This is a genomic window from Kribbella sp. CA-293567, assembly GCF_027627575.1.
Classification (GTDB): domain Bacteria; phylum Actinomycetota; class Actinomycetes; order Propionibacteriales; family Kribbellaceae; genus Kribbella.
In genome coordinates this window covers 4,051,393-4,109,063 of record NZ_CP114065.1, presented here as the reverse complement: position 1 = coordinate 4,109,063, position 57,671 = coordinate 4,051,393, and the positions used below count along the sequence as shown (strand labels likewise).

The 57,671-nt window shown below is 69.3% G+C and carries 48 protein-coding genes (2 of these 48 only partly in view); 26 read left to right on the top strand and 22 right to left on the bottom strand.

Annotated elements, in window-relative coordinates; all coding sequences use genetic code 11:
• The 4 genes in view from OX958_RS18840 to OX958_RS18825 are tightly spaced (at most 14 nt apart) and all read left to right on the top strand, a layout consistent with a single transcriptional unit that may run on beyond the window.
• Positions 1-448, top strand: the final stretch of a protein-coding gene (locus OX958_RS18840) for a saccharopine dehydrogenase family protein (protein WP_270130119.1). 707 nt of this gene lie to the left of the window's left edge; 448 of the gene's 1,155 nt are visible here — the last part of the coding sequence; its start codon lies off the left edge, out of view; the stop codon is at positions 446-448.
• 14 nt (positions 449-462) lie between these two features.
• Positions 463-1,317: an alpha/beta fold hydrolase gene (locus OX958_RS18835; RefSeq protein WP_270130117.1), complete on the top strand. Its 855-nt coding sequence runs from the start codon at positions 463-465 to the stop codon at positions 1,315-1,317.
• Positions 1,314-1,706 (top strand): YccF domain-containing protein, encoded by a 393-nt coding sequence (locus tag OX958_RS18830; protein WP_270130115.1) that lies wholly within the window; start codon positions 1,314-1,316, stop codon positions 1,704-1,706. The genes OX958_RS18835 and OX958_RS18830 overlap by 4 nt, the downstream gene beginning before the upstream one ends.
• Positions 1,703-2,434, top strand: a complete 732-nt coding sequence (locus tag OX958_RS18825; RefSeq protein WP_270130113.1) for an MBL fold metallo-hydrolase — start codon at positions 1,703-1,705, stop codon at positions 2,432-2,434. The genes OX958_RS18830 and OX958_RS18825 overlap by 4 nt, the downstream gene beginning before the upstream one ends.
• Positions 2,435-2,591: 157 nt before the next feature.
• On the opposite strand, the gene OX958_RS18820 is transcribed toward OX958_RS18825, so the two are convergent.
• A complete protein-coding gene (locus OX958_RS18820; protein ID WP_270130111.1) occupies positions 2,592-3,113 on the bottom strand; it encodes a hemerythrin domain-containing protein in 522 nt (173 codons plus the stop codon).
• Positions 3,114-3,213: 100 nt separating this feature from the next.
• Between OX958_RS18820 and ddaH the strand changes: the two genes are divergently transcribed.
• A complete protein-coding gene (gene ddaH / locus OX958_RS18815) occupies positions 3,214-3,981 on the top strand; it encodes a dimethylargininase (protein ID WP_270130108.1) in 768 nt (255 codons plus the stop codon).
• On the opposite strand, the gene OX958_RS18810 is transcribed toward ddaH, so the two are convergent.
• Positions 3,961-4,920, bottom strand: a complete 960-nt coding sequence (locus OX958_RS18810; RefSeq protein WP_270130106.1) for a tetratricopeptide repeat protein — start codon at positions 4,918-4,920, stop codon at positions 3,961-3,963. The genes ddaH and OX958_RS18810 overlap by 21 nt on opposite strands.
• Positions 4,913-6,271, bottom strand: a complete 1,359-nt coding sequence (locus OX958_RS18805; RefSeq protein WP_270130104.1) for a DNA polymerase IV — start codon at positions 6,269-6,271, stop codon at positions 4,913-4,915. The genes OX958_RS18810 and OX958_RS18805 overlap by 8 nt, the downstream gene beginning before the upstream one ends.
• A gap of 48 nt (positions 6,272-6,319) precedes the next feature.
• On the opposite strand from OX958_RS18805, the gene OX958_RS18800 reads away from it, so the two are divergent.
• From OX958_RS18800 to OX958_RS18760, 9 genes are all read left to right on the top strand, one after another.
• A complete protein-coding gene (locus tag OX958_RS18800; protein WP_270130103.1) occupies positions 6,320-7,087 on the top strand; it encodes an MBL fold metallo-hydrolase in 768 nt (255 codons plus the stop codon).
• Positions 7,088-7,190: 103 nt separating this feature from the next.
• Complete coding sequence (locus OX958_RS18795) at positions 7,191-8,669, top strand: glutamate--cysteine ligase (RefSeq protein ID WP_270130101.1); 1,479 nt, start codon at positions 7,191-7,193, stop codon at positions 8,667-8,669.
• A gap of 442 nt (positions 8,670-9,111) precedes the next feature.
• A complete protein-coding gene (locus tag OX958_RS18790) occupies positions 9,112-9,540 on the top strand; it encodes a universal stress protein (protein ID WP_270130099.1) in 429 nt (142 codons plus the stop codon).
• Position 9,541: 1 nt separating this feature from the next.
• Positions 9,542-10,159, top strand: a complete 618-nt coding sequence (locus tag OX958_RS18785) for an HhH-GPD-type base excision DNA repair protein (RefSeq protein ID WP_270130097.1) — start codon at positions 9,542-9,544, stop codon at positions 10,157-10,159.
• 222 nt (positions 10,160-10,381) lie between these two features.
• Entirely contained in the window at positions 10,382-11,680 is a 1,299-nt protein-coding gene (locus tag OX958_RS18780; RefSeq protein ID WP_270130095.1) for an RNA polymerase sigma factor, read from the top strand.
• A 34-nt stretch (positions 11,681-11,714) separates the two neighbouring features.
• Positions 11,715-11,984: a DUF6412 domain-containing protein gene (locus tag OX958_RS18775; RefSeq protein ID WP_270130093.1), complete on the top strand. Its 270-nt coding sequence runs from the start codon at positions 11,715-11,717 to the stop codon at positions 11,982-11,984.
• 51 nt (positions 11,985-12,035) lie between these two features.
• Positions 12,036-12,713, top strand: coding sequence for a YidC/Oxa1 family membrane protein insertase (locus OX958_RS18770; RefSeq protein ID WP_270130091.1), 678 nt, complete (start codon positions 12,036-12,038; stop codon positions 12,711-12,713).
• A 107-nt stretch (positions 12,714-12,820) separates the two neighbouring features.
• A complete protein-coding gene (locus tag OX958_RS18765; RefSeq protein ID WP_270130089.1) occupies positions 12,821-14,329 on the top strand; it encodes a hypothetical protein in 1,509 nt (502 codons plus the stop codon).
• Between the two features lie 74 nt (positions 14,330-14,403).
• Positions 14,404-15,039, top strand: coding sequence for an SAM-dependent methyltransferase (locus tag OX958_RS18760; protein WP_270130087.1), 636 nt, complete (start codon positions 14,404-14,406; stop codon positions 15,037-15,039).
• Positions 15,040-15,058: 19 nt separating this feature from the next.
• Here the strand turns inward: OX958_RS18760 and OX958_RS18755 are convergent, their stop codons facing one another.
• The 4 genes from OX958_RS18755 to OX958_RS18740 all read right to left on the bottom strand — a co-directional run bounded on the left by OX958_RS18755 (position 15,059) and on the right by OX958_RS18740 (position 18,469).
• Positions 15,059-16,555 carry a sensor histidine kinase gene (locus tag OX958_RS18755; protein WP_270130085.1) on the bottom strand — a complete coding sequence of 499 codons (1,497 nt, stop codon included), beginning with the start codon at positions 16,553-16,555 and terminating at the stop codon, positions 15,059-15,061.
• On the bottom strand, positions 16,555-17,256 hold the full coding sequence (locus OX958_RS18750; RefSeq protein WP_270130083.1) for a response regulator transcription factor: 702 nt from the start codon (positions 17,254-17,256) through the stop codon (positions 16,555-16,557). Before OX958_RS18750 ends, OX958_RS18755 begins: the two co-directional genes overlap by 1 nt.
• A gap of 64 nt (positions 17,257-17,320) precedes the next feature.
• The gene (locus tag OX958_RS18745) at positions 17,321-17,869 is read right to left on the bottom strand and encodes a hypothetical protein (protein ID WP_270130081.1); all 549 of its coding nucleotides are present in this window, start codon (positions 17,867-17,869) and stop codon (positions 17,321-17,323) included.
• 114 nt (positions 17,870-17,983) lie between these two features.
• Positions 17,984-18,469: a DUF456 domain-containing protein gene (locus tag OX958_RS18740; protein ID WP_270130079.1), complete on the bottom strand. Its 486-nt coding sequence runs from the start codon at positions 18,467-18,469 to the stop codon at positions 17,984-17,986.
• Positions 18,470-18,510: 41 nt separating this feature from the next.
• Here OX958_RS18740 and OX958_RS18735 point away from each other — a divergent pair, with 41 nt between their 5' ends.
• The gene (locus OX958_RS18735) at positions 18,511-20,493 is read left to right on the top strand and encodes an amylo-alpha-1,6-glucosidase (RefSeq protein WP_270130077.1); all 1,983 of its coding nucleotides are present in this window, start codon (positions 18,511-18,513) and stop codon (positions 20,491-20,493) included.
• On the opposite strand, the gene OX958_RS18730 is transcribed toward OX958_RS18735, so the two are convergent.
• Positions 20,490-21,119 (bottom strand): LysE family translocator, encoded by a 630-nt coding sequence (locus OX958_RS18730; RefSeq protein ID WP_270130075.1) that lies wholly within the window; start codon positions 21,117-21,119, stop codon positions 20,490-20,492. The genes OX958_RS18735 and OX958_RS18730 overlap by 4 nt on opposite strands.
• Before the next feature lie 98 nt (positions 21,120-21,217).
• On the opposite strand from OX958_RS18730, the gene yczR reads away from it, so the two are divergent.
• Positions 21,218-22,696 (top strand): aminotransferase-like domain-containing protein, encoded by a 1,479-nt coding sequence (gene yczR, locus OX958_RS18725; protein WP_270130073.1) that lies wholly within the window; start codon positions 21,218-21,220, stop codon positions 22,694-22,696.
• Positions 22,697-22,787: 91 nt separating this feature from the next.
• On the opposite strand, the gene OX958_RS18720 is transcribed toward yczR, so the two are convergent.
• On the bottom strand, positions 22,788-23,036 hold the full coding sequence (locus OX958_RS18720) for a DUF7455 domain-containing protein (RefSeq protein WP_270130071.1): 249 nt from the start codon (positions 23,034-23,036) through the stop codon (positions 22,788-22,790).
• A 456-nt stretch (positions 23,037-23,492) separates the two neighbouring features.
• Between OX958_RS18720 and OX958_RS18715 the strand changes: the two genes are divergently transcribed.
• From OX958_RS18715 to OX958_RS18705, 3 genes are read left to right on the top strand one after another with little or no spacing between them, the layout of a single operon-like run.
• Positions 23,493-25,577, top strand: coding sequence for a DNA gyrase/topoisomerase IV subunit B (locus tag OX958_RS18715; RefSeq protein WP_270130069.1), 2,085 nt, complete (start codon positions 23,493-23,495; stop codon positions 25,575-25,577).
• Complete coding sequence (locus OX958_RS18710) at positions 25,574-26,236, top strand: HAD family hydrolase (protein ID WP_270130068.1); 663 nt, start codon at positions 25,574-25,576, stop codon at positions 26,234-26,236. Before OX958_RS18715 ends, OX958_RS18710 begins: the two co-directional genes overlap by 4 nt.
• 40 nt (positions 26,237-26,276) lie before the next feature.
• Positions 26,277-26,735: a VOC family protein gene (locus OX958_RS18705; RefSeq protein ID WP_270130066.1), complete on the top strand. Its 459-nt coding sequence runs from the start codon at positions 26,277-26,279 to the stop codon at positions 26,733-26,735.
• 3 nt (positions 26,736-26,738) lie between these two features.
• On the opposite strand, the gene OX958_RS18700 is transcribed toward OX958_RS18705, so the two are convergent.
• The 7 genes from OX958_RS18700 to OX958_RS18670 all read right to left on the bottom strand — a co-directional run bounded on the left by OX958_RS18700 (position 26,739) and on the right by OX958_RS18670 (position 34,922).
• Entirely contained in the window at positions 26,739-28,049 is a 1,311-nt protein-coding gene (locus tag OX958_RS18700) for a hypothetical protein (RefSeq protein WP_270130065.1), read from the bottom strand.
• A gap of 83 nt (positions 28,050-28,132) precedes the next feature.
• Positions 28,133-28,354 (bottom strand): hypothetical protein, encoded by a 222-nt coding sequence (locus OX958_RS18695; protein WP_270130063.1) that lies wholly within the window; start codon positions 28,352-28,354, stop codon positions 28,133-28,135.
• A gap of 263 nt (positions 28,355-28,617) precedes the next feature.
• Positions 28,618-29,136 (bottom strand): beta-class carbonic anhydrase, encoded by a 519-nt coding sequence (locus tag OX958_RS18690; protein WP_270130061.1) that lies wholly within the window; start codon positions 29,134-29,136, stop codon positions 28,618-28,620.
• Positions 29,133-30,074 (bottom strand): sucrase ferredoxin, encoded by a 942-nt coding sequence (locus OX958_RS18685; RefSeq protein WP_270130060.1) that lies wholly within the window; start codon positions 30,072-30,074, stop codon positions 29,133-29,135. Before OX958_RS18685 ends, OX958_RS18690 begins: the two co-directional genes overlap by 4 nt.
• A gap of 33 nt (positions 30,075-30,107) precedes the next feature.
• Positions 30,108-31,766 carry an MFS transporter gene (locus tag OX958_RS18680; protein WP_270130058.1) on the bottom strand — a complete coding sequence of 553 codons (1,659 nt, stop codon included), beginning with the start codon at positions 31,764-31,766 and terminating at the stop codon, positions 30,108-30,110.
• Positions 31,763-32,467, bottom strand: a complete 705-nt coding sequence (locus tag OX958_RS18675) for an LppX_LprAFG lipoprotein (protein WP_270130056.1) — start codon at positions 32,465-32,467, stop codon at positions 31,763-31,765. Before OX958_RS18675 ends, OX958_RS18680 begins: the two co-directional genes overlap by 4 nt.
• Positions 32,468-32,471: 4 nt before the next feature.
• A complete protein-coding gene (locus tag OX958_RS18670) occupies positions 32,472-34,922 on the bottom strand; it encodes a DNA gyrase/topoisomerase IV subunit A (RefSeq protein WP_270130054.1) in 2,451 nt (816 codons plus the stop codon).
• A gap of 332 nt (positions 34,923-35,254) precedes the next feature.
• Between OX958_RS18670 and OX958_RS18665 the strand changes: the two genes are divergently transcribed.
• The 3 genes from OX958_RS18665 to OX958_RS18655 are packed head-to-tail and all read left to right on the top strand — an operon-like array spanning position 35,255 to position 48,183.
• The gene (locus OX958_RS18665) at positions 35,255-41,956 is read left to right on the top strand and encodes a LamG domain-containing protein (protein WP_270130052.1); all 6,702 of its coding nucleotides are present in this window, start codon (positions 35,255-35,257) and stop codon (positions 41,954-41,956) included.
• Between the two features lie 15 nt (positions 41,957-41,971).
• Positions 41,972-47,653: an RHS repeat-associated core domain-containing protein gene (locus tag OX958_RS18660; RefSeq protein WP_270130050.1), complete on the top strand. Its 5,682-nt coding sequence runs from the start codon at positions 41,972-41,974 to the stop codon at positions 47,651-47,653.
• Entirely contained in the window at positions 47,650-48,183 is a 534-nt protein-coding gene (locus OX958_RS18655) for a hypothetical protein (protein WP_270130048.1), read from the top strand. Before OX958_RS18660 ends, OX958_RS18655 begins: the two co-directional genes overlap by 4 nt.
• On the opposite strand, the gene OX958_RS18650 is transcribed toward OX958_RS18655, so the two are convergent.
• Together OX958_RS18650 and OX958_RS18645 are read right to left on the bottom strand one after the other, a co-directional pair.
• Positions 48,184-50,160, bottom strand: coding sequence for an FtsX-like permease family protein (locus OX958_RS18650; RefSeq protein ID WP_270130046.1), 1,977 nt, complete (start codon positions 50,158-50,160; stop codon positions 48,184-48,186).
• Positions 50,160-50,927 carry an ABC transporter ATP-binding protein gene (locus tag OX958_RS18645; protein ID WP_270130044.1) on the bottom strand — a complete coding sequence of 256 codons (768 nt, stop codon included), beginning with the start codon at positions 50,925-50,927 and terminating at the stop codon, positions 50,160-50,162. The genes OX958_RS18650 and OX958_RS18645 overlap by 1 nt, the downstream gene beginning before the upstream one ends.
• Before the next feature lie 109 nt (positions 50,928-51,036).
• On the opposite strand from OX958_RS18645, the gene OX958_RS18640 reads away from it, so the two are divergent.
• The 4 genes from OX958_RS18640 to OX958_RS18625 are packed head-to-tail and all read left to right on the top strand — an operon-like array spanning position 51,037 to position 53,881.
• Entirely contained in the window at positions 51,037-52,353 is a 1,317-nt protein-coding gene (locus OX958_RS18640) for a sensor histidine kinase (RefSeq protein ID WP_270130042.1), read from the top strand.
• Positions 52,335-52,988, top strand: a complete 654-nt coding sequence (locus tag OX958_RS18635; RefSeq protein WP_270130041.1) for a response regulator — start codon at positions 52,335-52,337, stop codon at positions 52,986-52,988. The genes OX958_RS18640 and OX958_RS18635 overlap by 19 nt, the downstream gene beginning before the upstream one ends.
• 30 nt (positions 52,989-53,018) lie before the next feature.
• A complete protein-coding gene (locus OX958_RS18630; RefSeq protein WP_270130040.1) occupies positions 53,019-53,432 on the top strand; it encodes a CoA-binding protein in 414 nt (137 codons plus the stop codon).
• Between the two features lie 26 nt (positions 53,433-53,458).
• Entirely contained in the window at positions 53,459-53,881 is a 423-nt protein-coding gene (locus OX958_RS18625; RefSeq protein WP_270130039.1) for a TIGR03667 family PPOX class F420-dependent oxidoreductase, read from the top strand.
• A gap of 57 nt (positions 53,882-53,938) precedes the next feature.
• Here the strand turns inward: OX958_RS18625 and OX958_RS18620 are convergent, their stop codons facing one another.
• From OX958_RS18620 to OX958_RS18605, 4 genes are all read right to left on the bottom strand, one after another.
• Positions 53,939-54,187, bottom strand: a complete 249-nt coding sequence (locus tag OX958_RS18620; protein ID WP_270130037.1) for a DUF2630 family protein — start codon at positions 54,185-54,187, stop codon at positions 53,939-53,941.
• Positions 54,184-54,951, bottom strand: a complete 768-nt coding sequence (locus tag OX958_RS18615; RefSeq protein ID WP_270130036.1) for an ABC transporter permease — start codon at positions 54,949-54,951, stop codon at positions 54,184-54,186. The genes OX958_RS18620 and OX958_RS18615 overlap by 4 nt, the downstream gene beginning before the upstream one ends.
• A gap of 7 nt (positions 54,952-54,958) precedes the next feature.
• Positions 54,959-56,668: an AMP-binding protein gene (locus OX958_RS18610; protein WP_270130035.1), complete on the bottom strand. Its 1,710-nt coding sequence runs from the start codon at positions 56,666-56,668 to the stop codon at positions 54,959-54,961.
• 120 nt (positions 56,669-56,788) lie between these two features.
• A protein-coding gene (locus tag OX958_RS18605; RefSeq protein WP_270130034.1) for an SLC13 family permease crosses the window boundary here: on the bottom strand, positions 56,789-57,671 show its 3' portion. 266 nt of this gene lie beyond the right edge of the window; 883 of the gene's 1,149 nt are visible here — the last part of the coding sequence; the start codon falls outside the window, past its right edge — the gene reads right to left on this strand; it ends in the stop codon at positions 56,789-56,791.

Sequence of the window (57,671 nt, the reverse complement as noted above, 5' to 3'; positions counted from 1 at the left end):
CTCGGCCGCCAGGCTGCCGGAGTACGGGCCGGACTTCCGGTACTCGCACTACGCCGCGGTGAAGCAGTTGCCGATGGTTGCCGGCGGCATCGCCGGGTTCGGTCTGCTGGCCGTCGCCGCGCAGATTCCGCCGGCCCGCAACGCACTGCTGAGCCGCTTCAAGGCCGGTGACGGTCCGAGTGAGGAGCGCCGGGCCAAGTCCTGGTTCAAGGCGCGCTTCATCGGTGAAGGCGGCGGGAAGCGGGTCGTGACCGAGGTGTCCGGCGGCGACCCCGGGTACGGCGAGACGGCGAAGATGCTCGCCGAAAGCGCTCTCTCACTGGCCCTGGACGACCTCCCCGAGACTGCCGGCCAAGTCACCACGGCGGTCGCCCTGGGGCCGGCGCTGCGTCGCCGATTGGTTGCGGCAGGCATCAAATTCGAGACTCTGCTGGTGGAGGACTACTGATTCCCGTGCGCCGAGTGACCAGTGCCGACGGCACCCGCATCGCCGTCCACGAGTACGGCGAGCCGACCGCGCCCGTGCTGGTCTGCGTGCACGGCTACCCGGACAACGCCGGACTCTGGCGCGACGTCGCGAGCAGGCTGGCCGAGCACTTCCGTGTCGTCGCGTACGACGTCCGTGGCGCGGGGCAGTCGGACCAGCCGCGGCAGCGCTCGGCGTACGAGTTGGACCGGCTGGAGGAGGACTTCACCGCGGTCCTCGACGCGGTCGCCCCCGACCAGCCGGTCCAGTTGCTCGCGCACGACTGGGGCTCGATCCAGGCGTGGCACTTCGTCACCAGCGAGCGGCTGGCCGGCCGGATCGCCTCGTTCGTGTCGATCTCCGGGCCCTCTCTGGACCATGCGGGCCACTTCTTCCGGCGGCGCGGGCTGTCACCCGCTGGACTGAAACAGCTGGCCCACTCTTGGTACGTCTTCTATTTCCAGCTGCCCTGGCTGCCGGAGCGAGGATGGCGGAAAGGCTGGGCGCATCGCGTTTTCGGCCGGCTGGAACGCAGTGCCGGCGGTAGCAGCCCCGATCCCAGTGAGCGCTCTCTGGCCGACTACGTCAACGGGCTGCAGCTGTACCGGGCGAACGTCCTGCCGAGGCTGCTCCGGCCGCGCGAGCGGCGAACCGGCGTACCGGTGCTGGCTGTTTCGCCGGACGGGGACGCGTTCGTGACGACGCCGCTGCAGACCGACGTCGGGCGCTGGGCCCCGAACCTGAGCGTGCAGGTGGTCAGGGGTGGCCACTGGTTACCCCGGAACAATCCCGGACTGGTGGCCCGGCTGACCCTCGAGCACACCCGCCGGGTGGCAGGCTGGAGGACATGAGAACGCTTCTGAACCTGATCTGGCTGGTGCTGGCCGGCTTCTGGCTGGCCGTCGGTTACGTCGTCGCCGGGCTGATCTGCTGCCTGCTGATCGTCACGATCCCGTTCGGCATCGCGTCGTTCCGGATCGCCGGCTACGCGCTCTGGCCGTTCGGCCGGACCGTCGTGGACAAGCCAGGCGCGGGCGCCGGCTCGGTCCTCGGCAACGTGATCTGGGTGATCTTCGCCGGCTGGTGGCTCGCCCTCGGTCACCTGGCCACCGGGATCGCGCTCTGCCTGACGATCATCGGCATCCCACTCGGCCTGGCCAACTTCAAGCTGATCCCGGTCTCCCTGCTCCCGCTCGGCAAGGACATCGTCCCCAGCGATCTGGCCTTCGCCGGTCGATGAGGTCGCTGACCGTTCTCGGCTCGTGCGGCGCGTGGCCCGAGCCGGGCCGGGCGTGCGCGGGATTCCTGCTCGAGTACGACGGGTTCAAGATCGTGCTCGACCTCGGCTACGCCACCCTGCCGCAACTGCTGAAGCACTGCCCCGAGGGGGCGGTCGACGCAGTGATCGTGACCCACCAGCACCCCGACCACTGCGTCGACGTGAGCGCGCTCGCCCGCGTCCGCCACTACCTGGCCCGCGAGGCCGCGCCGATCCCGCTCTACTGTCCCCCTGGCGTTCTCGATGTACTCCGGACGCTCGAGCCGCACCCCGACCCCGCGACGGTGTTCGACGTACGCGACCTCGCCGAGTCGACCACCATCGGACCGTTTCGCCTGGGAACGACGCTCTTGCCGCACTACGTGACGAACCTCGGTGTTCGCTTGAGCACGCCAGAGCTCACGGTCGCCTACACGGGCGACAGCGGCCCTGGTCCAGAGGCCGCTGCGTTGGCCGCCGGAGCCGACCTTTTCATCTGCGACGCTACTCTGCAGGGCTCATCACCCCGGAGCACACCGCGTTACGTGATGACAGCCGGCGAAGCGGCGACAGCCGCCGCCGGCGCGCGGAAGCTTCTCCTGACCCACTTCTGGCCGGGCTCGGACCGGGCGATCTCGGTGTCCGAAGCCCAGCGGATCTTCCCGGGCGAAGTCATAGCCGCCGCCGAAGGGCTCAGAATCACCCTGTGAACTTCTGGGTCCCGCATCCTTGGGCACGGGCCAGTCGCACTGACGCCGATTCTGGCGACTGGCCCGTGCTCAAGGTTGCAGGCTCCACCGCAGCACCCCGCCGAGCCGGCGGTGGGCGGCCCACCGGGCCCGGGGGCACCGGGCCCGGCCGGGCGGTTCAGTCCTTCTTCTTGGCTGCCTCGACCAGCTTGCGCACGTTCTCGATCGAACCGCAGTCGTTCTCGATCAGCCGGGCCCGTTCCTCGGCGAAGGCCTCGCCGAGCTCGACCCGGACGCTCTGGTCGATGTCGGTCCTGGCCGGGTTGAGCACGTCGCGCTCCTCCTCGTCCAGGTGATGGGACAACGCCTCGGACAGCTCGTGGGTCTTCTCGCCGAACTCCTCGCTGGCGGGGTCCTCGACCTCCATCAGCGCGAGCAGCGCCTCGTTGCCCTCGTCGTGCTCGTGCTCGGAGTGCTCGACCTCCTCGGCGTCGATCGCGTGCCGGTTCTTCAGCGACGGATAGACCTTCGACTCCTCGGCCTCCGCGTGCGCGATCAGCACGGTGGCCAGATCCGCGAGCACGGCGGCCCGGTCGGCTTGGACGTCGCGCAGCTCGCGCAGGGCCTCCTCGAACCAGCGATGGTCGGCCAGGATGGCCTCCACCACGTCGCCACCGGTCTGCTGCAGGATCTTCGGCATACTCACGTCCTCCAAATTCGAACCACTGTCTGCCTCTGGTACCCGCGGCCGCCTGACCTCATGCGCGGTGCTGCGCACCCGGTCGGGTTAGCCTGCGCTCATGGCCACCGTCCGCGCACTTGTCCGCCGTCCGAGCCCCCGCCTGGCAGAGGGTCTGCTCACCCACCTGGACCGCGTCCCGGTCGATGCCGACCTCGCGGTCCAGCAGTGGCAGCAGTACGTCGACGTGCTCACTGAGGCCGGCTGGAGCTGTATCGAGGTCCCGCCTGCGGACGACTGCCCGGACGGCGTCTTCGTCGAGGACACCATGGTCGTCTATCAGGACCTTGCGGTGATCGCCCGGGCCGGAGCCGACGAGCGACGCCCGGAGGCGGCCGAGGCCGAGCGCACCGTGGCGGCCCAGGGCTACCGGATCGCGCACATCACCGACCCGGGCACGATGGACGGCGGCGACATCCTCAAGGTCGGCACCACCGTGTACGCCGGACTCGGCGGCCGCACGAACCAGGCCGGTGTCGACCAGCTCCGCCAGTACTTCGCGCCGCTCGGCGCCGAGGTGGTCGCGGTACCGGTGGAGAAGGTGCTGCACCTGAAGTCGGCGGTGACCGCGTTGCCGGACGGCACGGTGATCGGGTACGAGCCGCTCACCGACAACCCGGCGGCCTTCCCGAAGTTCCTCGCCGTACCGGAGGAGGGCGGCGCGCACGTGGTCCTGCTGGGGGAGGACCGGTTGCTGATGGCCGCCTCCGCGCCCCGGACCGCGGCGCTGTTCCGCGAGCGCGGCTACACGCCGGTCGTGGTCGACATCAGCGAGTTCGAGAAGCTCGAGGGCTGCGTGACCTGCTTGTCAGTCCGCCTTCGGGGCTAGCGTCCAGCGGTCGCGGGCCGTCGCGGCCAGTTCGCGGTCCTTCTTCTTGCCGCGGCTGTCGGCGGTGTCGCAGGCCTCCAGCAGGATGCTGCCGAAGATGAGCGTGTCCGGGTGGTCGGCGCCCAGCCCGTCGATGCTGTCGGCAACCGTTGTCTCCAGCACCTGAACGGCGGCGCCGTACTGGCCGGCGAACATCGTCGCCCGGCCGAGCGCGGCACGGGTCCGCAGTACCTTCGGGTGCTTTCGGCCCAAGGTCTTCTCGTCCTGGTCGAGCAGGGTGGCGAGCAACTTCATCTCGGCCCTGGGTCCGCCGACCATCAACTGAGCGCCGGTCACGCCTTCGACCGCGACCCTGGGCAGGTCGTGATCGGCTCCGAAAACCCGGACGAGTTGGGGTGTGACGAGCTCGAACCAGCCGATCGCCGCGGCGTAGTCACCGGTCGCCAGCAGCGCCTGGGCGACCCGCAGCCGCACCTGCAACGTGGCTGGATCGTCGGCCCTGAGGACCTTTTCGCAGGCGGCGAGCGAAGCTTCGTAGAGGGGGAGAGCGCCGGCCGAGTCGCGAGCGGCCCAGTGTGCCTCGGCCTGCTCGTACGTCGCGTCGACCAGCTCGGGGTGGTTCCTGAACTCCGAGGCCGGCGGGTCCTGCCGCGGCAGGCTCGGGACGGCCATCGGCCGGTCGAGCAGCCTGCGGCCGACGTAGCTGCGGCCACCGGTCCTGATGATCCGGAACCGCCCGCGGTTGGCGACCGGGAGCAGCAGGAAGGTCGAGTACAGCGTGCGCACGGAGGATCCGCAGTCCGCGCAGACGTCGCGGTGACCGTAGAAGCGGCTGCCGACCCCGCTCAGCCGGGTGATCGGGTCCGGCGCGCGCCAGGCCGTCGACGACGCGGTGCAGGCTCGGCAGAACGGGTACACCCCGCCGCGGACGTCAGTCATTCGGCCCATCTTGGCCGGTTTCGTCGGTTTTGTCCTCTTCGCCGCCCGGAACCGGTGCTTTGGTCAGCTCCGGGTCGGTCACCGCGAAGGTGCGGACCGGGCCCGGCGGCGTCGACGCGGTCTCGAACCGGACGGTGACCCGGCCACGGCCGGAGCCCCAGACCCAGCCCTCGCCGTACTGCGTGTGCACCACGTCCTGACCCGGGAAGTAGCCGACGTCCCGCTCGCGGGGCCGCTCGGGCAGGTCGATCAGCTCGGCGGGAACTTCCTCGTGCTCGCTCTCGGTGAACAGGTCGTCCTGGATCCAGTCGGCCAGGGACGAGACACCGACCCCGAGCAACCGGATCCCCCCGGAGATGTCGCTGCCCTCGAGCAGCCGCCGGGCGACCCGGGCGATCACTCGTGGGTCGTCGGTGGGACCGGCCAGGGTCGACGAGCGGGTGTGCGTGGTGAAGTCGTGCATCCGGGTCTTCACGGTCACCGTCCGGCCGGACAGCTGCGCCTTCTGCAGCCGCTCCGAGACGCGGTGCGCCATCCGGTCGCCGATGGCCGCCAGCAACGACCGGTCGATGATGTCGGTCTCGAAGGTGTCCTCCACGCTGACCGACTTGGTCTCCCGGTCGCTCACCACCGGCCGGTGGTCGGAGGCCGTCGCGAGCCGGTGCAGGCTCGACCCGTGCGCCGAGCCGACCTGCCGGATCAGCTCGTCCTCGTCGAGCTGCTGCAGGTCGCCGACCGTCCGGACGCCTGCCATGCTCAGCCGCTGCGCGGTCGCCGGGCCGACGCCCGGAATCACCGTCACCTGCATCGGCGCGAGGAACTCGGCCTCGGTGCCGGGCGGCACGACGACGACCCCGTTCGGCTTGTCGAGATCGCTGGCGATCTTCGCGATCAGCTTGGAGGTGCCCGCCCCGACGGACGCGGTCAGCCCGCCGCTGGCCTGCGTGATGGCCGCCTTGAGATCGTTCGCGATCGCCTCGACGTCGTCGACGGTCAGGTTGCTCAGCCCGGCCGCGGCCAGATCCACGAACGCCTCGTCCAGCGACAGCGGCTCGACCAGCGGGGACAGCGCGCGCATCTGCGCCATCACTGCCTGGCTGGTGATCCGGTAGACCTCGAACCGCGTCCCCAGGTACGCCGCGTGCGGGCAGCGCGAGCGCGCCTCGGCGGTCGACATCGCCGAGCGGACACCGTACCTGCGGGCCTCGTAGGACGCGGTCGAGACAACGCCGCGCAGGCCGATACCGCCCACGACGACGGGTTTGCCGCGCAGGGAGGGCTTGTCCCGCTGCTCGACCGCCGCGAAGAACGCATCCAGGTCGACGTGCAGGACGGACGGATCGGTACGCACGGACCCAGTCTCCCCGGAGCCGCCGACAATTCCTGTCAGGATCGGTGCATGACCACTTTCCCCGCCTGGGACGACGGCACGACGACCAGTGGCCCCGAGCACCAGGTGCACTGGTACGACGACCGGACGGCGATCATCCGGCAAGCCCTGCGCACCAACTTCGAGGGCCCGTTCTGCTACCTGCTGCTCGGCTCGGAACGAGCGCTGCTGCTCGACACCGGCACCGGCCATGCCGACCTCCGTGCCGTCGTCGACGAGTTGCTGTCCGGGCACGAGCTGGAGTTGGTGGTCGCCCACACTCACGGTCACGGCGATCACATCGGTGGCGACGCACAGTTCGACCACGTGGTCGGCACGTCGGCCGAGGAGGTCGCGGAGTACTTCGGTATCACCGCCTGGCCGGACCAGATCGTGCAGTTCGAGCTGGGGGAGCGGACCCTCGACATCATCCCGATTCCCGGTCATCACACGACCGACCTGGCGTTCTACGACCGGTCGACGCGGTTGCTGCTCACCGGAGACTCGCTCTACCCAGGCCGGTTGTACGTGACCGACTGGGCGGCGTATCGGGCGAGTGTCGCGCGGCTGGCGGAGTTCGTGGCCACGGGCAATCCGGTCGAGCTGGTGCTCGGTGCGCACATCGAGATGACGGATCAGGCCGGCGCGGACTTCGCGATGGGCGCCGACCGGCATCCGGGAGAACACGAGCTGGCGCTGCGGTCCGCCGTACTGGCCGAGCTGGCCGCGGTACTCGCGGAGGCCGGGCCCGAGCCGCGGCGGGTGGTGAGGGAGCACTTCATCGTCTTCCCCCGGTGAACACCGGGGGAGTGACCAGGGGATGAGCAGCGACGCGAGTGGGCACACGGAACAGGCGTCGGTCGGGCAGACTGAGGCAACGCAGGCGACAGGGGAGGCGCAGATGGGCGAAGAAGTCGACCGGGTCGAGTTCACCCGAGCGGATCGGACCGCGTTCCGCAACCAGGTCCATCGCAATCTGGACGCGTTCGCGCGGATGTTGCGCGAGTCGCGGTTCGAGGCCGAGAAACCGATGACCGGGATCGAGATCGAGCTGAACCTGGTCGACGAGTTCTGCGACCCGGCGTTCAAGAACTCCGAGGTGCTGAGCGCGATCGAGGACGACGCGTTCCAGACCGAGCTCGGCCAGTTCAACATCGAGATCAACGTGCCACCGGGCAAGATCGACGGCACCGGCCTGGTGCGGATGGAGGAGTCCATCCGGGCCAGCCTGAACGCCGCCGAGGAGAAGGCGCAGCGGACCGGCTCGTCGATGGTGGTGGTCGGGATCCTGCCGACCCTGCTGACCGAGCACATCCACCGCGAGGCGCTCAGCACCAATCCGCGGTACGCGCTGCTGAACGACCAGATCTTCCAGGCCCGCGGCGAGGACGTGCAGATCGCGATCGACGGGATCGAGCGGCTGCAGGTGACCGCGGACAGCATCGTGCCCGAGGCCGCCTGTACCTCGACGCAGTTCCACCTGCAGGTCACGCCCGAGGCGTTCCCGCGCTACTGGAACGCGGCCCAGGCGATCTCCGGCGTCCAGCTCGCGATCGGTGCCAACTCGCCGTTCCTGTTCGGCAAGGAACTGATGCGCGAGACCCGGATCGCGTTGTTCGAGCAGGCCGCCGACACCCGCACGCACGAACTGAAGACGCAGGGCGTCCGGCCACGGGTCTGGTTCGGTGAACGCTGGATCACCTCGATCTTCGACCTGTTCGAGGAGAACTCCCGCTACTACCCGGCGCTGCTGCCGGTCACCTCCGACGAGGATCCGATCGCCGTGCTGGACCGGGGCGACACCCCGGCCCTTTCGGAGTTGCGGCTGCACAACGGGACGATCTACCGCTGGAACCGTCCGGTGTACGACGTTGTCCGGGAGAAGCCGCATCTGCGGGTCGAGAACCGGGTGCTGCCGGCCGGCCCCACCGTGGTCGACACGATGGCCAACGGCGCCTTCTACTTCGGCCTGGTCCGCGCCCTGGCCGACGACGAACGGCCGATCTGGTCGCAGATGTCGTTCAGCGCCGCGGAGGAGAACTTCCACGAGGCGGCCCGGCAGGGCATCGACGCCGAGGTGTTCTGGCCCGGCGTCGGCACCGCCCGGGCGACCGAGCTGGTCCTGCGGCGGCTGTTGCCGCTGGCATCACAGGGCCTGGACCAGTGGGGCGTCGACGCCGCGGTCCGGGACCGCCTGCTGGGCATCATCGAGCAACGCTGCCTGACCAACCGCAACGGCGCCTCCTGGCAGGCCGAGGAGTTCCACCGGCTGTACACAAAGGGATCGCACGGCCGCAAGGACGCGCTCCGCGGAATGCTGCGCCGGTACCGCGACCACATGCACGAGAACCTGCCGGTGCACGAATGGCCGATCGACTGATCCGGTTAACCGCGTAAGTTCCCCCGGTGCGAGCCGGTGGACGGCGTGGCAGACAACGAAGGACAGCCGCCCGGCCACGACCGGCCGGGCGGAACGGCGGCGCGCTTGCCCAAGGCAACGGCGTACGATCGCCTGCCGGGGTTGGGGACCCCGGACCTGGACACCGGGCTGGCGCGTCGGGTCGCAACCCTGCAAAGGTATGCGCCACGAAGGTTGAACCGCGCCAGGGCGGGTATGTCGTCGTGAACCGTTGGGGGACGGTGACCGTTGGCGCCTGACCGGCGACTCTTTGCCACGGCCGTGTTGCGGGCGCAATCGCCCAAGCGTCACGGTCGCGACACAGATCGTGCATTTCCACAGATGCCGGAGCGGGTTCAGGGCAGTATCGTTCGGAACGGGTCGACCGTTTCAGGTGATGGACACCCGGAGGTGAGGCAAGTCGATGACGACCATCGTCGTGGGTTATGTGCCGAAGGCCGAAGGGCGCGCGGCGCTCCGGCGGGCGGCAGAGGAGGCGAAGCTGCGCGACGCCAAGCTGGTGGTGGTGAACTCGCACCGGGGTGGCCGCAGTTTCGACAGCGACGAGGCCGCGGCCAGTGATGCCGCGTTGACGGAGGTACGAGAGCAGCTCGACTCGACCGGCGTGCCCTACGAGGTCAGGCAGCTGGTGCGTGGACTCGATCCGGCGGAGGACCTGGTGGCCGTCGCCGAGCAGGTGCACGCGGAGTTCATCGTGATCGGGCTGCGTCGCCGCTCCCCGGTCGGCAAGCTCATCCTCGGCAGCAACGCCCAGCGGGTACTGCTCGATGCTCCGTGTCCGGTGCTGGCCGTCAAGGCCGAGCCTGAGCTGTTTGAAGGGGAGGAGGACTGAGGTGACTTCGACACGCAGCAAGAAGCTGTGCCTCGCACAGCAGCCCGACGCCGACGAGATGCTGAGCCGCGACCCGTTCGCGTTGCTGGTCGGGATGCTGCTCGACCAGCAGATCCCGATGGAGCGCGCGTTCGCCGGTCCGGTCGCGATCGCGCAACGGATGGACGGCCCGTTCGATCCGTCCACGGTGGCCGGTTACGACCCGGACGGGTTCGTCGAGGTGGTGGCCGGTCCGCCGGCCGTGCACCGGTTCCCGACCGCGATGGCGGCCCGGATCCAGACCCTGGCCAAGCACCTGGACGAGGAGTACGGCGGCAACGCCTCGGCCGTCTGGGCCGATGTGAAGAGCGGTGACGACCTGCTGGCCAGGCTGTCGGCGCTGCCCGGGTTCGGCGCGCAGAAGGCGAAGATCTTCGTCGCGCTGCTGGGCAAGCAGTTGAAGGTCCGCCCGCGCGGCTGGCGCGAGGCGTCCGAGCCGTACGGCGAGGACGGCGCGTACAAGTCGGTCGCCGACGTGATCGACGTGGCCTCCCTGGTGAAGGTTCGTCAGTTCAAGCAGGAGCAGCAGGTGGAGAAGAGGGTGGTGGCCCGGCCGTTGCGGCAGACCAGGAACAGTTGAGAGCCGTACCGCCGGGCGGCGCCGGTACCAGTCGGACGGTGGACTGGTACCGGTGAGGCGCGCCGTGGAGGGGGTCGTGGGAGCTCCGGACTTGGTAGCCGGATTACAATGAAGTGTTGCTGCCGCCTGACCAGCGCGGGGCCACCGACTCGCAGTGCCCGCAGTACCGTATTTGCTGTTTCAGAAACCCTGCAGACTGAATCGTCAGACGAGAGGTAATTCGTGTCGTCCAGCTCGTCCGAGAATCTCCCCGACGAGTCCACTCGGGCGGTGGCCGCCACCGCCCGTAGTACGACTCAACGGACCACCGCCAGTGTGAAGAAGACGGCCGCTTCCGCCAAGAAGGCTGCTGTGTCCCCCAAGGAGGACGGTATTCCCGCGAAGAAGGCCGCCGCGAAGAAGGCGCCGGCGAAGAAGGCCGTGTCCGAGGCGGGTGTCGCGATCGACCCGAAGACCGGCAAGCCGCGCGCGCTCGACGAGGTCGACGAGTCCGACTTCGACGCCGAGGCGGTCACGCCGCTGGTGAAGGAGCTGACCGAGGACCAGGGCTTCATCGTCTCCGAGGCAGACGAGACCGACGAGCCCCAGCAGCAGGTGATGGTCGCCGGTGCCACGGCCGACCCGGTCAAGGACTACCTGAAGCAGATCGGCAAGGTCCCCCTGCTGAACGCCGAGCAGGAGGTCGAGCTGGCCAAGCGGATCGAGGCCGGCCTGTTCGCCGAGGAGCAGATCGGTGACGCCGAGACCAAGCTGAAGGACAAGGTCAAGGACGAGTACGAGTGGATCTCGGAGGACGGCCGCCGGGCGAAGAACCACCTGCTCGAGGCCAACCTGCGACTGGTCGTCTCGCTGGCCAAGCGCTACACCGGCCGCGGCATGCTGTTCCTGGACCTGATCCAGGAGGGCAACCTCGGTCTGATCCGTGCGGTCGAGAAGTTCGACTACACCAAGGGCTACAAGTTCTCCACCTACGCCACCTGGTGGATCCGGCAGGCGATCACCCGCGCGATGGCCGACCAGGCCCGCACCATCCGGATCCCGGTGCACATGGTCGAGGTCATCAACAAGCTGGCCCGCGTCCAGCGCCAGATGCTGCAGGACCTGGGGCGCGAGCCCACTCCGGAGGAGCTCGCCAAGGAGCTCGACATGACCCCGGAGAAGGTCATCGAGGTGCAGAAGTACGGTCGCGAGCCGATTTCGCTGCACACCCCGCTGGGTGAGGACGGCGACTCCGAGTTCGGCGACCTGATCGAGGACTCCGAGGCGATCGTGCCGGCCGAGGCCGTCTCGTTCACCCTGCTCCAGGAGCAGCTGCACGCCGTTCTGGACACGCTGTCCGAGCGGGAGGCCGGCGTCGTCTCGATGCGCTTCGGCCTGACCGACGGCCAGCCGAAGACGTTGGACGAGATCGGCAAGGTCTACGGCGTGACCCGCGAGCGGATCCGCCAGATCGAGTCGAAGACGATGTCGAAACTGCGGCACCCGTCGCGCTCCCAGGTGCTGCGCGACTACCTGGACTGATCCGCTGTGCTGAGCTCTACCGTATTCTGAGGCCATGATCGAGAGGGCATTGGCCGGCGTCTGGACGCTGGCCCTGCCTGCCCTCGGTCCGGACTCCGGCTTACTGGCCGTCGCCGTGTTCACGGCGGCGGCCGTTTTGCTTGCCGTCGTCCAGCTCTCCAGTACCGCGGCGCGACGTCCGCTGTCGTCGCCGTTGCCCGCGCGGGCCAGTGCCGCCCGCGCGAACTCCCGCCGTACGGCGTATCTGCTGCTGTGCGATCCCGACGCGGCCGGCAGGCCGCGCCCACGAGCACCGGGAAGGTAGCGAGTTCTCTCGCTTCCTGTCTTTCCCTTTTCTCACTCGTGGAGTTTCGCCATGCCTGCTTTTCTCGACGCGCCCGTCCATGCCGCCTATCAACTCGTGCACGGGATCGCCACCGCGATCGAACCCTTCACCGGCCTGTACGCCGCGGCCGTGGCGATCGTGCTCTGCACACTCGCCGTCCGCCTCCTGCTGCTCCCGCTCAGCCTCGCCGCGATCCGCGGTGAGAAGTCCCGGGCGGCGCTGCTGCCGGAGATCCGCAGGATCAGCGAGCGGCACGGCAAGGATCCCGAGCGGGTCCAGCGTGAGGTGGCCAAGCTGCAGTCGGACTCCGGTACGACGTTGCTGGCCGGCTGCCTGCCGATGTTCGCGCAGTTGCCGTTCTTCTGGGTGCTCTACACCCTCTTCAGCACCGCCGTCGTCGCCGGCCAGTCGAACCAGTTGCTGGCCGGAACCATCTTCGGCGCACCGCTGGGGATCCACTGGCCGATGTTCGCCTCGACCCCGGCGTACCTGGGTCTCGCATTGCTGCTGGCGGTCGTCGCCTTCCTCTCGTCCCGCCGCCAGCTCCGCCTGCTCGACGAGACCGCCTCCCCGACGGCCCGCCGGCTCGCTCGCTTCCTGCCGTTCGGCACGCTGGTCACCGCGGCCTTCATCCCACTCGCGGCCGGCCTCTACCTGCTGACAACGACAGCCTGGACGCTGGCGGAGCGCACCGTCCTGATGCGCTGACCGGCTACTTCGGGCGCCTGGCTTCGCCCCTCGGCCCTGTTCGGCTGACCCGCGACGACCAGGGCCAGGGAGTAGTTGGCCGAGGCAAGCGGCGGTACTTTGCTGTGGTGGACGAGGACATCATCGAGGTGCTGCTCGCGCTGGCCAGGGACGAACTGGCTGCCGACCTGGACCACTACCGGCGAGGCGCTTTCACCACCGCGCTCTACGACCTGCTGCCGTACTCCGGCAGTGTCCGGCCAGGCTGGATCGAGGAGCTCCGGGTCGCTTTCCCGCAGTTCCTCGAGGTCCTTCGGCAGACCGGGCGCGGTGCGCTGGCCGATCAGCTCACCGAGGAGGCCGGGGTCGCGTTCAACGATCCCCGGCTGGGCCGCGTCGATCCGGTCAGCTGGTGCCTGCAGCGTCGGGTGCTGGTTGCTCTTGGCAACGAAGACGGGTGGGAAGCGCGCTGGGAAGCGCTCTCTTGGGCCGAGCAGAACGCCCTCGCCGGGCCGGTCGAACGCCGGGTCACGTTGCCGTTGCAGCCGCTGCCCGGCTCGCCCGCCCCGGTCACGGAGATGCCTGGCCGGCTGGAGACCGATGCGGCGGCTTCGGAGCTCCTCGGCGACTTGGCCGAGTTCGCCCAGCGGGTCTACGAGCAGGAGGCTGAGGAGACCGAGCACGAGTTGTGGCGCATCGCCGTACTGGCCGGCTGGATCTGCCCGAGTCCCGTCGGTCCGCAGTACGGGCCGGCGATGCATGCGTGGGATCCCGCTGACGGCGAGGTGCTCCGCGAACGGCCGGTGACCGCCTGGCTGGAGACCTACCGGGTGTTCCTGACCGACTGGCCCGAACTGATCGACGTTCTGCTCGTGGCCTTCCGGGACGGCGGTTGTGCCGCGCCGGACAGCCCCGGTACGGCGCTCCTTGGCCGGCTGGGGGCGGTCGAGCTCAAGGAAGGCCGGTTGGTGCTGACGCCGCTCGGCGTCCGGGGACTGTTCACCCGTGGGCGCTGGGCGGATCCGCAGTACTGGTTGCTCGAGCCGGGGGAGTGGTGGCTGAACCTGGGGCCGGACGATCTGATCGCGTTCGTCACGGCCGCGTCGAAGCTGTGTCTGGTCGATCAGGCGTGGGCGGTGCAGCGCTGGTTCGAGAAGGCGGATCCGCTGCAGTTCGCCTACCAGTTGGTGGGCATCGGCAAACAGGTTCACGGCGCCGCGCTGAACACGGTCTTCGGGTACCTGCTGCGACTCGAACTGGAGGCGGCGCCGGCGGTGGAGGAGTGGCTGGTCGTCGAGGAGCTGTCCGGGCTGGGCTGGATGTGGTTCGACGCGATCGGGGCGCCGCAGGCCGGTATCCCGACCGAGCACGCGCGGTTCGTGGCGACCGGTGAGCTGGTCCGGTCGCTCGACGACTTCAGCGCCCTGCTCGACCGGTACGCCGAGTGCCCGCCGGACCCGCCGTTGCCCGGCAGCACGATCGACGAACTCATGTTCAGCCTGCCGCTGCGGATCGGGACCGAACGGGTCAACGAACTGGTGCAGCGGATCCTGAACCCCGACCTCGCCGAGCAGCCCGGCGATCGCGCGGAACTCGACCGGATCATCGACGAGACCCGGCGGTGGTATCTGGCCTGAACGGCCCGACCGGCCGCTTTGCCGGAACAGCAACGAAGTTTGTCGGTCCGGCCCCGCGGGCGGATGCTGGTCCCATGACTGCCGATGACAGGTCCGCCGAAGAGTACTGGAACGACCGCTACCGCGAGAACTCGCGCATCTGGAGCGGAGAACCGAATGTCGCGCTGGTCGCCGAGGTGTCCGGCCTGGAGCCCGGTACCGCGCTCGATCTCGGCAGCGGCGAGGGTGGCGACGCGATCTGGCTGGCGAAGCAGGGCTGGCGGGTGACCGCCGTCGACGTCTCCCAGGTAGCGCTCTCCCGGGCCGCTGCGCACGCCGAGGAGGCAGGGGTCACCGACCGGATCGAGTGGCAGCAGCACGAGCTCGGCAAGACCTTCCCGGACGGAACCTTCGATCTCGTGTCGGCACAGTTCCTGCACTCGACGGTCGACCTGCCCCGGGAGGCGATCCTGCGCTCGGCGGCCGAGGCGGTCGCTCCCGGCGGGGTCCTGCTGATCGAAGGCCACCTGGACTGGCCGGACGCGGCCAAGCACGGCGACCATCCCGACGTCCACTTCCCGACTCCCGACGAGGTGATCTCCGACCTCGATCTGAACGACGGCCGCTGGGAGGTCCTGGTCGGCCGCGCTCACGAGCGCGAGCAGGTCATCGACGGCAAGGTGCTGACGCGTCGCGACTGCACGGTCAAGGCCCGCAGGAAGACCGGCTGACCCCAGCCGCTGCCGCGAACTACTGCGAGTCGGCGATGGGGAGGTGGACGGTGAAGGTCGCGCCGTGGGGGACGGTGTCGGTGACCGTCACCTTCCCGCCGTGGGCCGCGACCAGGGCCGCGACGATCGACAGACCGAGACCGGAGCCGCCGGTGGCTCGGGTGCGGGCCGAGTCAGCCCGGTAGAAGCGTTCGAACACACGAGCCTTCTGTTCGTCGTTCAGGCCTGGCCCGGTGTCCGCCACCTCGAGGATCGCCTCGCCCGCGCGCGTGCCGACGGAGATCGTGATGGGGGCATCGACCGGTGTGTGGTGCAGGGCGTTGCTGACCAGGTTTCCGAGCACCTGCCGCAGCCGGGCTTCGTCGCCGCTCACCACCGGAGCACCGGAAGCCGGAAGGATCTGCAGCTTCACCTGCCGACCGGGCTGCACCGCCTGGACGTCGTGCACCGAATCGCCCGCCAGCGTCAGCAGATCCACCGGCTGGTGCTGCAGTGGCCGTTGCTGGTCGAGCCGCGCGAGCAGCAGCAGATCGTCGACCAGCAGGCCCATCCGCTTGGCCTCGTCCTCGATCCGCTTCATCGTCGCGGGATCGGCCGCCGCCCCCTGCTGCCGGGTCAGCTCCGCGAACCCGCGAATGGAGGTCAGCGGCGTGCGGAGTTCGTGGCTGGCGTCGGCGACGAACCGCCGCATCCGCTCCTCCGACTGCCGCGCGTTCTCCTCGGACCGCCGGGCGGCGTCCTCGGACCGGCGCGCCGCGAACTCCGAAGCGGTCCGCTGCGCGAACGCGCCCTCGATCTGCCCGAGCATCTGGTTCAGCGCCAGCGACAGCCGCCCGACCTCGGTCCGCGGATCGCGTTGAGGCACCCGCCGGCTCAGGTCACCACCGGCGATCGCCACGGCGGTGTGCTCGACGTCCTCCAGTCCGCGCAGGCTTCGCCGTACGACGTACGTGCCGACGCCGGCGAGCAGCACCAGGAGGATCAGGCCGGCAGCCACCTGCACCCCGACCAGGCGTCCGAGAGTCTGATCCATGTCGGCAAGACTCTGCGCCACCATCAAGTAGCCGCGGCCGGTGGCCAGTGGGACGGCGATGACCCGAAAGGTCTCTTGGCCGGAGACCGCCGGCACGTTGAACCCTTTGGTGCCTCGGCCCTCGACCTGGGCCAGCGTCAGCGATGGCAGAACCGGCTGTGCCGCCGACTGATTGAGCGGCTGCCGGATCGGTTCTTCCAGCCGCGCGCCGGTCGCGTCGAAGCGCTGGACCACGAAGACACTGGGAAGTCTCGGCCCCCTGCCCGCGTCCGGTGCTCCCGGCCAGGGAGTGTTCTTCGGCCCGGTGAGCGCCTTGGCGGTGTCCTGGAGTTGGCTGTCCACCCGGTCCGTCAGGTACCCGCGCATGATGGTGGTGGCGGTGAAGCCGGAAGCGAGCAGGGCGGCGGTCACCAGGGTCAGCAGGACCACCACGATGGTGATCCGCAGCGGGTACCGCTCGGTGAGGCGGCGGTGGCCGTTCATCAGTTCGGGCCTCGGGGGGTGCGCAGGACGTAGCCGACGCCGCGGACGGTGTGGAGCAGTTTCTGGTCGCCGGTGTCGACCTTGCGGCGCAGGTACGACATGTACGACTCGACCACGCCGGCGTCGCCCGCGAAGTCGTAGTTCCAGACGGCCGACAGGATCTGGCCCTTGGACATCACCCGCTCCGCGTTCTCCAGCAGGCAGCGCAGCAGCTTGAACTCGGTCAGCGAGAGCTGCACCGCCGTACCGGCCTTGAAGACCTCGTAGCTGTCCTCGTTCAGCTCCAGGTCCGCGTAGCGCAGTACGGCGGCCTCGGTGCTGGTCTGCTCCCGATGACCCGACCGGCGCAGCAACGCGCGCACCCGCGCCACCAGTTCGTCCAGGCTGAACGGCTTGGTCACGTAGTCGTCGCCGCCGGTCTGCAGGCCGAGCACCTTGTCCTCGACCGCGTCCCGCGCGGTGAGGAACAGCACCGGTACGTGCCGGTCCTCACCGCGCAGCCGGCGAACCACCTCGAACCCGTCCAGCCCGGGCATCATCACGTCGAGCACCACCAGGTCGGGCTCCACCTCCCGCGCCTTGCGCAGCGCCTCGGCACCGTGCGTCGCCGTGGTCACGTCGTACCCGGCGAAGCGCAGACTCGCGGACAGCAGTTCGACGATGTTGGGTTCGTCGTCGACGACCAGCAGGTGCGGGCTCATGGGTCCAGTCTTACGCCCGCGCCCTGCCGATCCCTGGGAGATTGCTGGCAATCCCCTGTGAGTGTCAGCGCGGACCGAAGCCGAACTTCTGCCGGGCCGCCTCGCGCTGGGTTCCGTCGCTGACCCTGGTGGCGGTCGCCTTGCCGTCGGCGACGACCGCCGACACCACGACCTTGTTGCCGGTCTTGATGCTGCCGATCCCATCGCGTGTGGCGTTCACCAGGGTGTCCGCCGTGACCACGTACTCCTTGCTGTAACCGTCGGCGCTCTTCACCGTGATCGCGTCCTTGCCGACCGCGGTGACCTCGCCGTTCTGGGTCGCGACGGTCTGGTACCCGCCGCCTTCCTTCTCGACGGTGAACTCGCCGTGCAACGCCCGGCCGAGCCCGAACTCACCGTGCCGTCCCGGTCCGCCGGGGCCACCAGGACCCTTCGGCTTGGCCGGTTCGGTCGCGTTGGGTGCCGACGGCGAGGCGGTCGGGTTCGGAGTGGGGGTCGGATCGGCGCTGGTGGTCGCCCAGGCGACTCCGCCGGCCGCGGTGGTGACCACGACGGCCGCAACGGTGCCGGCTAGCCGCCAGCCTCTGTCGGTGAGCTTCTGGTTCGACGCCATAGCTGTAGTGCCTCCCGGTACTGCGTACCAAGCAGGTCACCTGGTACTGGTCGTCCCACCCTCCACAGCGGACCTGAGACGAGCCTGCGCCGACCCTGGCAAAACCCTGGCAAGTCAGACCAGGAAGAGCACCGCGACCAGCCAGACGCCCGCCGCCAGCGTCGTACCGATCAGCTCGATCAGGATCGACAGGCCGGTGACCCGGAGCGCGTGCTTGGTGGAGACCCAGGCCTGGTCGTGCGCGCCCAGGCGCTGCCGCTCCGACAGGTACACGCCGAGCGGGAAGCCGACGAACAGGCCGACCACCGGGATCACGAAGAAGCCGACGATACCGAGCACGACCCCGATGAACATCGATCGTCGCGGTACGCCGGACTCGCGCAGCCGGCGCTCGGGCACGATGTACTTCACCACCTGGCTGGCCCCGATCAGCACCACGGCAGCGGCCAGCACGGTCCAGCCGGTGGCGGTCTGCAGTTCGATCGCCCAGAACAGGATCGCGGCCAGGCTGAGGATCGCGCCGGGCAGCACCGGCACGACGATGCCGAGGATGCCGACGAAGATCGCCACGCCGACGAGGAGAGTCGCAACGGTGTTCACGCGGCCACTCTGCCGCAAACGGGCGGTCTTAGGGTGGATCCATGCCTGACCTTCACGATCTCGTCACCACGCTGGCCGCGCCCTGGGTGGTCCTGTCACCACGATCGGGGCAGCTGACCGGCGCCGGAGCCGAAGGCGTCTACGCCCGCGACCGGCGCATCCTGTCCCGGCTGGAGGTCACCGTCGACGGCAGGCAGCCCAAGCCGGTCCAGCTGGACGAGCCGGCCACCAGCACCACCCGGTACGTCGCTGTGCTCGACGCGCTCGGCGACGACGGTCACGATCCGACGGTGTGGCTGAAGCGCACTCGCCAGATGGACGGCGACGGGGTGACCGAACGCATCACCCTCGTGAACCGCTCTCACGGGACGGTCGACTGTGAACTCGCCCTTGCCCTGGGCACCGATCTCGCCGGTACGGCGGCTGTTCGCAGCGAAGCCGCCATGGATCTTCCGATGATCGAGCCGACTTCCGATGGCGATGCGCTGCACTGGGAAGACAGCTCCGGGACGCGCGTGAGCGTTTCTTTCGAACCGGCTCCAGACCTCAACCACAGCTGGAGGTTGAGGATCGAGTCGGGGCAGGAGGCAACCGTCACGCTCAGGTTGAGCGCGACCTTCGCCCCTGCGGACGGGTTCAGCATCGAGCCACCTCGCGCCAGGCCGGTCTACGACGGCTTCCAGATCGACTGTGACGACCGGCGGGTCGGTCGCTGGGTCCGCCGATCCTTGGACGACCTGGCCGGGCTCCAATTGGCGGCCGACGGGGGAGAGCGCTATCTCGGTGCCGGACCGCCTTGGTACCTGACGCTCTTCGGCCGCGACTCGCTGATCTCGGCCGGCATGCTGATCCCGATCGACCCGGAGCTCGCGGCGGGCACTCTGCGCGCGCTCGCGGCGTACCAAGGCACGAAGGTCGATCCTGGTTCGGCCGAGCAGCCGGGAAAGATCCCGCACGAACTACGGGCGGAGGTCGCTGATCACGGTGGCGGGCTGGTGCTGCCCGCGGCGTACTACGGGACGCACGACGCGACCCAGCTCTGGATCACCACGCTGCACAAGGCCTGGCGATGGGGGATGCCGGCCGACGAAGTACGGACTTTGCTGCCGAACCTGCAGAGAGCGCTCACCTGGATCCGGGACTTCGCCGATCCCGACGGCGACGGCTTCCTCGAGTACGTCGACGAGTCCGGTCACGGCCTGGCCAACCAGGGCTGGAAGGACTCGCGGGACTCCGTCCAATGGCTCGACGGCACCCTCGCCACCGCCCCGATCGCCTTGTGCGAAGTGCAGGGCTACGCGTACGCCGCCGCGATCGCCGGGGCCGACCTGCTCGACGCGTTCGCACTGGCCGGTGGTGACGCCTGGCGTGAGTGGGCAGCCGGCCTCAGAGAGCGCTTTCGCGCCAGCTTCTGGGTGGACGGCTATCCCGCCATTGCCCTCGACGGCGCCAAGCGACCGGTCGCCGGCCCCGCCTCGAACATGGGCCATTTGCTCGGCACCGGCCTTCTGGACGAGTCCGAGGAGGCAGCAGTCGCCCGGCAGCTCGCCGGACCCGACCTGGACAGCGGCTTCGGCCTGAGAACGTTGTCGAAGGCAATGACCCGGTTCAACCCGCTCGGCTACCACACCGGCAGCGTCTGGCCGCACGACACGGCGATGACCGTCCAAGGCCTGTACGCCGCCGGTCACGCCGCGACCGCGACGTCGTACGTGCGTGGACTCGTCGATGCCGCCGAGGTTTTCGGCTACCGCCTCCCCGAGTTGTACGGCGGTGCCGGGTCCGAAGAGGAGAGCCGGCCGACGCCCTACCCGCTGTCCTGCCGACCGCAGGCCTGGGCGGCAGCATCCGCGATCGCTGTCGTGATCGCCGCTCTGGGGATCGAGCCCGACGTCCCGGCGGGCACCCTGTCGATCTCTCCTGCCGAAGATTTCGCCTGGCGACGGATCGAGCTCCACGGCATCCGGATCGGCGACCACGAGCTCACGGTCGCGTTCGCGGACGGTGTCCTGACCGTGCGCTAGGCGAGCACGCTGAGCGCGGCGACCGCCGCGATGGTCAGGTAGATACCGGCCACGACGTACCTGCCCAGCCCCCGACGCCGCCCGGCGGTCCTGAACCGCCGGGCCAGCGCGTCGGCCCCTAGCGCGTAGGTGAGGTCGAGCAGCAGCCCGATCACGAGAACCGCGAGGCCGAGCAGCAGCATCTCGTTGCGCACCTGGCCGGTGCCCGCGCCGCGGGTGGTGAACTGGGGGAGGAAGGCCAGGAAGAAGAGCGCCGCCTTCGGGTTCAGCAGATTGACCAGCACCCCCTCGCGGAAGATCCGTCCCAGCGAGGTCACCTGAACCGCGCCGATCCCGGCAGCGTCACCGGAGCGAAGACTGCGGATCCCGAGCACCGCGAGGTACGCCGCGCCGGCGAGCGAGATGGCGGTGAAGACCACCGGCGAGGCCTGGACCACGGCCGCCAGGCCGAGGGCGGTGAGCAGGATGTAGACGATCGATCCGGTCTCGATGGCGAACGCGGACACGACTCCCGCGCGACGGCCCTGGGTGAGGCTGCGTAGCGAGATGTAGATGTTGTTGGGCCCCGGCATCCCGACCAGCACCACTGTCGCCCCGACGAACCCGAGCGCCTGCCCGATCCCCATTCCGCACTCTCCTCACTGTCCGGCAGTACCGCAATTGGACTGCCTGCGATTAGCCTGACGGGGATGGAAGCAGTCCACCCGAGCCAATCGAGGGAGAAGTGGACCGTTCTGGTGATCCGGCTGCTTTGGCCGCCGTGATCGGACATCGACTGACCAATGGCTCCGGTGGCCTCTACCGGCGGCTGGCCGACGTCATCGCCGCGTTGATCGGCTCCTCGGAGCTCCCCGTCGGCGCCCGCCTGCCGGCCGAGCGGCCGCTCGCCGACGCGCTGGCCGTCAGCCGATCGACCGTCGTCGCGGCGTACGACGAACTGCGCGCTCGCGGCCTGGTCGAGAGTCGCAGAGGCAGCGGTACGACGGTCGCTCCGGCTGCCGCCAAGGGCCGCTCGGGCGCTGACAAGCGAATGCCCACCGGGTACGGCGAATCGCTGTTCCACCGCATCACGCACGGCCCGAGCGACGTGATCGCCATGACGTACGCCGTCGACCCCGGTATCCCGGAACTCGCGGCCGAGGTGGAAGAGCTGGCCCGGACCGAACTGCCGTTGCTGCTGCAAGGTGTCGGCTATCACCCGCGAGGACTCGAGGTCCTGCGGGAACGGATCGCGGAGCACTTCGCGGAGTCTGGTCTGCCCACCACTCCGGACGAGATCGTGGTGACCAGCGGAGCCCATCAGGCGATCGCGCTGGTGACGCAGATGTACCTGCGTACCGGTGCGGCGGTGGCGATCGAGCAGCCGAGCTGGCCGGGCTGCTTCGACCTCTTCGGCGCGGCCGGCGGGCGCGTGGTCGGCGTACCGCTGGATGATGCGGGCGTTCGCCCGGATCTGCTCGCCGCCGCCCTGCGGGAACATCAGCCGGCGATGCTGTTCGTGATGCCGACCTTCCACAATCCGACCGGCCGGCTGATGTCGGCAGCGCGCCGCAGGCAGGTCGCCGAGCTGGCAGCCAGACACGGTGTCGTGGTCGTGGAGGACAACGCGTACTCCGCCTGGGACCCGGCCGGTCCGGCGATACCGGCGCCGCTGGCCGCGTATGCGCCCGAGGACGCCGAGGTACTCACCATCGGTTCGGTCTCCAAGGCGGTCTGGGGCGGCCTGCGGATCGGCTGGATCCGGGCTCCCAGACCGCTGGCCGAGCGGCTCGCGCGGCACAAGGCGCTCGCCGATCTCGGCAGTCCGGTGATCGACCAGGCCCTGACCGCGCGTTTGCTGCCGCGTTTGGCCGAGCTCACCGCGGCCCGCGCGGAAATGGCGACCGGCAGAAAACACCTGATGGGTCAGTTGCTGACAAAACGCCTACCGGAATGGCGCTGGGAAGAACCCGCCGGCGGTTCTGCATTGTGGATCCAGTTACCGGACACCGATGCCCGGATTTTCGCTCAGGTCGCGCTGCGGCACGGGGTCGAGGTGGTGGCCGGCCGGGCGATGGATCCGACCGGGAACCACGACGACCACCTGCGGGTGCCGTTCAGCTATCCGGCCGAGGTGATGTCGGTCGCGGTGGACCGGCTGGCGTCGGCGTGGCGCGAACTGCGGCGGCACGGGCCGGCGGACGCCGTACCGGTGATCGTCTGAGCCCGGACAGAAGGATGGCGGCCACCCTCCCGGGTGACCGCCATCGAAGATTCAGTAGGGGAGGCGCCCTCGCCGGCGCCGCGAGGCCGGGTTACCGGTCGCCCTCCGCAGGGACCGACTCGGCGGGCTTGTCTTCCAGCCTGCCCGTCTCGTCGTGGATGGTGATCGCGATGTTGCGCAGCTTGTCCGCGTGCTCCCGTCCGTGGTGGGCGCAGAAAAGTAGCTCCCCACCGCTGGTCAGGGTCACCCGAACGTAGGCCTGCGCACCGCAGCGGTCACAACGGTCCGCAGCCGACAGGGTCGAACTCGGGGCGAGTGCTGTAGTCACTTGAGGCCTCATCTCATCTAGTTCCGTACTCACCAGATAGCAACATCCTGACATGCGGATCACTTCCCGGTAGGGGCAGCGTGTCCAAATGTGAGACGAACCACCTGTTCCCTTATGACGCATATTGACGGGGAATCGTTTCGGATTCGGGCGATCTGCTGTTTCTGCCGGTGCCGGGCGTGTCTTCTTTCACTGTGCGCTACTTCTCCGTCACTGCGTGCACATGTTCGGAGTGTCGTAGAACACGGTGATCGAGTCCGGATCGATATCTGCTGGAACACCTTTCGTGGTCAACCGTAGCTGGTTTTCGATCTGTACCCAGCGCCGCGGGCCGATACACCAGCTCCACCGCGGCGGGCGTCACCGGGTGGCGTGGGCGGAAATTGGGGGTGCGGCTGCGTAGGCTGTCCGCGTACGGCGGTTCCGGCCGCCGCACGTGGTCTGTTTGTGAACCAGAGAAGGAGCCCAGTGGCCGCCCCGACACCCCGCAGTACCGAGCTCGACCCAACGTACAACGCCCGCAACCTGCTGGTCCTGGAAGGACTGGAGGCGGTCCGCAAGCGGCCGGGCATGTACATCGGCTCGACCGACAGTCGCGGTCTGATGCACTGCCTGTGGGAGATCATCGACAACGCCGTCGACGAGGCGCTGGCCGGTCACGGCGAGCGGATCGACATCGTGCTGCACAACGACGGTTCGGTCGAGGTCCGCGACCAGGCGCGCGGCATCCCGGTCGACATCGAGCCGAAGACCAAGCTCAGCGGCGTCGAGGTGGTCTTCACGAAGCTGCACGCCGGCGGCAAGTTCGGCGGCGGCTCGTACAACGCCTCCGGTGGTCTGCACGGTGTCGGCGCCTCGGTCGTGAACGCGCTGTCCGCGCGGCTCGACGTCGAGGTCGACCGCGGTGGCGTGACCTGGACCACGTCGTTCCGCCGGGGAGTGGCCGGCGAGTTCGCCACCGAGGGCGCGACCGCGGAGTTCACCCCGGCCGTCGGCCTGCGCAAGGCGGGTCGCGCCAAGAAGGGCGTCACCGGCACCCGGATCCGCTACTGGGCCGACCGCCAGATCTTCACCAAGGACGCGGCCTTCAACTACGACGAACTGGTCACCCGGGCACGGCAGACGTCGTTCCTGGTGCCCGGCCTCGAGTTGGTGGTGCGCGACGAGCGCACCGACGAGCCGACCGAGGAGTCGTTCAAGCACGAGGGCGGGATCAGCGAGTTCTGCGAGTTCCTCGCCACCGACCAGCCGGTCACCGAGGTGATCCGGCTGTCCGGTACCGGTCACTTCACCGAGACCGTGCCGATGCTCGACGATGCCGGTCATATGACCCCGACCGACGTCGAGCGCGACCTCGAGGTCGACATCGCGGTCCGCTGGGGCGACGGCTACGAGACCGAGCTGCGCTCGTTCGTGAACATCGTGTCGACGCCCAAGGGCGGCACCCACGTGGCCGGGTTCGAGCGCGCCCTGCCGAAGGTGTTCACCAGCGCGCTGACCGGCACCCGGCTGCTGAAGAGCGGCGAGGAGCTGATCAAGGACGACGTGCTCGAGGGCATGACGTCGGTGGTCACGGTCCGGCTGGCCGAGCCACAGTTCGACGGCCAGACCAAGGAGGTGCTCGGTACGCCGGCCGCCTCGCGGATCGTCGCGAAGGTGGTGCAGACCGAGCTGGAGGCGTTCCTCGGCTCCACCAAGGGCACCGCGAAGGCCCAGGCCCGCGCGGTGATGGAGAAGGTCGTCGCGGCCTCCCGCACCCGGGTGGCCGCCCGTCAGCACCGTGAGCTGCAGCGCCGCAAGACCGCGCTGGAGTCGTCGGCACTGCCGGCCAAGCTGGCCGACTGCCGCAGCAACGACGTGGACCGCTCCGAGCTGTTCATCGTCGAGGGTGACTCCGCGCTCGGTACCGCCAAGGTGGCCCGAAACTCGGAGTTCCAGGCGCTGCTGCCGATCCGCGGCAAGATCCTGAACGTGCAGAAGGCGTCCGTCGCCGACATGCTGAAGAACGCCGAGTGCGCCTCGATCATCCAGGTGGTCGGCGCCGGGTCGGGCCGCACCTTCGACCTGGAGCAGGTCCGCTACGGCAAGATCATCTTCATGGCCGACGCCGACTCCGACGGCGCGCACATCCGCTGCCTGCTGGCGACGCTGTTCTTCCGCTACATGCGCCCGCTGGTCGACGCGGGCCGGGTCTACACCGCCGTTCCGCCCCTGCACCGCTTCGAGCTGACCAACCCGAAGAAGGGGCAGGACAAGTACATCTACACCTACTCCGACGCGGAGTACCAGCGGAAGTCGGCGGAGCTGATGAAGAAGGGCGTGAAGTGGAAGGAGCCCCCGCAGCGCTACAAGGGTCTCGGTGAGATGGACGCGGACCAGCTGGCGGAGACCACCGTCGACCCGCGCCACCGGACGCTGCGCCGGATGACCGTCGACGACGGCGAAGCGGCGGCCGGCGTCTTCGACCTGCTGATGGGCAACGACGTCGCGCCCCGCAAGGAGTTCATCGTGCAGGGCGCCTACGAACTGGACGAGAACCGCATCGACGCATGACCCCGGACCTGCCGCGGCTGGCCTGTTTCGACCTCGACAACACGTTGATCGACCGGAACCGGGCCTTCCGCGGCTGGGCCGAGTGGTGGTCCCGGCGCGAAGGGCTCGGGGCCGAGGCGGTCGAGTGGCTGCTGGCGCACGACGAGGGCGGGTTCCGGCCGCGGCCCGAGTTGTTCGCGGGCTTGAGCGAACACTTCGCGCTCACGGCCGAGGTGCCGGCGCTGGTCGAGGCCTACGACCGCGAGCATCCGGCCTTCACCTCGGTGGAGCGACCGGTGGTGGCCGGACTGGTCTCCCTGCGGACAGCGGGATGGCGGGTCGCGGTGGTCACCAACGGTGGCGTCCGGCAGCAGTCGCTCAAGCTGGAGCGGACCGGGATCGGCGCGGTCGTCGACTACTGCTGTATCTCCGAGGCGGTCGGCGTTCGCAAGCCCGATCCGCGGATCTTCGGGATCGCGGCGGCCCGGACCGGCGCGACGTTGCTCGGCGGGTGGATGGTGGGCGACCATCCGGCGTACGACATCGCCGGCGGGATCGCTGCCGGGTTGTCGACCGTGCTGGTCGGCAACGAGCACCCGGCTGCAGCCACGCCCGACCGCGCCCCGACCCACCACTTCGCCTCGGTGCTGCAGGCCTTCCCGGTCATCCTGGCCGGCTGAACCGTAGCCTTCGCGGGCCTGCTGATACAGGATGTCCGCCATGACCTACCTTGCTCCGCACGGGCGCGTGCTGACGCCCTATCTGTGCTGCCGTGACGCCGCCAAGGCGATCGAGTGGTACGGCGAGATCTTCGGCGCGCGACCGACCGAGACCCCTTTCGTGGGCGCCGACGGACGGATCGGCCACGCCGAGCTGGAGATCGACGGCGCGGCGTTCATGCTGTCGGACGCCTATCCCGAGGTAGGCGTCGCGTCACCTGCTCCGGACGGACTCCCGACGTACGCGATGAACCTCTACGTGCCGGACGTGGACGCGACCGTCAACGCCGCGGAGAAGGCCGGCGCGACGATCGAGAAGCCGCTGGCCGACACCTTCTACGGCGCCCGGGCCGCGACCTTCCGCGATCCGTTCGGCGTCCGCTGGTCGGTCGCGACCCACCTGCGCGATGTCGGCGAAGCGGCCCTGGACGCTGCCAAAGCCGGCTTCGCCGACAAGTAGCTGTCAGCGCAGGGCGGCACGCAGAACGGCGTGGGCGCCCTGGACGATCTGGTCGCGGTTGGCCTCGTACGTCGGGTCGGTGATCGCGGTCTTGTTGGCCGGGTCGAACTGCAGCACCGGTACGTGCAGGTGGCCGGCCGGCATCGACGGGTCGCGGAGGTCGCGCTGAAGGGTGTTGCGATAGGCGACCTCGTTGCTGAGGTAACCGCCACCGGCGCCTTCGGAGGCGATCGAACCGGCCGTCGGGCCGTCGGGGCGGCGTACCGGGGTGGTCTGGCCGGCGGGGATCTCCAGGACCGAGGTGTTCACCCGGGTGCGGAACTGGGCCGGCACCTCCGCGGCCGCCATCCGGGCCAGCGGCAGACTCGAGGTCAGCCACTCCGGACCGGCCGGCATGCTCGGTGAGACGACCGGGGCGCTGACGGTGCCACCGCCCCAGAGGTTGTTGTTGTCGCCGATCGAGCTGACCGAACGGCGGCGTCCGTTGAACGCCTCCAGGTCGAAGATGCCGACCCGGCCCTGGCTCACGGTCATCACCAGGTCGGCGTGCTGGGGCCCGCCCCGGTAGTGCGGCGCGAGCGCGTTCTCCACCATCTCCTGGTCGAAGTCGGTGTAGCGGACCGGAAGCACCAGGGTCTGGATCTCGTAGGTCTTGCCGTTCACCTTCCAGCGCCGGCCGTCGAGGGTGAGCGCGTTGGCGCCGGACGGGTTGCCGATCCGGATGTCGGCGTCCAGCGTGAACGGATCGAACCCGGTGACCAGGACCTTCTGGACGCCGGGGGAGAAACGGGTGCTGGTGATTCCTCGGGAGGAGTACTCGAGGGTGCGGATCAGTTCGTCGCGTTGCGCCGTACCGAGGGGGAAGTGCGGCTGCCACTGCCGCAGCGCCAGCGCCATCGAGATGCGGGCCCAGTACAGACCCCGGTCATCGGTGGACGGCAGGGCCGGCGCTGTCTGCGCGTGCTGGGCGCGGTGGGTGGCTGTGCGCCACAGCACCTCACCCTGAACGCGGACCAGCGCGGTCGCCGCGGCCCTGCTCGGCGCTGCGCAGAGCAGCTTGGTGAACAGCGCGACCTGTCGGTCGAAGCCGGACCGCGCCAGGATCTCGGCCGGTACCGACGGTCCACCGACGACACCGTTGTCGAGGCGCTGCTCCTCGACCGTCCCGGCCACCCCCGCGTCGGCGCAACTGGGCTTGCGGGCCTCGTTGGTGAGCGGAGCCGCGGTCACCGGGGGAGCGGCGGTCAAGGTGGTGGCCAGGGCCAGCGCGCCGACCAGGACGAAGCGGGGAAGAGAGCTTGGGCGGAGTCTCATACGTGGTTTCTACCAGATCTTCGAGCACAGACCGAGAGATCCGCACAGCTCACGGCGTGCGCCCGGAGTCTCCGGGCTGGTTGTCAGCCGATGGCCACGAACAGCAGAACATTCGCCAGTACGTAGATGACGGCGGCCAGGCCACCGCCCGCGAGCATGATCCAGGAGGCGGTCTTCTTCCGGACCAGGCGGACGGTCGCCCAGGCACTGGAGATCAGCCAGACGACCCACGGCCCGAGAACCATCAGCCAGATGCCCCAGTTGGCACCGCCGCCACACCCGCTCCCGCAGGAGGCGGTAGCCATCACCGAAACCAGTCCCCAGCAGCTCCCGACCACGCAGAGCACTGCTCCGAGCGTGATCAGAAGGGTGGTCTTGGACTTGTCCGTCGATGAGCTCCCCACAGGCCGCGGCTGCCGATACGGCATCGCGCCCGCTGGTGGCCGAGTCGCTCCGCCGGGCATCGGTCCGGAAGCTCCACCCTGGGGGTCGTTCGGAAGGGACATGCCCGGAACCCTACCGGGATCAGCTCCAGCCGCCGCTCAGCCGGCGCACGAAGTCCGGAGGTTCAGGCGTGCTGGGTGAGCAGCCCGTTGTCGACGTCGTACATGAAACCGCCGACGAGGATCTCGTCGCCGATCAGCGGGTGCTCGCGGACGGCGGCGACGTCGTGGCGCAGCGCCTCCAGCTGGTCCGGGATCACGTTCAGCGGCAGGTAGCCGGCCGGCTGGCCGGCCGCCAGTTCGACCTTGGCCCGCATCTCGTCCTCGGTCATCGAGGCCATCGCGCAGCGGGTGTGCGGCACGATCATGATCCGGCGGACGCCGAGCAGCTGGACGCCGAGGATCAGGCCGGTCAGCGTCAGTTCGGTGACCCGGCCACCGGCGCTGCGCAGCACCTTCGCGTCTCCGGGCTTGAGACCGAGCAGCTCCAGCGGCGGGATCCGTGAGTCCATACACGTGACGACGCCGACGCCCGCGTGAGCGATGCCATCGAACCCGCTGTACTGGAAGTTCCGGCTGTACTCCGCGTTGGCGGCGAGCAGGTCTTCGAAGCCGGTGCGGTCGGAGGTGCCGCCGGCGGTCATCGGGTGATCCCGGCGGTGACTGTTCCGGCACGGAGGAGCGACATGGCGAACGGTTCCTTTCCGCAAGACTCCGGGCGGCGGGGATAGGCGGTCTCGCCGGTCACCTCGACCCTCCACAGCCGCCCGTCGACGTGTTCGACCGTGACGGTCTCGACGTCTTCGGTGACGACGCTGAGGGCGTCCAGTCCGGCCTCGCCGATGAGGTGACGGACGGTGATCTCGGCCAGCTGGCCGCGCTTGGTCCAGGTGGACCGGCCGCGCAGTTTCTCGAGAACGGTCTCGCCACGGTCGGCCGCGGCGAGGATGGCGGCGGCCGTCTCCCCGTCGAGATGGCCGTAGGTGATCCCTGCGGGCAGCAGCGTAGCGGTCGGCGCGAACCGGTGACCGCCCAGGTGGCTCGCTTCCCAGACCCGGCCGGGCGCGGTGGCCGACGCGGCCTTGACGATCGGGCGGCCGAGCACGGCACAGCACTCGTCGCGCTTGCCGTTGGTGCAGACCAGCAGGATCGCTTCGGTGACCGGAGCAAGCTCCGGCAGGGACCTGATAGCAGCGGCCTGGTCGCCGTGCCGGACCGCGTCGAGATCGAGGCCGGCGAGCATGGTCGGATCGGGCACGCAGCCGGTCAGCATCCAGCTGCGGCCGGGCACCGTGCAGGCGACGTACACGCGATGGGCGCGAGGTTCCGCGTCGGAGTGCCGGCCGGGGGAGCGGATCAGCCCGAAGCGCAGGTCGGCCTTCTTGGTCGCGGCGTCGAACTCGGCCCCGAAGACCGGGTCGAGATGGCTCTGGGTCGGCGCGTCGTGGCCCCACGGGCCCGGTTGCTCGACCAGGACCCAGCCGGTGGCGACGATCGACGTTCCCGCCAGCGGTTCCTGCAGCGTCCGGCAGATGATCGAGCACAGGCCCGGCCTGCCAGTCTGCTCGTGTGGTGCACTCACAGCCTTAAGGTACGCCAGTGGTAAAGGTAAGCCTTACTTAACCCGCCGACCGAGCAGAAGAACCGCGAGTACGGCGGCCGCGAAGGCGCATCCCGCGGCGCCGGCGAAGATCGTGTGAACTTGTGAAACGCCCGCGTCGCGCAACGCGTCGATGAACGGCCTGCACGTGGTCACGGCGGCTCCCGGACACAGTTCGTTCGGTGTGGGGATGTCCGCCACGAGCGTGTAGTAGCGGCGCAGGCCGATGGCGGTCAGCGCGGAGACGCCGACCAGCATGCCGATCATCCGGGCCACCACGATCAGGGCGCTGACCAGGCCATGGCTGTCCGGCCGGGTGGCGGCCAGGATCGCGGTGTTGACCGGCGAGAGGGCGAGCCCGAACCCGAAACCGCAGACGAGCAGGGTGATCGTGGCCGGCGGATGGTCGAGTGCGTCCTGGTCCCAGAAGGCCATCAGCACGAACATGGCGCCGGCCAGACCGAGCCCCACGCCGGTGATGAGACCGAGGCCGTAGCGCCGGGTCGCCCAGCCTCCGACGACGGCGCCGATCGGCAAGGCGACCAGGAAGCGCAGCAGGACCAGAGCGGCAGCGAGCTGGCCGCCGCTTTGCGTCGTACGGGCGAAGACGGGGACGTCGACGAGCGCGGCGATCAGGGCGGCTCCGACGAGGAAGCTGACCAGCAGTGATCCCCAAGCTGCCTTGGCGCCGAGCAGACCCGGCGGGATGATCGGCTGCGCGGTACGCCGCTGCCACACCGCGAAGGCGACCGCAAAGATGCCTGCGGCAACCAGCAGCCAAGGTCCGGACGGTGCCATCACCTCTTGCTCGGGGTCGGCGGTCGCGAATGCCAGTACGACGCCCGCCAAGGCCAGCGCGAGCAGCAGGGCGCCGACCAGGTCTATCTGCTTCACCAAACCGGCGAGAGACGCGCGGCCCTGGAAAAGGATCAGCCCCAGCCACAGTGCCAGCAGAACGAAGGTGACCACGCCAATGGGAGTGAGCAGCCTGGAGTCACCACTGAAGGGCACGAACGGCAGGCCTAGCGTGATGCCGCTGGCCAGCCGCTCTGGCGCCGTAAGGGTGAGGCCTAGCGCTATGCACGCCAGTAATCCGACTGCCGCCGACAGCGGTGGCCGCTGCAGGCCGCGGAGGAGCAACGCGAGGATGACGGCGACAGTGAGGTTGAGCCAGAAGATGTAGCGCCAGTCGGCGATCGCGAGCACTGCGGCGCCCAGCAGCGGACCTAGGACCGAGCCGAGCTCCTGGACCGCTCCGACTATCCCGAGCGGCAGCCCTCGTCTGTCGGCCGGCCAGAGATCTGCCACGAGCGCAAGCGTGGCCGGGACGAGACCACCGCCGCCGACACCTTGCAGGAACCGCCCGACGACCACCAGCGAAAGGTCGTAGGCACCTGCTGTGATGAGGGAGCCCACCGCGAAAAGGATCAGCGCGCCGACCAGCACCGGCGTACGGCCGACGACGTCGGCGATGCGGCCGATCAGGGGGAGTACGGCGATGTAGCCGAGCAGGAAGCCCGAGACGATCGGGGCGGCCCGCTGCAACTGGTCTGCGGACAGGCCGACCCCGGACATCATGTCGGGCAGCGCGAGAACGACTACGTAGGTGTCGGCCGCCGCGAAGGCGACCGCGACCGACGCGAGGGTCAGTCGCGCCCGCGGGCTGGCACTCACGGCTTGGTGATCTCCACCTGTTCGCCGTACTTGTCGAAGGTGATGTCGTAGCTGCTGGTGGCGCCGTCGTAGTACGGGCCGGTGATGGTGGCCGACACCAGCTGCTTGGTGTCCTTGTCGACCTTGAAGGTGCTCGGGAAGTCCTGGCCGGCCGGCGCCTTCGGGAAGATGCCCTGCAGCGTCTTGCCGTCGACCGCGCCGGTGATCTCGGTCAGCACCTTCGCGCCGTCCCGCGTCTCACCCTTGATCTTCGGATCCTTCAGGGTCGGCAGCACCGCCGTCAGGCCCTTGCCGGGGTCGAGCAGCACGGCCGGGTCGGGCGCGCCCAGACCGGCCAGCTGCGACGGCGGCAGCTCGATGAACTTCGGCGTGAACGGCAGCTTGGCGTAGACCTTGCTGCCGACCGCGACCACCTCGGCGTCGATCGGCGAGCCGGCCGCGCGAACGGTCAGCTTGCCCTTGAACGCCGGTGCGTGGGTGGCAACCCCGTCACCGCTGGCCAGCACCTGACCGGTGTTCGGCAGGTCCCGCCCGGTGATCACGAGGTGCACGCTGGCGGCCTCGTCGATGGTCTTCTTGACCTCGGTCAGCAGGGCCACCGGGTCGTCGCCCTTGGGGCCCGCGTCGTCCTTCTTGTCGCTGCAGGCGGTCAGTGCCACCGACAGCGCCAAGGCCGCTCCGAACGCGGCGAGTCTCTTCATCAGATCAGCCTGCCAACTCTGCGGCACAGGCCGCGATCGGCTGAGCCACCGGTACGCCGGAACCATCGCGGCGGGGGTCCAGCGGAGGAAGATCGACCGGGGCACCACTGTTGGCGCTGGCCTTGATCGGGGCGGCTCCGACGAAGGCGAGCAGCAGCCCGTCCTCGCCCTTGAGCAGCCGGTGGCACCGGACACCGCCGGTCGCCCGGCCCTTGGCCGGATACTCGCTGAACGGCGTCACCTTCACCTGGCCGACCTCTGTGCCCGGCAGGGCCGAGGAAGAGCCGGAGATGGTGACGAGGTGCGATTCCTTGCCTGTTTCGACCGCGCCGAAGTAGGTGAGCTTCGCCCCGGCCGACAGCCGGATGCCGGCCATACCGCCCGCCGTACGGCCTTGTGGGCGGACCGCGGACGCGCTGTAGTGCAGCAGTTGCGCGTCGCTGGAGACGAAGACGAGCTCCTCCTCGCCGGTGGTCAGCTCGACCGCGCCGACGACCTTGTCGCCGTCGCTGAGCCGGATGATCTCCCACGAGTCGCGGTTGCTCAGGTGGTCGGGGGTGACCCGCTTGACCACGCCGGTCTCGGTGCCGAGGGCGATGCCGACCGAGTCGGGATCCATCGTCGTGAGCGCCAGTACCTTCTCACCGGCCTCCAGCGAGACGAACTCCGCGACGGGCGCGCCACCCTGCAGGTTGGGCGCGCTGGCGGTGGCCGGTACGGCGGGCAGGTCGAGCGACTCCAGCCGGATCAGCCGGCCGGCGCTGGTGACCAGCCCGTAGTGGCCACGCGCGGTGCTCTTGATCGCCGACACGATCGCGTCGTGCTTGGCCCGGCCCTCGCCGCTGCCGAACGGCTCGACGCCGTTGGTGCGCGCCAGCAGCCCGGTGGAGCTCAGCAGGATCCAGCACGGGTCGTCGGTGACCTCGAGCGGTACGGCGGCGGTCTTGGTGGCGCCGGACGACTCCAGCAGCACCGTACGCCGCGGCGTGCCGTAGGTCTTGGCGACCTCGGCGAGCTCGTCGGAGACGGTCTTCTGCAGCAGCTTCTCGTCGTCCAGGATCGCGCTCAGCTGCTCGATCTCGCGCTCGAGCTCGCCCTTCTCGGTGTCCAGTTCGAGCTTGGAGAACTTGGTCAGCCGGCGCAGCGGCATGTCCAGGATGTAGTTGGTCTGCACCTCGGACAGGTCGTAGATGTCCATCAACCGGGCCCGGGCGGCGGCCGCGTCGTCGCTGGACCGGATGATCTGGATCACCTCGTCGATGTCCAGGATCGCGATCAGCAGACCGTCGACGATGTGCAGCCGGTCCTGGGCCTTCTTGCGGCGGAACTCGGTCCGCCGGCGGGTGACGTCGTAGCGGTGGCCGAGGTAGACCTCGAGCAGTTCCTTCAGCCCGAGCGTGCGCGGCTGGCCGTCGACCAGGCAGACCGCGTTGATCGAGAACGAGTCCTCCAGCGGCGTCATCTTGTAGAGCTGCTCGAGCAGCGCCTCGGGGACGAAGCCGTTCTTCACCTCGATCACCAGCTGGGTGCCGTGCGTCCGGTCGGTCAGGTCCTTGACGTCGGCGATGCCCTGCAGCTTCTTGGCCTGGACCAGGGTCTTGATCTTCTCGATCACCTTCTCCGGGCCGACCGTGTAGGGCAGTTCGGTGACCACGATGCCCTTGCGGCGCGGGGTGACGTTCTCGATCCGGGCGGTGGCGCGCATCTTGAAGCTGCCGCGGCCGGCCAGGTAGGCGTCCTTGATGCCTTCCAGGCCGACGATCTTGCCGCCGGTCGGCAGGTCCGGGCCGGGCACGAACCGCATCAGGTCGTCGACGTCGGCGGCCGGGTTCTTGATCAGGTGCCGCAGCGCCTGGATCACCTCGACCAGGTTGTGCGGCGCCATGTTGGTCGCCATCCCGACCGCGATCCCGGCGGCGCCGTTGACCAGCAGGTTCGGGAAGGCGGCCGGCAGTACCGACGGCTCTTCCTCGCGGCCGTCGTAGTTCGGCTTGTAGTCGACGACGTCCTCGTCCAGGCCGTTCGTCATCGCCACCGCGGACGGCGCCATCCGGCACTCGGTGTACCGCATCGCGGCCGGTCCGTCGTCGAGCGAGCCGAAGTTCCCGTGGCCGTCGATCAGCGGCAGCCGCATCGACCACGGCTGCGCGGTCCGGACCAGGGCGTCGTAGATCGCGCCGTCGCCGTGCGGGTGGTACTTACCCATCACCTCACCGACGACGCGGGCGCTCTTGACGTGACCGCGGTCGGGACGGATGTTGTTCTCCGCCATCGAGAACAGGATCCGGCGCTGGACCGGCTTCAGGCCGTCCCGGGCGTCGGGCAGGGCCCGGGAGTAGATCACCGAGTAGGCGTACTCCAGGAAGCTGCTGCGCATCTCGTCGGAGACGTCGACATCGAGGATGTGCTCCTCGTAGTCCTCGGGTTCGGCGGTACTGCTGGTACGGCGTGCCATGCGGGTCTGCGTGCTCCTCGGTGACAGCAACTCCGTCGAGCTGCGTGGCGGCTGGGGCCCATTGTCACTGCCCGGGACCGCCGCACCCGGCAGCGACCCGGGTGTCGGCGGCCAAATCAGTCGCCCACCGTACGCCCTGCGTCGTCGCCGGCCCGATCCGGACCGCCTCGGACACGGTACCGGCGGCCGTGTCAATCAGTTCTCGCCGTGATCGAAGCGTTTGGAACTAGACCACTTCGGCTGGCGTAATTCGTTCGCCGACGGTGGCCGGCCGGTCACGTCGGGGGGAGGGGGCGCTCTGCGCTGCCCTGAATTCACTGGGGAGGACGCAGATGCGCTGGTGGTATACCCGGAGTCGGCGAGCCAGAATCGTCACCGGCTCGCTCGTACTGACGCTCGCGGCGGTCACGCTGCCGACAGGAGCGGCCACAGCAGCCGGAACCGGTCAGCAGGCCGCCGCGCTGCCCACCGTCCAGCCGCCCAAACCGCCGGTGGTGAAGACCGCGCCGAACGAAGCTCAGGCGAGTGCGGCCGCTGAGCGGCAGGGAACGCCGGTCGAGGTGACGGGGCTGCGCAGTGAGACGGGCACGGTCTTCGCGCTGCCGAACGGCGAGATGAACCTGGAGATCAGCGCCGTCCCGGTCCGCGCGAAGAAGGGCAATGCCTGGACCGCGGTCGACACCGGCCTGGTCCGCCGTACCGACGGCGCGCTCGTCCCGAAGTCCGCGACCGTCGAGCTCGCCTTCAGCGGCGGCGGCTCGAAACTCCCGATGGTGACCTTCGGCAAGGAGGGCAAGCGCCTCGCCCTGACCTGGCCCGGGGTGCTGCCCACCCCGAAGCTGACCGGCGACACCGCGACGTACGCCGAGGTTCTGCCGGGCACCGACCTGGTCCTGAAGGCCGGCGCGTCCGGCTACACCCAGCATCTCGTGGTGAAGTCCGCGGCAGCGGCGAAGAACCCCGCCCTGGACCGGATCCGGCTCGGCCTGACCAGTACCGGCCTGAAGATCCGCGCGACCACCGGCGGCGGCCTCGAAGCGCGTGACGCCAAGGGCGCGGTCGCGTTCACGGCTCCGCCGTCGGCGATGTGGGACGCGGGCACCGGCAAGGCAGTGGCCGGCGTGAAGGTGGACGCGACCTCGCTGACCCTGATCCCGGACGCCGCGCTGCTGCGCGGTCCGAAGACCGTCTATCCGGTGACGATCGACCCGGACTGGCGGACCTACGGCAAGACCTACTGGACCTCGGTCGTCTCGGGCAACGGCGGCACGCCGTACCCGAACACCAGCCCGGGTGGCAGCGACGTCGCCCAGGTCGGCAAGTGCGACTTCACCGGCTGCAACGGTATCGGAGTGGCCAGGTCCTACTTCCAGTTCGACACCGGCGCCTGGGGCTTCCTGCAGGGCAAGCGCATCATGGGTGGCTGGCTCGACTCCGGCGTGGTGCACAGCGCCAACTGCACCGCCAAGAAGCAGCGGCTGTACGCCAGCTCCGACGTCGGCGGCGGAACGACCTGGAACAACAAGCCCGAGGGCACGCACATCTCCTCGATCGACGCGCCGGGATCGAACACCGGCTGCACCGGCTGGAAGGAGTCCGACTTCTGGGTGCCGGCCGGCCACATCGACCTCGGCGGCCTGTCGACGTTCTACATCCAGGCCGACAGCGAGACCGACAGCACGTACTGGCGGAAGTTCGACCCGCACTCGACGGCGCTGCGGATCCGCTACAACACCGCTCCGAGTACCCCAGCGGACCCGGCCACCGACCCGGCGCTGCCGGCCCCGTGCAAGTGGTGCGAGGGCAAGACCTACTTCAGCGGCAACACCATCGGCCTCAAGGCGACCCTGTCCGATCCCGACAACAACGTGGTCCAGCCGCAGTGGGACATCTACACCAACGGAGCCGTGGAACACCGGTACGGCGGATTCCAGTCCTCCGGCGCGCGGCACGACACCTCGGTCACGCTGACCGACGGCGCGGAGCTGGACTGGTACGTCCGGGCCTGGGACACCGACGAGGACAACGGCCACCGGCTCGACTACAGCCCCTGGACCCGCGGTCCCGGTCCGTTCGTCGTCGACAAGACCCCGCCCAGCTCGATGCCCAAGGTGACCGGGTCGCTGTACCGCGAGGACAACCAGTGGCACGGCGGCGTCGGCGTACCCGGTCTCTTCACCGTCGAGCGGACGGAGAAGCCGCTGCCCGACGACGGCACGAAGGACGTCGACCACTACGTCTGGGGCACGCGGTTCCCGCCGTCCACCCGGGCCGAGGCGAGCAGTCTCGGTGGCTCGGCGAGTTTCGAGTTCATCCCCGAGGAGGACGGGCCGCAGGACGTGTTCGTGCAGTCCGTCGACCGGGCCGGCAACCGCAGCCCCGTCAGGACGCTTCACGTCTATGTACGGGCCGGCAACGGGGCGCTGTCGGCGTACCCGTTGAACGGCAGTACCACGGACGAGGCCTACCTCGGTGACAAGGACGGCACGCTGCAGGGCGCCCCGACGTACGGGCCGGGAGCGATCGGCAACTCGTTGCACCTCAACGGGGTGAACGACTACTTCACCGCCCCGAGTGCCGCGCGGACCGACAACAGCTTCAGCGTCTCGGCGTGGGTGAAGCCGGAGTCGACGTCGGACACCCGCGGGATGGCGATCGCCTCCCAGCAGGGCACCCGGGCCAGTGGCTTCTACCTGAACTATCGCGGTGACACCAAGAAGACCACCTTCATGCTGGCCGCCTCGGACGCGGACAACGCAACCACCGCCGCCGCTCAGGGGCCTGCCCTGCAACGTGGTGTGTGGACCCAGGTGACCGGCGTCTACGACAAGCCGGCCAACCGTCTGCGGCTCTACCACAACGGCGTCAAGGTGGGCGACTCCCCGCTCCCCGCCAACTTCACCCCGTGGCACGCGGCCGGGCCGCTCACGGTCGGCCGGGAGAAGTGGAACGGCGTCGTCGGCAGCCCGTGGCTCGGCGCCATCGACGAGGTCCAGGTCTTCGACCGAGTGCTCAGCGACGCCGAGGTGCGAGCCTCGGTCGGTCGTGACAACGTCCGGACCGCGCACTGGAAGTTCGACGACGCCGGCGGCACGACCGCGCGCAACGACGTGGACGGCGGCGCCGACCTGGTACTCACCGGCAACGCGTCATTGACGGGCACGTCCGGCGGCGCGGTCGGCGGTGCGCTCAAGCTGCCCAACGGTGATGCGAGGGACTTCGCCTCGGGAGGTCCCGTCGTACGGACCGGCCAGAGCTTCACGACCAGCGCCTGGGTCAACCTCGCCGAGGCTCCGTCGGACGGGAACACCCGTACGGCGTTGTCGGCCGAAGGCAGCGTCACCAGCGCGTTCTTCCTGGGCTACCGGGCGGTCGGCGGCGGCGGCAAGTGGGAGCTGCACCTGACCTCGGCGGACACCAAGCTGCCCCGGGCGGCCGACGCGGTCGTGCGGTCGGACGTGGCGGCTTCGCTGAACACCTGGACCCACGTCGCGGCCGTGTACGACGCCCCGGCGCAGCAGATCAGGTTGTACGTGAACGGCAAGTCGGCCGGTACGGCGACGCACAACGGCGGCTTCGACGCGACCGGTCCGCTGACCGTCGGCCGCGGTAAGTGGGAAGGCATCCAGACCAACCCCTGGAAGGGCCTGGTCGACGACGTCCGCGCCTACAGCCGGGAGCTGTCCGGCGCCGAGATCGAGGGCATCGTTGCCCGAAGCAACGTCACCGCGGCGACCTGGAAGCTGGACGGCAACCCGGCCGACAGCTCCGGCCGTACCCCGCCGCTCGACGGCACCCTGAACGGCGCGCCGGCCTGGACCGGCGGGCAGACGAACGTCCCGGCGGACTCCGACCTCGGCCTCAAGCTGATCGGCAACGGCGCCCACCTTTCTGCTCCCAGCCCGCTCCCGGACCTGCGCAACAGCTTCTCGGTGGCCGCCTGGGCCAAGCTCGACACGAACACTGGCCGGGCTTCCGTGGTCTCGCAGGACTCCGGCGGACTGAGCGTCTTCAATCTGCACGCGTCGTTCGACAACCGGTGGGTCGTGGTGATGCGCAACTGTGACGCCGCCATGAACTGCGGCGAGACGCGGGCCGCCGGTCCCGCGCCGCAACCGGGCGTCTGGACCCACCTGGCCGCCGTGTACGACGCCTCGGCCGGCCGGCTGTCCCTGTACGTGAACGGCGTACTCGCCGGCAGCCAGGACTATCGGCACTCCGGGATTCAGAGCGACCCGGCCATGCGGGTCGGCCGGGCGACCTGGTCGAACGGCGCGGGGGTCGACCCCTTCACGGGAGCGATCGACGACGTCTCCGTCTACAACCGGATGCTGTTCGCCGACGAGATCGCGACGATGGCCGGTCGCGACCTCACGCTGGCGCACAACTGGCGGCTGGACGAGCCGAGTGGTCCGACCGCCTCGGACGCGGTGGGCGCCCGAACCGGCACGCTGGCCGGCCCCGCGCGGATACCCGGCCGGCTCGGCAACGCGTTGAACTTCAACGGCACCAGCGACACGGTCAGTACGGCCGCCGTCGACGTCGACACCGCCGACAGCTTCACGGTGTCGTCCTGGGTCAAGCTGCGGGAGCTGTGTGAGCCCGGACCGGATCAGGTCTGCCACACCACGGCTGTCAGCCTCGACGGCGGCACCACGAGCAAGTTCCGGCTGGGCCATGTCCGTGACACCGACAACAACCAGTTCGGCGCCTGGACGTTCGAGATGCCGGAGGCCAACGGAACGGTCACCAAGGCCTCTGTCTCCGCAATGGATTCGGATGTGGACCAGTGGGTGCACCTGGTCGGCGTGTACGACGCTCCGGCGCACCGACTCTGGCTCTACGTGAACGCGACCCGTCAGGGTGACGGCACCCTCCAGACAGCATGGACTGCCTCTGGTGGGCTGCAACTCGGCCGGGGCCGGGTGGCCAACGCTGCTGCCGAGTACTGGCCCGGCGCGATCGATGACGTCCGGGTGTACACCGGCGCCCTGGACAAGTCCCGGATCGAGAGCCTGGTCGCGTCGTACCCCAAGTCCGGCGGCGGCACTCCGGTGCTGCCGACCGACCCGGCCGCGCACTGGAAGTTCGACGAGAACCAGGGCACGACCGGTGCCGATGCCTCCGGCAACGGCCGCACCGCCACCATGAAGGGCGGCAGCGGCTGGATCTCGGGAAGGCAGGGAACCGGGGCGTGGTTCGACGGCACCAGCGGGTACGCCGAGACGGCTGCGCCGGTGGTCGACACGTCCGCCAGCTTCTCAGCAGGAGCCTGGGCCTACCTGACCCGAACCGACCAGGGGAGCCGGACGGTCCTCGCGCAGGACGGCAACCGGGCCAGCGGGTTCTTCCTGCAGTTCAACGGCGCCTCGGGCAAGTGGGCGGCCGTGGTCCCGTCCGCGGACAAGGACAACCCGGAGAACAACCTCGTGCTCACGTCCGCGCAGAAGGCGGCCGTGGGTCAGTGGGTCCATCTGGGCGTGGTCTACGACACCCGGGTGGAGCCGAGGCAGCTCAGGCTGTACGTGAACGGTGTGCTGTCGGCGGCCCAGACCGGCGTGAAGATACCGGCCGCCAACGGGCCGACCACGATCGGCCGGAGCAAGTGGAACGGCGGCGCGACCGACTTCTTCCCGCGTGGCGTCGACGACGTGCGGATCTTCACCCGGGCGCTGTCGGACGGCGAGATGCGCAAGGTGCACGACGACGTCGGCTACCCCGGAATGGGCTTCTGGCGCTTCGACGACGACACCCCACGCGACTGGACCTGGCGTGACAACGCCAGCACGGTGACCGGCGCCGTGTCGTATCCGGCGAGCCCGATCGCCGGTAAGGCACTGCAGCTGGACGGCTCCTCGGCGATCACCTCCCAGTGGTGGGCCGCGCAGCCGCAGGACAGCTTCACCGTGTCCGGCTGGGCCAAGCTGGACCGCACGGACAAGGTCGCGACGATCGCGGCCCAGGACGGGAACCAGCTGAGCACCTTCGTCCTGCAGTACCGGCCGGCCCTGGGCAAGTGGGTGTTCGGCGCACCGGCCCTTGACGAGGACGGTGCGAAGTCCCGGTACGCGGTGGCGAACCAGCCCGCCGTGGCCGGCCGGTGGACGCATGTCGCCGGTGTGCACGACTACGCGGCGCGCCAATTGCGGCTGTACGTGAACGGTGCCCTGGCAGGGACCTTGAACGACGTGGTCCTGGCCGACAAGTCGGGTTCGTTCAGCATCGGCCGCGCCCAGGTGAACGGTGCCGCCGGCGACTTCTTCACGGGTCAGCTGGACGAGGTCCGAACGGATCTCGGGATGGTCCCGGACGCCGAGCTGGCCCGGCGGGCGGGTTACCCGCGCCCGGCCGAGGGGCAGCTGGGCCGCTTCGTGAACGACGCGACGGGGGAGCGGTACACGGCGGTCACTTCGGCCACCGTTCGGGCCGGGTACCGGTACGAGCGGTCGCTGGGAGCACCGGTGCCGAGCGGCGAGAACACGACCGCACTGGTCGAGGGCGGCCTGGTCTACTCGGTCCGCCCGACCAATCTGCCGGTCCAGCCGATCTACCGGTGCAAGCAGGGAGCGAACACCTTCGACTCCTTGGACGCGGCCTGTGAAGGCGGAACCCAGCTCGAACTGGCCGGCTACTCCCTGGCCTACGCCCGGCTGGCCCGCTACTACAACCCGATCGCGGTCGACCACACGACCACCCCGGACAGCGCGTTCGCCGGCTACCGGTACGAGGGCGCGAACGGCTGGCTGACCAAGGCAACCGGTACGCCGGGAACCCAGCCGCTGATCTCCTGCCGCGACGGGGTCGACAACTTCCTGTCGAACCAGGCCGACTGCGAGGGCAAGACCGTGATCGGTGCCCTCGGCAACGTCTGGACCCAGGCGCCGGAAGGCCTGACCAGTACGCCGATCGTCCGCTGCAACCTCAACGGCCAGCGCTTCACCTCGCTGTCGCCGACCTGTGAGGGGTTCGCGGTCGAGCGAACCCTCGGCTACACCCTCACCTCCCTGCCCGCCGTCCCTGCGATCTTCGCCTGAGTGCAGAGGAAGACCATGCGCAGCTCCAAGGTCCGTAAACCCGCGGCCGTCCTGGCCGCTCTCACCCTCACGGCGACGCTGACCACCACCGTCGCCCCGACCGTCGCGGCCGCCACCGGTGGCCCTTCCGTCCCGTTGCCGAACACCACCTCGGTCGCCTCGACCAAGCAGTCGATGGCGCCACGGCCGGCCGACGAGGCGACCACCCGCTCGCTGACCGGGAACCAGCCCGCCTCCGGCGTACCCAAGGAAGGCTCGGGGACGTCGTCGGCCACCTCGCTCTCGCAGTCCGCGACCTGGGCGGTCTCAGCCCAGTCAGGTGACTTCAGTTGGTCCTACCCACTGCGCGTGCCGCCTGCGCCGGGTGGGCTGCAGCCGAACCTCGCCTTGTCCTACTCATCGTCAGCAGTGGACGGGCGAACGAGCGCCACGAACAACCAGGCCTCCTGGGCCGGTGACGGCTGGTCGCTCGAACCAGGCTTCATCGAACGCTCGTACTCCGGCTGTGCTGACGACAAGGAGGGCAGCAACAAGGGGCAGAACACCCCGGACCTCTGCTGGCGCTCCGACAACGCGGTGGCCGCGTACGGCAGTGGCGGGGGGCAACTGATCCTCGGCGCGAACGGTTGGCGTGCCAAGCAGGACGACGGCTCCCGGGTGGAGCGGCTGCACGGTGCCGACAACGGCGACGCCGACAAGGAGTACTGGCGGATCACCGACATCGGCGGTACGCAGTACTACTTCGGCTCCCGCAAGGAGTCGAAGTCGACCTGGACCGTCCCGGTGTACGGCGACGACACCGGCGAGCCCTGCCACGGCGCCACCTTCGAGGCGTCCTCCTGCACCCAGGCCTGGCGCTGGCAGCTCGACAAGGTCATCGACCGGCTCGGCAACGTGATGATCTACAACTACGCGCCGGAGACGGGCACCTACGGGCAGAACCTCAAGGACGCCCCCGTGTCCTACACCCGCGGCGGCCACCTGTCGTCGATCGAGTACGGGCTGAACGACGCGGTCGACGCTCCGGCGACGGGCCGTGTCGAGTTCGCGGTGGCCGATCGCTGCGTGCCGGGCAGTACCTGCACACTGGACAAGAAGGACAACTTCCCGGACGTGCCGCTGGACCAGCAGTGCGCGGCGAACTGCAAGGATCACTACGCCCCGACCTTCTGGACCACCAAGCGGCTCGCGTCGGTCACCACCAGTGTGCGACGTGCCACCGGCTTCGCCGAGGTGGACCGCTGGACTCTCGATCATCAGTTCCCTGACCCCGGTGACGGCGAGAAGGCGGCGCTCTGGCTGAAGAAGATCACCCACACCGGTCTGGCGGGCCCCAGCCCGATCACCCTGGACCCGGTCACCTTCGAGGGCTCCAAGCTGGCCAACCGGGTGTACCAGGGTGGCGACAACCTCTCCCCGCTGATCCGCTACCGCCTCACCGGCATCGTGTCCGAGGCAGGCGGGGTCACCACGGTCAACTACGCGGCACCGGACTGTCTGTCGGCGCCTACCAACGCCGAGACCAACCTCAAGCGGTGCTTCCCGGTCCGCTGGACGAAGAAGAACTACGCCGAGCGCACCGACTACTTCAACAAGTACGTCGTCGCCTCAGTGGTGCAGTCCGACCGGATCAGCGCCAGCCCGCAACAGCAGACCAGCTACGAGTACCTCGACGGCGCCGCCTGGCACTACGACGACTCCGAGTTCACCCCTGCCGACAAGAAGACCTGGAACGACTACCGAGGCTACGGCCGGGTCCGCATCCGCACCGGCGTACCGAACGACCCGTCCGGCCCGGTCACGATGTCCGAACAGCGATTCTTCCGCGGCATGCACGACGACCACCTACCTACCGGCAAGCGGACAGTGAACGTCACGGACTCGGAGGGCGGCAGCCACCCCGACCACGACTGGCTGAACAGCGCCCCGTTGGAGACGATCACCTACCTGGGTGAGAGCGACACCGTGGTCAGCAAGTCGATCACCGAGCCGGTCTGGCAAGGGCCGACCGCAACCCGCGGCGACTTCAAGGCATACCTCGTCAACCAGGGCACGGCTACCAACTACACCGCCCTCGACAACGGCCGTGGCTGGCTGAAGGCCAAAGTGCTGACCAAGTACGACGACCGTGGTCTGCCGGTCCAATCCGACGAGCACGGCGACCTCAGCCGCACCGACGACGACAAGTGCACTCGGACGACGTACGCGAGGGACACGGACAAGTGGATCCTCGACCTGGCATCCCGGGTGGAGACCGTCGCTGTCGGCTGCAGCACAACACCGACTTACCCGGCCGACGCACTGTCCGACGTAGTACTGACACACGACGCGGCCGGCAACCTCACCAAGTCGGAGCGCCTGGATCAGCACCCAGCGGCCGGCCCTGTCTACGTCACCGATGAGATCCGCACCTACGACGTGTACGGCCGTCAGCTCACCAGCACCGACGCTCTCGGGGCGACCTCGACGACGACCTACACACCGGCGACCGGCGGTGCTGTGACCCAGCTGGTCGCCAAGAACGCCGCCGGCCACACCACGACCCAGACCCTCGACCCCGCCTGGGACAGACCGCTCACCAGCATCGACCCGAACCAGCGGAAGTCGGAGACGGCGTACGATGCCCTGGGCCGGGCCGTCGAGGCGTGGCAACCCAACCGGCCGCGCAGCGCGAACCCGACCGGCAGCGAGCAGATCAGCTACACGATCCGCAGTAACGGTCTCTCGGTGATCAGCAGCAGCAAGATCGGGCCGAACGGTCTTTACACCACCTCCAACCAGCTGTACGACGGTCTGCTGCGGGTACGCCAGATCCAGTCGCCGGCCCCGGGTGGTGGACGTCTTCTGACCGACACCCGCTATGACTCACAGGGACGAACTCACAAGTCCACGCAGCCGTACTTCAACGATGCGCCCGTTGACGACCAGCTGTGGACAGCGAGCAGCGACGCGGACATCCCCGGCCTGACAGTGACGCAATACGACGGCGCCGGCCGGCCGGTGGAGCAGATCTACCAGGGTGGAACTACCGAGAAGTGGCGGACCAGCACCCACTACGGCGGTGACCGAGTCGACATCACACCCCCGGCCGGTGGTACTCCGACCACCAGGATCACCGACATGGACGGCCAGACGACCGAGCTGCGGCAGTACAAGGCAGCGACGCCGACCGGCGCGTACGACTCGACCAAGTACACCTACACGCGGGCCGGGCGGCTCGCCTCCGTTCAGAACCCGGCAGGCAGCAGCTGGGAGATCGAGTACGACCTGGCCGGCCGGCAGACGAAGGTCGACGACCCGGACAAGGGTGTGTCGACCAAGACGTACGACGTGGACGGGCGGCTTCTCACCGAAAGCGACGCACGGGGCGTCACGGTGTCCAACAGCTACGACATCCTGGGCCGGAAACTGTCGACCAGCAGTGGCGACACCCTGCTGGCCAAGTGGACCTACGACACCGCATCGTTCGGCAAGGGTCTGCCCGCCTCGGAGACCCGGTACGAGGGCGAGAAGGCCTACACGAGCGCGGTCACGGCGTACAACGCGCTGAACCAGCCGCTGCAGACCAAGTTCACCATTCCTGAGGAAGAGGCCGAACTGGCCGGGACCTACACCACGACGACCAAGTACAACGTCGACGGCAGCCAGCTGAGCACCACGTACCCCGCTGCTGGTGACCTGCCCGCCGAGACTCTCAACCACACCTATGACGACGCGGGCCGCGCTGTGCGAACCTACGGTGGTTTCGACGGCTCGACTGTCGAGTACGCGCTCAACACCGAGTACACGCGCTACGGCGAACTACAGCGCGTGCACCTGGGCGAAGGAACCCAGCGTGCCTGGTTGTCGTATTACTACGACGACCACACCCGTCAGCTGAACCGCAAGATCGTAGATGCCGAGGTGACTCGGCCGATGCAGTCCGATATCCGCTACACCCGCGACCCCAGGGGCAACCTCACCTCGATCTCCGACACTCCGCAAGACCAGACCGGCGATGTGCAGTGCTTCCGGTACGACTACTTGCGGCGTCTGACCGCGGCATGGACGCCCGATTCGGATTGCTCGGCCGAACCGGCTACTGCCGGGCTCGCCGGCCCCGCTCCGTACTGGCACTCCTTCGACTACGACAAGTCGGGCAACCGCGTCACGGAGATCCAGCATGCGGCCGGTGGGGACACCGTCCGGAACTACGCCTACCCGGCCGCTGCCGCGGATCGCCCGCACTCGCTGACCTCGGTGACCAGCGGGACCCGCGTCGACACCTATGGGTACGACGCTGCCGGGAACACCACCTCTCGCAAGGTCGGAACCCGCGACGACCAACTGGCCTGGAACCCCGAAGGCCGCCTCGCCGAGGTCACCGACAAGGCCGGTCGTAAGACGTCCTTCGTGTACGACAACAGCGGCAACCGCCTCATCCGCCGCGACGCGTCCACGGTGAAGCTGACCTTGCCCGGCCAGGAACTGAAGCTCGACCGGTCCACCGGCACTGTCAAGACCACCCGTTACTACATGCACGCCGGAGCCACCGTCGCCGCTCGCAGCGCCACCAGCCTGACCTGGCTGGCCGATGACCACCAAGGCACTGCTCAGGTCAGCATCGATGCCGCCAGCCAGGCGGTCACCAAACGCCGGCAGACGCCCTTCGGCGCCTCTCGCGGTGGCCCGGTCGGCTGGCACGACGAGAAGGGTTTCGTGGGCGGCAGCAACGACGCGTCCACCGCACTGACCCACATCGGTGCCCGGGAGTACGAGCCGGAGACCGGCCGCTTCATCTCGGTCGACCCGATCATGGACGTGGCCGACCCGCAGCAGATGCAGGGCTACGCCTACGCCAACAACAGCCCGATCACCAACTCGGACCCGTCCGGTCTGAAGTTCTGTGGCTCGGAGGAGTGCACCGAGGTGGCCTCGGGTGGTCACTGCTCGTGCAACCCGCCGCCGAGGCCGCTGTCGGTGGACGTCCAGCCGGACATCCCGCAGAAGCCGAAGGCGCAGAAGCCGAAGGTGCAGAACCAGCGCCTGGACCGCATCCTCAGTCACATCTACCCGGAGGCGACGGACCGGAGCTGGATCGGCAGCGGCAAGCAGGCCGATGCCTTGCGCAACGAACTGCTGACCGGCCGGGCCACCAAGGGGATCTACCATGCCGACGCCGTGGCCCGTGACCTCTCGGCCCTGGTCACCCTGCTGCAGGACGACGACATCCAGGGCAGCCAGGGCCGGCCGATCATGACGGACATCGACCGTGCGCACGCGATCGCCGAGGCCAGGGAACTGCTGGGCGGCCTGAATCAGGAGGATCGCACCGGTATGGTGACCCGGGCGATCAACGAGGATGCCAACAAGAACAAGGGATTCCGGGACGCGATGAGCCGGGCGAAGGAGAAGGCCGCCTTCCGGCACGTCAGTGACGCCACCTTCAACCACGGCGGCCCGAAGGAGAACGGCGTGGTTCGCCAGTGGTACCCCGAGAAGGGCGCGACCACCAGGGGCTTCATCAGAGGGATGGGCGCACTCGGCGTCGTGCCGACCGTGATCGATCTGGCGAAGATCAACCTGACTCCGGGTGGGAACCAGAAGGAGAAGTTCGTCGGTAACCTCTGCGCGGTCGGAGACCCGGTCGGGATGATGTGTGGTCCGGAAGGAATGGGCGCCGCGTATCTTCGGAGCAAGGAGGACATGACGGGATGACGGCTGACGACGAGATCCAGGTCGACACGGCGGCCGGACCGCTGCGGGTCAGCCGGCGAAGCCCGACCGCGCAAGCTCTGGCTCCTGGCCGGCTGGCCGCGGACCGGCGCGAGCAGGTCGATCGTGGGCTGATGGACTGGAGCCTCGGCAGTGAACTCGCCGACCTGCTGTGGATGACGGTCCCGGCTGCCCGGGCCGCTCTGGCGGAACTGGCCGGCCGGGAGCTGGCCGACGCGGTCGAGTACGGGCGGTTCCTGAACGGACCGCTGTACGGAGATGTCGCAGCTCTCGTCCATGCGGACGTGCTGCTTCCGGCACTGGCTGACGGTCGGCGAGACGTCGTAGCCGCGACTCTCGCGGTGCTGCACCGAGTGATCGCCGAGGCGGACGGCGACTTCCGGTGGGAGACGATCGACGGCTACGTGATCCGGATGCTCGAGAAGGAGGGCCACGGAGGGGTGTTGCGCGACATCGACCCGCAGCTGATGAAGCTCGTCCGAGCGACCCGGCAACGCCTCGGGCAGCAGTAGCTACTGCACGGCGGCTGACGGTTGGGAGCGGCGCAGGATGACTGCTGTAGGCAGCAGCGCCGCTCCCACCGCGAGGCCCAGGCAGACGGTTCCGATGCCGAGCAAGGTCACCCAGGGGACGGTGGTCGGGACGTTCGTCAGGTCTACCGTCATCGCGTTGCGGATCAGCAGGCCGACAGTGACCGTGATCACCGTGCCCAGGCTGAGCGCGACGGCGCCGACCAGGGTGGATTCCCAGAGCACCATCCGGCGGAGCTGGGCAGGCGTCGCGCCCAGGAGCCGCGAGGTCACGAACTCGTGGCGGCGCTGCAAACTGCCCATCAGGAGCGTGTTGGCGATGGCGATCGCGCTGTAGAGGGCGGCGGGGCCGAGGAGCAAGATCAGGCCGAACTGGTTGCCGCTCCGGATCCCTTCGCCTTCCGCACGCTCCCACTCCTCCGCCGGTACGGCGTTCGCGCCGGTGCCGGTCAGCTTTTGGCGGAGCGCTTCGGCCAGAGCTGTTGGTTCCACGCCCGGAGCCGGCTCGATGAACCAACGGGTCGGGGTGGCTTCCGGAGCGTGTTGGCGGGCCAGCTCGAGCGGCACGAAGAAGTGTGGGTTCACGTCCAGGGCGTCCTTGAGGATCGCGACCACCGTGAGCTGGTCGGCGGTCCGGTCGGTGAAGGTCACGCTGATCCGGTCGCCCATCCGGTAGTTGCCTAGCCCCGCCATCTCCTTGCTGACAGCAATTGTCCTGCCGGTGAGATCGGCCAGACTGCCGGTGATCGGGGTGAGGTCGCGGGTCCGGGAGGCGATCGCCGGATCGATGCCTTCGATGCTCTCCAGGTCGGCGGTGTCCCGGTCCGTCCGGATGAAGTCGAGTGGGATGGCGCCGTCGGCCACCGCGACGCCCGGCGTACCGGGGATGAGCGCCGCGACCCGCTGGTCGTTCTCCGGCGCGGTCACCACGACGGAGGCACGGACGGTGTCGCGGATGGCGGCGGTGGAGGCGTCGGCGGCGAAACTCAGGGTCAGCACCATCGAGCCGGCGATCGCGGAGATGGCGAGGATGGGCGCGGCCAGCGATGCGCTGCGGCGCGGGGCCGCGACCACGTTGCTGCGGGCGAGCCGCCCCGACACGTTGGTCCAGGCCACCAGCGGGATCGCCCAGAGACGACCGGCCAGCGGTACGACGAGCGGAGCGAGCAGCGTCAGCGCGACCACCAGCAGCATCGGTGTGAACATCGCCAGCGGGATCACCGCCTCGCCCGTCCCCGGGCGGATCAGCGCGAGCAGCACGATCGATCCGGCCAGGAAGAGAGTGCCGAAGATCACCCGTACGACGCCGATCCGCGGTGGTTCGAGCGCCGCTTCCCGCAACGCGTCAACGGCCCCGATCCGCCCGGCACGACGTGCGGCCGACCGGGCACCGAGCATCGCGACGATCAGCCCGGCCCCCGTCGCGATCGCCAGCGGCACCCACGGGCTGGCGGGCTCGAGCTTCACCGGCGCCAGTTCCGTGTATGACGCCTTGGCCAGCAGCAGGGGAGTCGCCAACTGCGCCAGCACGGCTCCCGTGAGTGACGCGGCGAGCGCGACCACCAGCGCCTCGCCGAGGATCATCCGCTTGACCTGCCGCGGAGTGGCGCCGATCAGCCGCAGCAGGCCGACCTCCCGTCGGCGGGAGGCGACGGCGAAGGCGAAGGTGCTGGCGATCACGAAGATGGTGATGAAACCGCTGAGCACGCCGACCATGCTGAGGACGACCTGCAGACCGGACACGTCCTCACCAGACAATACGACGCGGGCGGTGGTCGGTGGGTCGGCGTTCGGCAGGTTGACGACGACGGTGTCGGCGGACGGACCGCGGTAGGCCACGGTGGCGGCCGTCGCGGTGGCGGCCAGGCCGAGCAGGAAGACCCCGACGGCGAGCGCGACGAACGAACCGGCGTACAGGGATCGGTGCTGGTGGACGGTCTGCCGGCTGAGGAAGAGCATCAGCGCTCCAGGTCGCTCATGGCGGCGGCGATCTGGGCCGGGCTGCCGTGGTCGAGCGAGCCGGCCACCAGACCGTCGGACAGGAACAGCACCCGTTCGGCGTACGCCGCCGCGACCGGGGCGTGGGTGACCATCACGACGGTCTGGCCGGCCCGGTCGGTTGCCGTCCGCAACAAGCTGAGGATCTGCCGGCTGGTACTGCTGTCCAGCGCGCCGGTCGGCTCGTCGGCGAAGAAGACGGCCGGCTGGGTGATCAGCGCCCGGGCGATCGCGACCCGCTGCTGCTGCCCACCGGACAGCTCGGCCGGACGCCGGCGGGCCTTGCCTTCGAGACCGACCTGATCGAGGACCCGGTGCACGTCGTCGCGGCGAGGCTTGCGGCCGGTCAGCCGCAGCGGCAGCGCGACGTTGTCGTAGACCGTCAGCGAGGGCAGCAGATTGTAGGCCTGGAACACGAAGCCCATCTGCTCGCGCCGCAGCTTCGTGAGCGCTACCTCGCCGAGCCCGCGCAGGTTGGTGCCGCCCAGCATGACCTGGCCGGTGGTCGGCTGGTCGAGGCCGGCCGCGCACTGCAGCAGGGTGGACTTGCCCGATCCGGAGGCGCCCATCACGGCGGTGAAGGAGCCGCGGACGAAGTGGTACGTGACGCCGCGGAGCGCCTCGACCGAGCCCGCCTTCGAGCGGTAGGTCTTGGTGATCCCGTCCAGCAGCAGGGCAGGCGGTTCACTCGGTACGGCGATGCTGCGCGTCGGCGCTGGGCTGGTCATGGTTCCAGCAAACCGGTTCCGCCCGCTCCGGACGCTGGCCTACGGGCGAGGCCTGGAGTAGCGCACGCGCTACCGCCTTTCGGCCCGTCGCGCCCCTAGGGTTGAGCAAATGGAGAAACCGACCACGGCCTGGGCCGCGCTGAGCTCGAAGCGGTTCCTGATCTCGTCCTGGCCGTGGCGCAGCTATGCCTATCTGCTCACCTCGGTCCCGGCCGGCCTGGTCACGATCGTCGTCCTGTTCGTCTCCGCGGTGCTCGGCGCGGTACTGATCCCGGTCCTGGTCGGGATCATGATCATCGCCGCGTTCCCGGTGTTCGGCGTACTGATCGGGATCGTCGAGCGGTGGCGGGTGCGGTTGATGATCCCGGCCGGGGTGCCGAGTCCGCACGCGGCGATCCCCGCCGGGTACGCCCTGCGGGCCCGGTTGGCCTTCCGCCGCCGCGAACGCGCTTCTCTGCGGGCACTGGGCTACGGTCTGCTGCTGGGCTTCTTCGTCTGGCCGTTGAGCCTGGCGTTCGCGGGCCTGAGCGTCACCGTGCTGGGCGTGACCGTGCTCGCTCCGTTCATCGCGGGCAACGGGGACCTGGGAATGGGGCCTTGGACTCTGCAGAACTCCTGGGACGGTTTCGTCTTCCTCGTCGCCTTCGGGCCGCCCTGGTACGTCGTCAGCTCCTACATCCTCGGTGCGCTCGCCGGGGCGGAGGCCGAGCTGGCCAAAGCGCTGCTGGGACCTCGCGAAGAGGAACTCCGCCGCAACGTCGCCGCGCTGCGTCGGTCGCGGCTCGATCTGGTGGACGCGTTCGAGACGGAGCGCGCGCGGATCGAGCGGCATCTGCACGACGGCGTACAGCAGCGGCTGGTCGGGCTGACGATGACGCTCGGGCTGGCAGAGCTCGACCTTCCCGAGGGGGAGGGGCGGCGGCTGGTGGTCAAAGCCCACGGTGAGGCCGAGGCCGCGCTGGCCGACCTGCGTGAGGCGGTGCGCGGGATCCATCCACGGGTGCTGGTCGATCACGGGCTGGAGGCCGCGGTCCGGGAGGTGGCCGACCGCAGCCCGTTGCCGGTGAGCGTGCGGATGGCGCTGCCCGAGCGGTTCCCAACGCCGATCGAGGCCGCGGCGTACTTCGTCGTCAGCGAGGCACTGGGCAATGTCGCGAAACACGCCCGGGCGACGCACTGCGCGGTGGAGGGCTGGGTCTCGGGTGACCGCTTGGTCGTGACGATCACCGATGACGGGGTGGGTGGGGCAACCATCGGCAACCCGCCCGGTACGTCGTCAGCGGGCCCGAAGGCGACCCTTGGCGGCACCGGTTTGACCGGGCTGGTGACCCGGTTGGACGCGCTGGGAGGGACACTCGACCTGTCCAGCCCACCCGGTGGGCCGACCCGACTGAGGATGGAGTGCCCGTGCCGGCTCGACGACTGAGCATCGTCCTGGCTGAAGACTCACTGCTGTTGCGCGAAGGACTGGCCAGCATCCTGGACCGGGCCGGCCACGTCGTCCGGGATGCGGTCGGCGACGCGGACACCCTGCTGGCAGTCGTCCGCAAGGAACCGCCGGACGTCGTCATCACCGACGTGCGAATGCCTCCGGGCCACAGCGACGAGGGCCTGCGCGCCGCTGCCGCGATCCGCGCCGACTTCCCGGAGATCGGCATCCTGGTGCTGTCGCAGTACGTCGCCGACGCGTACCTCTCGTCGCTGCTGGAGACCACCACCGGCGGGATCGGCTATCTGCTGAAGGACCGGGTCGGGCACGTGGCGGAGTTCCTGGCCTCGCTGGACCGGGTCGCTTCGGGCGGCACGGTGGTCGACCCAGAGGTGGTCCGGCAGCTGCTCGCGCGGAGACGGGACGACGGGCCCTTGGCGGCTCTGACTCCGCGTGAGCTCGAAGTACTCGCATTGATGGCGGAGGGCCGGGTGAACTCCTCGATCGCGAAGCAGCTGGTCGTCAGCGAGGCGGCGGTCCGCAAGCACGTCGGCAACATCTTCGCCAAGTTGCGGCTGGACGACGGCCGCGATCGCCGGGTGTCGGCCGTGCTGACGTATCTACGGAGCTGAACCGCTTGTGTCGCGAGGGAGGATTTCGGGGTGACTTGGGCTGACGAGGGTGACATCCGCAAGGTGCTGGCCGACTGCGAGACCTGGGCGGTGGTCGGCCTGTCGGGCAACACCCGGCGGGCGGCGTACGGGGTGGCGAGGTTCTTGCAGTCGCACGGCAAACGGATCGTGCCGGTGCACCCGGCCGCGGAGACCGTGCACGGCGAGCAGGGCTACGCCTCGCTGGCCGACATCCCGTTCCCGGTGGACTGCGTCGACGTCTTCGTCCGCTCCGAGCTGGCCGGCGAGATTGCCGACCAGGCGGTGGGAATCAATGCGCGCGCGGTCTGGTTCCAGCTGGATGTGGTGGATCCGGACGCCTTCACCCGGACGACGGCCGCGGGACTCACGATGGTGATGGACCGCTGCCCGGCGATCGAGTGGGGACGCCTGGGTCCGTCCTGACCTGTTCCGGCGAACTGAGGGGCCCTATGTTCACGATCGACACCTCGACCGACTTCGGTGCACGGATCGAGCGGCAGCTGCGCGACGAACAGGTGGTCTGGCTGACCACCGTCGGCAGATCCGGTACGCCGCAGCCCAATCCCGTCTGGTTCGGCTGGAACGGTGACGAGCTCCTCGTCTTCAGCCAGGCCGGCAAGGCCAAGGTGCACAACGTCGCGAACCAGCCGCGCGTGTCGCTGAACTTCAACGCGACCTTCACCGGCGGCGACATCGGCGTGATCACCGGCGACGCCACCCTGGACGGCCCGCCGGCCACCGCCGAAGAGCTGGCCGCCTACGACGCGAAGTACGCCGAAGGCCTGGCGAGTCTCGACATGAGCGCGGAGACCTTCCACCGCGACTACCCGACCCTGATCCGGATCAAGCCGGACAACCTCCGCGGCTTCTAGGCAGCGGTCGTCGCGGGTGGGTCCGCTGGACCCACCCGCGTCCCGGCATGCGTCAACTCAGTTGAGGTAGCCCTCGACCACGTCGGCGGAGCGGGGCTGGGCGGCGTCCGGGTCCTCGCCGAACTCGCGCTTGGCGCGGCGCTGGCGCAGCAGGTCCCAGCACTGGTCCAGCTCGACCTCGAGGGCGCGCAGGCGGGTGCGCTCGTCCTCGTCGGAGACGGTGCCGGCGGCGTGCTTCGTGCGGAGGTCGTGCTCCTCGGCAACGAGCTCGTCGATGCGGTGGAAGAGGCTCTTGTCGTCGGTCATACCGAAACGGTACGCCCGTCGGGAAGCGTTGACCTGGCCAGGAGCTCGGTCGTGGCCAGGATCGCCAGCGACTCGGCGGCGACCAGGCCGATCAGCACGACGAGCTGCAACGCGGCGGCCGCGGTCGGTGAAGCACCGCCAAGAACCATTCCGACGAACGCCCCGGGCAGTGTCACGAGGCCGACCGTGCGGGTCTGGTCGAGGGCCGGCAGCAGTGCGTCGCCGGCGGTCGGGCCGGCCACCAGCTTGAACGCGTCCGGTGGCAGCAGCCCGATCGAGAGCCCCGCCTCGTACTCGCCGAAGCTCGACCCGTACTCCGAGAGCAGCCGCCGCCCGGCCAGCGTGGTGGCGTTCATGGCGCCGCCGATGATGATGCCGCCCATCGGCAACAGCGTCTCGGGGTTGCGGGGCACCACGCCGGGCAGCAGCAGGAGCAGCAGGACGAGACCGGCGCCGGCCCCGATCGCCAGTGCGCAGATCGCGAGCTGGCGCGGCACCACCGCGACGGATCGGATCCGCCGGGTGCTGGTGATGGTCGCGACCGTCAGCATCACCGCGATGAACGCGAGCGCGCCGAGGGTCGACTGGAGTGCGAAGCCGACTACGGCTCCGACGGCAGCCAGCTGCAGCACCGCGCGCACGGCAGCCGTGACGATGCCTTTGTCGTGCCGCAGTGACGCCAGCCGCGACCCCACCACCGCGATCACGACCAGCAGCGGCAGCACCACGATCGCGGCGAGACCGAGTCCCGTGTCGGTGGTCATGACGGGATCAGCCTGTCACGAAGTCCGCTTCGTCGTAGGCATGCTCTGATCGCTCGCCACCGTCCACCTTGGCGGCCTCGTCGGTGCGCAGCTCGACCCGGCGGATCTTGCCCGAGATGGTCTTCGGCAGCTCCGCGAACTCGATCCGCCGGATCCGCTTGTACGGCGCCAGGTGGTCGCGGCAGAACTGCAGGATCTCCGCGGCCAGTTCCCGCGTCGGCTCCTGGCCGGCCACCAGTACGACGTACGCCTTGGGCACCGCGAGCCGGACCGGGTCGGGCGACGGCACCACCGCAGCCTCGGCAACGGCCGGGTGCTCGATCAGCACCGACTCCAGCTCGAACGGCGAGATCCGGTAGTCACTGGCCTTGAACACGTCGTCGGAGCGGCCGACGTAGGTGATGTAGCCGTCCTCGTCACGGCTCGCGACGTCGCCGGTGTGGTAGAAACCGCCGCGCATCGCCTCGTCGGTCATCTCCTGGGCGTCGCGGTAGCCGCGCATCAGCGGCACCGGCGGCGGAGCGAGCTCGATGCAGATCTCGCCGTCGTCGCCGATCTCGCCGGTGGCCGGGTCGACCAAGGCGATCGAGTACCCCGGGAGCGGACGGCCCATCGAGCCGAGCTTGACCTCCTGGCCGGGCGGGTTGCCGATCTGCGCGGTCGTCTCGGTCTGGCCGTAGCCGTCCCGGATGGTGACGCCCCAGGCGCTGCGGACCTGCTCGATCACCTCCGGGTTGAGCGGCTCGCCGGCCGAGATGCACTCCCGGACGGGCACCTCGACCGCCGCCAGGTCGGCCTGGATCAGCATCCGCCAGACCGTCGGCGGCGCGCAGAAGGTGGTCACGCCGTAGGTCTGCAGGACCTGCAGCAGCTTTTCGGCGTCGAAACGGGCGTAGTTGTGCAGGAAGACGGTCGCGCCCGCGTTCCACGGCGCGAAGACGTTGCTCCAGGAGTGCTTCGCCCAGCCGGGCGAGGAGACGTTGAGGTGCACGTCGCCGGGCTGCAGGCCGATCCAGTACATGGTGGAGAGGTGGCCGACGGGATAGCTCACGTGGGTGTGCTCGACCAGCTTCGGCTGGCTCGTCGTACCGGAGGTGAAGTAGAGCAGCAGCGAGTCGTCGGCCTGGGTGTCGGCTTGCGGGACCGGTCCGTCGAAGCCGCGCGAATCGTCGTAGTCGAGCCAGTTGTCCACAGCCCCACCGACGCTGACCCGGATGCAGTCGTCGACGATACCCTCGTACCTGGACGTGTCCGCACTGCTGGTCACCACAGCCCGTACCGCGCCCCGCGTGATGCGATCGGCCAGGTCGGCGTCGGTCAGCAGCGTCGTGGCCGGAATCATCACCAGACCGGCGCGGATGCAGGCCAGCATCACCTCCCACAGCGGCACGGTGTTGCCGAGCACGATCAGCACTCGATCGCCCTGCTGCAGTCCAGCCTCGGCGAGCCACCCGGCCACCTGTCGCGAACGCTCAGCCATCTCGGCGTAGGTCAGCGAGTTGACCTCGCCATCGTCCTCCACGATGGTCAGCGCGGCCACCTCGGCCTGCTCGACCGCCAGCGCGTCGAACCAGTCCCTGGCCCAGTTGAACCGCTCGAAGGTGGGCCACTTGAAGTCCCGGCAAGCGGTCTCGTAGTCCTCCCGATGGGCGACCAGGAAGTCCCGCGCGTCGCGAAAGGCCCGGGTGGTGTCCGAGGTGCTCTGTTCCACGCTCATCCCCGCACTATTGCCGAGCGCATCGACATCGGCAAACGCCGGGTTTGCGTCGTGGCACGCACAGTGACTAAAGTCGAACGCATGTTCGATCCTTGGTCTACCCCATGGGCGCGCTGGCCGTCAGCCGACGGCGAGGGCCAGGACGGATCCGGCCAGGACGAGGGGAGTGAGGATGAGACCGCGCCAGAGGAAGGACCACCACGAGATGTGCACACCGGCGGCGCGGCAGCGGTCGCGCCACAGCAAGGTCGCCAGCGACCCCCAGAGGGTGAGCAGGCAGCCGGCGTTGACCCCGATCAGGAGCAGCATCATCCGGGTGCCGTCCGCCGCGGCCACCGGCTCCATCGCCAGGTACGCCGGGAGGTTGTCGACCGCGTTGGCGCCGAGGGCTGCCGTGCCGGTCAGCCGCAATTGCGCCGCCAGGCCGTCTGGGGAAGTGCCGGCGATAGTGCTGAGCAGGTCTTCCAGACCGTGGGCGGTGAGAGCGCCGACCACGAGGAAGAGTCCGACCACCGTGACGACCAGCCGCCACGGCACGAGCGACCAGGTCAGCGCGCCGCGTCGGCGTACGGCGAAGAGGACGAGGAGCGCGATCGCTCCGGCGCTGGCCGGCCAGGCCACGTCGATACCGGTCACAAAGGCCGGCCCGAGCGCGAGACAGACGGCCGCGGAGCCCCAGAACAGCACCTTGTCGTCCAGTCCGGGCGTCGGGGGTACGACGTAGGTCCGACGCAGGTCGCGGTGGAAGAGCGCCGCAAGGACCGCGACGGTGATCAGGATCGCCGCGATCGCGGGTCGCCAGCTGAGGCCCAGGTAGTCGGTCAGCCCGAGACCGAGCTGGTCGAACTGGTGCAGCGCGAGCAGATTGGTGAGATTGGACACCGGCAGCAGCATCGACGCCGTGCCGGCCAGCCAGACCGTGGTGAAGGCGAACAGCTTCGGCGGGACCTCGAGCTGGCGCGCCATCGCGAGCACCACCGGGGTGAGCAGCACGGCGCAGGTG

Coding starts and splice junctions, on each gene's coding strand:
- OX958_RS18830 (WP_270130115.1), top strand. CDS start 1,314: ATGAGAACGCTTCTGAACCTGATCTGGCTGGTGCTGGCCGGCTTCTGG.
- OX958_RS18825 (WP_270130113.1), top strand. CDS start 1,703: ATGAGGTCGCTGACCGTTCTCGGCTCGTGCGGCGCGTGGCCCGAGCCG.
- OX958_RS18820 (WP_270130111.1), bottom strand. CDS start 3,113: ATGCCGAAGATCCTGCAGCAGACCGGTGGCGACGTGGTGGAGGCCATC.
- ddaH (WP_270130108.1), top strand. CDS start 3,214: ATGGCCACCGTCCGCGCACTTGTCCGCCGTCCGAGCCCCCGCCTGGCA.
- OX958_RS18810 (WP_270130106.1), bottom strand. CDS start 4,920: ATGACTGACGTCCGCGGCGGGGTGTACCCGTTCTGCCGAGCCTGCACC.
- OX958_RS18800 (WP_270130103.1), top strand. CDS start 6,320: ATGACCACTTTCCCCGCCTGGGACGACGGCACGACGACCAGTGGCCCC.
- OX958_RS18795 (WP_270130101.1), top strand. CDS start 7,191: ATGGGCGAAGAAGTCGACCGGGTCGAGTTCACCCGAGCGGATCGGACC.
- OX958_RS18790 (WP_270130099.1), top strand. CDS start 9,112: ATGACGACCATCGTCGTGGGTTATGTGCCGAAGGCCGAAGGGCGCGCG.
- OX958_RS18775 (WP_270130093.1), top strand. CDS start 11,715: ATGATCGAGAGGGCATTGGCCGGCGTCTGGACGCTGGCCCTGCCTGCC.
- OX958_RS18770 (WP_270130091.1), top strand. CDS start 12,036: ATGCCTGCTTTTCTCGACGCGCCCGTCCATGCCGCCTATCAACTCGTG.
- OX958_RS18760 (WP_270130087.1), top strand. CDS start 14,404: ATGACTGCCGATGACAGGTCCGCCGAAGAGTACTGGAACGACCGCTAC.
- OX958_RS18755 (WP_270130085.1), bottom strand. CDS start 16,555: ATGAACGGCCACCGCCGCCTCACCGAGCGGTACCCGCTGCGGATCACC.
- OX958_RS18750 (WP_270130083.1), bottom strand. CDS start 17,256: ATGAGCCCGCACCTGCTGGTCGTCGACGACGAACCCAACATCGTCGAA.
- OX958_RS18745 (WP_270130081.1), bottom strand. CDS start 17,869: ATGGCGTCGAACCAGAAGCTCACCGACAGAGGCTGGCGGCTAGCCGGC.
- OX958_RS18735 (WP_270130077.1), top strand. CDS start 18,511: ATGCCTGACCTTCACGATCTCGTCACCACGCTGGCCGCGCCCTGGGTG.
- OX958_RS18730 (WP_270130075.1), bottom strand. CDS start 21,119: ATGGGGATCGGGCAGGCGCTCGGGTTCGTCGGGGCGACAGTGGTGCTG.
- OX958_RS18720 (WP_270130071.1), bottom strand. CDS start 23,036: ATGAGGCCTCAAGTGACTACAGCACTCGCCCCGAGTTCGACCCTGTCG.
- OX958_RS18710 (WP_270130068.1), top strand. CDS start 25,574: ATGACCCCGGACCTGCCGCGGCTGGCCTGTTTCGACCTCGACAACACG.
- OX958_RS18705 (WP_270130066.1), top strand. CDS start 26,277: ATGACCTACCTTGCTCCGCACGGGCGCGTGCTGACGCCCTATCTGTGC.
- OX958_RS18700 (WP_270130065.1), bottom strand. CDS start 28,049: ATGAGACTCCGCCCAAGCTCTCTTCCCCGCTTCGTCCTGGTCGGCGCG.
- OX958_RS18695 (WP_270130063.1), bottom strand. CDS start 28,354: ATGGCTACCGCCTCCTGCGGGAGCGGGTGTGGCGGCGGTGCCAACTGG.
- OX958_RS18690 (WP_270130061.1), bottom strand. CDS start 29,136: ATGACCGCCGGCGGCACCTCCGACCGCACCGGCTTCGAAGACCTGCTC.
- OX958_RS18675 (WP_270130056.1), bottom strand. CDS start 32,467: ATGAAGAGACTCGCCGCGTTCGGAGCGGCCTTGGCGCTGTCGGTGGCA.
- OX958_RS18670 (WP_270130054.1), bottom strand. CDS start 34,922: ATGGCACGCCGTACCAGCAGTACCGCCGAACCCGAGGACTACGAGGAG.
- OX958_RS18665 (WP_270130052.1), top strand. CDS start 35,255: ATGCGCTGGTGGTATACCCGGAGTCGGCGAGCCAGAATCGTCACCGGC.
- OX958_RS18660 (WP_270130050.1), top strand. CDS start 41,972: ATGCGCAGCTCCAAGGTCCGTAAACCCGCGGCCGTCCTGGCCGCTCTC.
- OX958_RS18655 (WP_270130048.1), top strand. CDS start 47,650: ATGACGGCTGACGACGAGATCCAGGTCGACACGGCGGCCGGACCGCTG.
- OX958_RS18650 (WP_270130046.1), bottom strand. CDS start 50,160: ATGCTCTTCCTCAGCCGGCAGACCGTCCACCAGCACCGATCCCTGTAC.
- OX958_RS18645 (WP_270130044.1), bottom strand. CDS start 50,927: ATGACCAGCCCAGCGCCGACGCGCAGCATCGCCGTACCGAGTGAACCG.
- OX958_RS18640 (WP_270130042.1), top strand. CDS start 51,037: ATGGAGAAACCGACCACGGCCTGGGCCGCGCTGAGCTCGAAGCGGTTC.
- OX958_RS18625 (WP_270130039.1), top strand. CDS start 53,459: ATGTTCACGATCGACACCTCGACCGACTTCGGTGCACGGATCGAGCGG.
- OX958_RS18620 (WP_270130037.1), bottom strand. CDS start 54,187: ATGACCGACGACAAGAGCCTCTTCCACCGCATCGACGAGCTCGTTGCC.
- OX958_RS18615 (WP_270130036.1), bottom strand. CDS start 54,951: ATGACCACCGACACGGGACTCGGTCTCGCCGCGATCGTGGTGCTGCCG.
- OX958_RS18610 (WP_270130035.1), bottom strand. CDS start 56,668: ATGAGCGTGGAACAGAGCACCTCGGACACCACCCGGGCCTTTCGCGAC.